Annotated in this window: 54 protein-coding genes (2 of these 54 cut by a window edge); 28 read left to right on the top strand and 26 right to left on the bottom strand. The window is 65.8% G+C overall.

Annotated features, from left to right (window positions below):
* On the bottom strand, positions 1-378 hold the start of the coding sequence (locus KVT32_RS10100; protein WP_371825576.1) for a PLP-dependent aminotransferase family protein. 984 nt of this gene lie to the left of the window's left edge; the window shows 378 of its 1362 coding nt (coding positions 1-378); the start codon lies at positions 376-378; the stop codon falls past the left edge of the window.
* 243 nt (positions 379-621) lie between these two features.
* On the opposite strand from KVT32_RS10100, the gene KVT32_RS10105 reads away from it, so the two are divergent.
* Positions 622-789: a hypothetical protein gene (locus KVT32_RS10105; protein ID WP_155721921.1), complete on the top strand. Its 168-nt coding sequence runs from the start codon at positions 622-624 to the stop codon at positions 787-789.
* Positions 790-900: 111 nt separating this feature from the next.
* Here the strand turns inward: KVT32_RS10105 and KVT32_RS10110 are convergent, their stop codons facing one another.
* The 3 genes from KVT32_RS10110 to KVT32_RS10120 form a co-directional block, all read right to left on the bottom strand.
* Entirely contained in the window at positions 901-2505 is a 1605-nt protein-coding gene (locus tag KVT32_RS10110) for an MFS transporter (protein ID WP_217618126.1), read from the bottom strand.
* A 66-nt stretch (positions 2506-2571) separates the two neighbouring features.
* Complete coding sequence (locus tag KVT32_RS10115; protein ID WP_217618127.1) at positions 2572-3276, bottom strand: hydrolase; 705 nt, start codon at positions 3274-3276, stop codon at positions 2572-2574.
* A gap of 247 nt (positions 3277-3523) precedes the next feature.
* The gene (locus KVT32_RS10120; protein WP_217618128.1) at positions 3524-4543 is read right to left on the bottom strand and encodes a PIG-L deacetylase family protein; all 1020 of its coding nucleotides are present in this window, start codon (positions 4541-4543) and stop codon (positions 3524-3526) included.
* Positions 4544-4635: 92 nt separating this feature from the next.
* On the opposite strand from KVT32_RS10120, the gene KVT32_RS10125 reads away from it, so the two are divergent.
* Complete coding sequence (locus tag KVT32_RS10125) at positions 4636-6390, top strand: EAL domain-containing protein (protein ID WP_217618129.1); 1755 nt, start codon at positions 4636-4638, stop codon at positions 6388-6390.
* Between the two features lie 205 nt (positions 6391-6595).
* Here the strand turns inward: KVT32_RS10125 and glmS are convergent, their stop codons facing one another.
* Positions 6596-8428, bottom strand: coding sequence for a glutamine--fructose-6-phosphate transaminase (isomerizing) (gene glmS / locus KVT32_RS10130; RefSeq protein WP_217618130.1), 1833 nt, complete (start codon positions 8426-8428; stop codon positions 6596-6598).
* 150 nt (positions 8429-8578) lie between these two features.
* Here glmS and KVT32_RS10135 point away from each other — a divergent pair, with 150 nt between their 5' ends.
* Genes KVT32_RS10135 through KVT32_RS10145 form a run of 3 tightly spaced genes read left to right on the top strand, consistent with a single transcriptional unit; the run spans position 8579 to position 10176 of the window.
* Positions 8579-9067 (top strand): Lrp/AsnC family transcriptional regulator, encoded by a 489-nt coding sequence (locus tag KVT32_RS10135; RefSeq protein WP_217618131.1) that lies wholly within the window; start codon positions 8579-8581, stop codon positions 9065-9067.
* Positions 9068-9087: 20 nt separating this feature from the next.
* Entirely contained in the window at positions 9088-9486 is a 399-nt protein-coding gene (locus KVT32_RS10140; RefSeq protein WP_254636835.1) for a hypothetical protein, read from the top strand.
* Complete coding sequence (locus tag KVT32_RS10145) at positions 9487-10176, top strand: nucleotidyl transferase AbiEii/AbiGii toxin family protein (protein WP_217618132.1); 690 nt, start codon at positions 9487-9489, stop codon at positions 10174-10176.
* Between the two features lie 46 nt (positions 10177-10222).
* Here KVT32_RS10145 and KVT32_RS10150 read toward each other — a convergent pair whose 3' ends face one another.
* The 6 genes from KVT32_RS10150 to KVT32_RS10175 form a co-directional block, all read right to left on the bottom strand.
* Entirely contained in the window at positions 10223-11281 is a 1059-nt protein-coding gene (locus KVT32_RS10150; RefSeq protein WP_217618133.1) for a glycosyltransferase family 4 protein, read from the bottom strand.
* Positions 11278-12600, bottom strand: coding sequence for a UDP-glucose/GDP-mannose dehydrogenase family protein (locus KVT32_RS10155; RefSeq protein WP_217618134.1), 1323 nt, complete (start codon positions 12598-12600; stop codon positions 11278-11280). The genes KVT32_RS10150 and KVT32_RS10155 overlap by 4 nt, the downstream gene beginning before the upstream one ends.
* Positions 12601-12729: 129 nt before the next feature.
* Positions 12730-14118 (bottom strand): MFS transporter, encoded by a 1389-nt coding sequence (locus KVT32_RS10160; RefSeq protein ID WP_371825577.1) that lies wholly within the window; start codon positions 14116-14118, stop codon positions 12730-12732.
* Positions 14115-15488 carry a bifunctional UDP-N-acetylglucosamine diphosphorylase/glucosamine-1-phosphate N-acetyltransferase GlmU gene (gene glmU / locus KVT32_RS10165; protein ID WP_175156378.1) on the bottom strand — a complete coding sequence of 458 codons (1374 nt, stop codon included), beginning with the start codon at positions 15486-15488 and terminating at the stop codon, positions 14115-14117. The genes KVT32_RS10160 and glmU overlap by 4 nt, the downstream gene beginning before the upstream one ends.
* A gap of 69 nt (positions 15489-15557) precedes the next feature.
* Positions 15558-16379, bottom strand: a complete 822-nt coding sequence (locus KVT32_RS10170) for a PhaM family polyhydroxyalkanoate granule multifunctional regulatory protein (protein ID WP_217618136.1) — start codon at positions 16377-16379, stop codon at positions 15558-15560.
* A gap of 44 nt (positions 16380-16423) precedes the next feature.
* The gene (locus tag KVT32_RS10175; RefSeq protein ID WP_175156376.1) at positions 16424-17083 is read right to left on the bottom strand and encodes a glycine zipper 2TM domain-containing protein; all 660 of its coding nucleotides are present in this window, start codon (positions 17081-17083) and stop codon (positions 16424-16426) included.
* A 143-nt stretch (positions 17084-17226) separates the two neighbouring features.
* On the opposite strand from KVT32_RS10175, the gene KVT32_RS10180 reads away from it, so the two are divergent.
* Positions 17227-17445 (top strand): DUF3717 domain-containing protein, encoded by a 219-nt coding sequence (locus tag KVT32_RS10180; RefSeq protein WP_152383151.1) that lies wholly within the window; start codon positions 17227-17229, stop codon positions 17443-17445.
* A gap of 15 nt (positions 17446-17460) precedes the next feature.
* On the opposite strand, the gene KVT32_RS10185 is transcribed toward KVT32_RS10180, so the two are convergent.
* The 5 genes from KVT32_RS10185 to KVT32_RS10205 form a co-directional block, all read right to left on the bottom strand.
* Complete coding sequence (locus tag KVT32_RS10185) at positions 17461-18066, bottom strand: SCO family protein (RefSeq protein WP_175156374.1); 606 nt, start codon at positions 18064-18066, stop codon at positions 17461-17463.
* Positions 18067-18083: 17 nt separating this feature from the next.
* A complete protein-coding gene (cyoE, locus tag KVT32_RS10190) occupies positions 18084-18977 on the bottom strand; it encodes a heme o synthase (RefSeq protein ID WP_056320311.1) in 894 nt (297 codons plus the stop codon).
* Between the two features lie 13 nt (positions 18978-18990).
* Complete coding sequence (locus KVT32_RS10195) at positions 18991-20028, bottom strand: heme A synthase (protein WP_175156373.1); 1038 nt, start codon at positions 20026-20028, stop codon at positions 18991-18993.
* A 19-nt stretch (positions 20029-20047) separates the two neighbouring features.
* Entirely contained in the window at positions 20048-20629 is a 582-nt protein-coding gene (locus KVT32_RS10200) for a hypothetical protein (RefSeq protein ID WP_142055878.1), read from the bottom strand.
* 71 nt (positions 20630-20700) lie between these two features.
* A complete protein-coding gene (locus tag KVT32_RS10205; protein WP_056320317.1) occupies positions 20701-21513 on the bottom strand; it encodes an SURF1 family protein in 813 nt (270 codons plus the stop codon).
* A 36-nt stretch (positions 21514-21549) separates the two neighbouring features.
* Between KVT32_RS10205 and KVT32_RS10210 the strand changes: the two genes are divergently transcribed.
* A complete protein-coding gene (locus KVT32_RS10210) occupies positions 21550-21750 on the top strand; it encodes a twin transmembrane helix small protein (protein ID WP_056320319.1) in 201 nt (66 codons plus the stop codon).
* Between the two features lie 163 nt (positions 21751-21913).
* On the opposite strand, the gene KVT32_RS10215 is transcribed toward KVT32_RS10210, so the two are convergent.
* From KVT32_RS10215 to coxB, 5 genes are all read right to left on the bottom strand, one after another.
* The gene (locus tag KVT32_RS10215; protein WP_062840199.1) at positions 21914-22789 is read right to left on the bottom strand and encodes a cytochrome c oxidase subunit 3; all 876 of its coding nucleotides are present in this window, start codon (positions 22787-22789) and stop codon (positions 21914-21916) included.
* Positions 22790-22825: 36 nt separating this feature from the next.
* The gene (locus KVT32_RS10220; RefSeq protein ID WP_056565538.1) at positions 22826-23050 is read right to left on the bottom strand and encodes a DUF2970 domain-containing protein; all 225 of its coding nucleotides are present in this window, start codon (positions 23048-23050) and stop codon (positions 22826-22828) included.
* A gap of 11 nt (positions 23051-23061) precedes the next feature.
* Positions 23062-23187, bottom strand: a complete 126-nt coding sequence (locus KVT32_RS10225) for a cytochrome oxidase small assembly protein (RefSeq protein ID WP_216639588.1) — start codon at positions 23185-23187, stop codon at positions 23062-23064.
* Between the two features lie 30 nt (positions 23188-23217).
* Positions 23218-24825 (bottom strand): cytochrome c oxidase subunit I, encoded by a 1608-nt coding sequence (gene ctaD / locus KVT32_RS10230; RefSeq protein ID WP_062840198.1) that lies wholly within the window; start codon positions 24823-24825, stop codon positions 23218-23220.
* Between the two features lie 103 nt (positions 24826-24928).
* Positions 24929-26086: a cytochrome c oxidase subunit II gene (gene coxB / locus KVT32_RS10235; protein ID WP_056320329.1), complete on the bottom strand. Its 1158-nt coding sequence runs from the start codon at positions 26084-26086 to the stop codon at positions 24929-24931.
* 289 nt (positions 26087-26375) lie between these two features.
* Between coxB and KVT32_RS10240 the strand changes: the two genes are divergently transcribed.
* The gene (locus KVT32_RS10240) at positions 26376-27188 is read left to right on the top strand and encodes an NUDIX hydrolase family protein (RefSeq protein ID WP_217618137.1); all 813 of its coding nucleotides are present in this window, start codon (positions 26376-26378) and stop codon (positions 27186-27188) included.
* 111 nt (positions 27189-27299) lie between these two features.
* Here KVT32_RS10240 and KVT32_RS10245 read toward each other — a convergent pair whose 3' ends face one another.
* A complete protein-coding gene (locus tag KVT32_RS10245) occupies positions 27300-29996 on the bottom strand; it encodes a cation:proton antiporter (protein ID WP_180099714.1) in 2697 nt (898 codons plus the stop codon).
* A gap of 197 nt (positions 29997-30193) precedes the next feature.
* Here KVT32_RS10245 and cpdA point away from each other — a divergent pair, with 197 nt between their 5' ends.
* Complete coding sequence (gene cpdA, locus KVT32_RS10250; RefSeq protein ID WP_217618138.1) at positions 30194-31033, top strand: 3',5'-cyclic-AMP phosphodiesterase; 840 nt, start codon at positions 30194-30196, stop codon at positions 31031-31033.
* Between the two features lie 317 nt (positions 31034-31350).
* Here cpdA and rpoH read toward each other — a convergent pair whose 3' ends face one another.
* The 3 genes from rpoH to fghA form a co-directional block, all read right to left on the bottom strand.
* On the bottom strand, positions 31351-32235 hold the full coding sequence (gene rpoH, locus KVT32_RS10255) for an RNA polymerase sigma factor RpoH (protein ID WP_062840194.1): 885 nt from the start codon (positions 32233-32235) through the stop codon (positions 31351-31353).
* Between the two features lie 149 nt (positions 32236-32384).
* Positions 32385-33074 carry a hypothetical protein gene (locus KVT32_RS10260; RefSeq protein WP_217618139.1) on the bottom strand — a complete coding sequence of 230 codons (690 nt, stop codon included), beginning with the start codon at positions 33072-33074 and terminating at the stop codon, positions 32385-32387.
* 96 nt (positions 33075-33170) lie between these two features.
* Complete coding sequence (fghA, locus tag KVT32_RS10265; RefSeq protein WP_217618140.1) at positions 33171-34037, bottom strand: S-formylglutathione hydrolase; 867 nt, start codon at positions 34035-34037, stop codon at positions 33171-33173.
* Positions 34038-34272: 235 nt separating this feature from the next.
* On the opposite strand from fghA, the gene KVT32_RS10270 reads away from it, so the two are divergent.
* From KVT32_RS10270 to KVT32_RS10285, 4 genes are all read left to right on the top strand, one after another.
* Positions 34273-35037: a hypothetical protein gene (locus tag KVT32_RS10270; RefSeq protein WP_056320346.1), complete on the top strand. Its 765-nt coding sequence runs from the start codon at positions 34273-34275 to the stop codon at positions 35035-35037.
* Positions 35038-35467: 430 nt separating this feature from the next.
* Positions 35468-40207 carry a glutamate synthase-related protein gene (locus KVT32_RS10275; RefSeq protein WP_217618141.1) on the top strand — a complete coding sequence of 1580 codons (4740 nt, stop codon included), beginning with the start codon at positions 35468-35470 and terminating at the stop codon, positions 40205-40207.
* An 8-nt stretch (positions 40208-40215) separates the two neighbouring features.
* Entirely contained in the window at positions 40216-41682 is a 1467-nt protein-coding gene (locus KVT32_RS10280) for a glutamate synthase subunit beta (RefSeq protein ID WP_056320351.1), read from the top strand.
* A gap of 199 nt (positions 41683-41881) precedes the next feature.
* Complete coding sequence (locus tag KVT32_RS10285; RefSeq protein ID WP_062840189.1) at positions 41882-42520, top strand: OmpW family protein; 639 nt, start codon at positions 41882-41884, stop codon at positions 42518-42520.
* Positions 42521-42560: 40 nt separating this feature from the next.
* Here the strand turns inward: KVT32_RS10285 and KVT32_RS10290 are convergent, their stop codons facing one another.
* A complete protein-coding gene (locus tag KVT32_RS10290) occupies positions 42561-43433 on the bottom strand; it encodes a LysR family transcriptional regulator (protein WP_217618142.1) in 873 nt (290 codons plus the stop codon).
* A gap of 64 nt (positions 43434-43497) precedes the next feature.
* Between KVT32_RS10290 and KVT32_RS10295 the strand changes: the two genes are divergently transcribed.
* The 15 genes from KVT32_RS10295 to hisC form a co-directional block, all read left to right on the top strand.
* The gene (locus KVT32_RS10295; RefSeq protein ID WP_217618143.1) at positions 43498-44727 is read left to right on the top strand and encodes a YbfB/YjiJ family MFS transporter; all 1230 of its coding nucleotides are present in this window, start codon (positions 43498-43500) and stop codon (positions 44725-44727) included.
* 26 nt (positions 44728-44753) lie between these two features.
* Positions 44754-45731 carry a tripartite tricarboxylate transporter substrate binding protein gene (locus KVT32_RS10300; protein ID WP_062840186.1) on the top strand — a complete coding sequence of 326 codons (978 nt, stop codon included), beginning with the start codon at positions 44754-44756 and terminating at the stop codon, positions 45729-45731.
* A gap of 18 nt (positions 45732-45749) precedes the next feature.
* Positions 45750-46811 carry a nitronate monooxygenase family protein gene (locus KVT32_RS10305; RefSeq protein WP_217618144.1) on the top strand — a complete coding sequence of 354 codons (1062 nt, stop codon included), beginning with the start codon at positions 45750-45752 and terminating at the stop codon, positions 46809-46811.
* A gap of 365 nt (positions 46812-47176) precedes the next feature.
* Entirely contained in the window at positions 47177-48013 is an 837-nt protein-coding gene (locus tag KVT32_RS10310; RefSeq protein ID WP_056320366.1) for an ABC transporter ATP-binding protein, read from the top strand.
* A complete protein-coding gene (mlaE, locus tag KVT32_RS10315) occupies positions 48010-48798 on the top strand; it encodes a lipid asymmetry maintenance ABC transporter permease subunit MlaE (protein WP_056320369.1) in 789 nt (262 codons plus the stop codon). The genes KVT32_RS10310 and mlaE overlap by 4 nt, the downstream gene beginning before the upstream one ends.
* Positions 48799-48810: 12 nt before the next feature.
* Complete coding sequence (gene mlaD, locus KVT32_RS10320) at positions 48811-49311, top strand: outer membrane lipid asymmetry maintenance protein MlaD (RefSeq protein WP_056320371.1); 501 nt, start codon at positions 48811-48813, stop codon at positions 49309-49311.
* 81 nt (positions 49312-49392) lie between these two features.
* Positions 49393-50199, top strand: coding sequence for a VacJ family lipoprotein (locus KVT32_RS10325; RefSeq protein WP_056320374.1), 807 nt, complete (start codon positions 49393-49395; stop codon positions 50197-50199).
* Positions 50200-50236: 37 nt separating this feature from the next.
* A complete protein-coding gene (locus KVT32_RS10330; protein ID WP_056320376.1) occupies positions 50237-50875 on the top strand; it encodes a phospholipid-binding protein MlaC in 639 nt (212 codons plus the stop codon).
* A gap of 175 nt (positions 50876-51050) precedes the next feature.
* Positions 51051-51863, top strand: a complete 813-nt coding sequence (locus tag KVT32_RS10335; protein WP_056320378.1) for an ABC transporter ATP-binding protein — start codon at positions 51051-51053, stop codon at positions 51861-51863.
* On the top strand, positions 51860-52672 hold the full coding sequence (locus KVT32_RS10340) for an ABC transporter permease (protein WP_056320380.1): 813 nt from the start codon (positions 51860-51862) through the stop codon (positions 52670-52672). The genes KVT32_RS10335 and KVT32_RS10340 overlap by 4 nt, the downstream gene beginning before the upstream one ends.
* A gap of 5 nt (positions 52673-52677) precedes the next feature.
* Positions 52678-52923 carry a BolA family protein gene (locus KVT32_RS10345; protein WP_056320382.1) on the top strand — a complete coding sequence of 82 codons (246 nt, stop codon included), beginning with the start codon at positions 52678-52680 and terminating at the stop codon, positions 52921-52923.
* The gene (gene murA, locus KVT32_RS10350) at positions 52923-54194 is read left to right on the top strand and encodes a UDP-N-acetylglucosamine 1-carboxyvinyltransferase (RefSeq protein ID WP_217618151.1); all 1272 of its coding nucleotides are present in this window, start codon (positions 52923-52925) and stop codon (positions 54192-54194) included. The genes KVT32_RS10345 and murA overlap by 1 nt, the downstream gene beginning before the upstream one ends.
* A complete protein-coding gene (gene hisG, locus KVT32_RS10355) occupies positions 54191-54865 on the top strand; it encodes an ATP phosphoribosyltransferase (RefSeq protein ID WP_056320385.1) in 675 nt (224 codons plus the stop codon). The genes murA and hisG overlap by 4 nt, the downstream gene beginning before the upstream one ends.
* Before the next feature lie 61 nt (positions 54866-54926).
* Positions 54927-56231, top strand: a complete 1305-nt coding sequence (gene hisD, locus KVT32_RS10360) for a histidinol dehydrogenase (RefSeq protein ID WP_175156358.1) — start codon at positions 54927-54929, stop codon at positions 56229-56231.
* Positions 56228-56328: the beginning of a histidinol-phosphate transaminase gene (hisC, locus tag KVT32_RS10365; RefSeq protein ID WP_152383140.1), read on the top strand. 1003 nt of this gene lie beyond the right edge of the window; 101 of the gene's 1104 nt are visible here — the first part of the coding sequence; its start codon is at positions 56228-56230; the stop codon falls past the right edge of the window. The genes hisD and hisC overlap by 4 nt, the downstream gene beginning before the upstream one ends.

Raw genomic sequence — 56328 nt, forward strand, 5'->3', positions numbered from 1 at the left:
GCCCACGTGATAACTCATCAGATCCATTGCGCTTGCGGCCGCCTGGGTGGCGACGCTGCCTTGCGCAAGCAGGTCTGCAAACGCCGCACTGCCAAGCAATGGCGGGATGTTCATGCCCAGATCGATCGTCCCGCCCGCCTCCAATCCCGAATAGGAAACGTACGTCCCGCCTGCTCCCTGCGCTTCCAGGATCCCCTTCTGGCGCACTTCCGTGTACGCGCGCGTGACGGTCGTCAGGTCGACGCCCAAGGTCTGGGCCAGTTCGCGCTGCGGGGGCAGCCGGTCGCCGGGCCGAAGAACACCGTCCTCCACCGCAGTCTCGATTTGCGTGGCGATCTGCTGGTACCGGGAGCCCGAGCCCGCGGTCAGCGGCCGCACCCACGACGTGTTGGCTTTTTTCAGGCGACGCGAGAGAGCCATGGCTTTTCTTTATGTATGGGTTTTCTGCCGCTTCCGGCGAGAGGGAATGCAGTCGGGGCCGGACGATTCAACTTCTTGTATGGATTTTGGCGGTAGAATTTGCGAACTTGTATGGATTATAGCGCTCGCGCTGCGCGCTCCTGGCCTTGTTGGGCATCGCCGGGGAGTTCACGAAGCTGCTGAAGGCAGCATTTTGAGGCAATGATGAATTTCTGGATCCCCGTCGTCTTCGGTACGTTCAAGCTCGCCATTTTGGGCGTGTGCATGTTCCTCGCGATCAAGTCTCATCGCGAAGGCGCCCGAAAGGAGCGGGAGAAAAAGGAGCTGGAACGCCTTGAAAGTCTCAAGGCGCTGGCGCCGGAACGTTGAGCGGATCAGCGCGGGACTGCCTGTCCGTCCCACTCGAAGACGGATGAAGCCCAGGGCAGCATCCGAACGAAAGAATGCGGCTCGCGTGAGCCGCATCCGATGACAACACGATTACGACAGCGGCGGCGCCACGAAGTGGGACACCTTCGGCGGCGCGTCGCCGATGTGGAAACCGCGCGCTTCGGCCTGCTGGTCCGCGTCGGCGTGGGTCACACGCTCATGCTGGCGCAGGTGCTCCAGCCACGAGGTCACGAGGAAGTATTCCTGGTAGCGGCCTGGCTGCGCCGCATCCTCGAAGATCCCCCAGGCGTAGGCCCCGTCGCGGCGGCGCTCGGCGCCGACGTGCTGCATGGCCTGCACGAAGTCGGCGCTGCGCGCCGGGTCGATCAGGTATTCAACCGTGATCATGACCGGACCGCGATCATGCGACACCTCTGGATCGATCAGGGGCTCGGGCCAGTGCATCGACGGCGCAAGATCCAGGTCCGCGCCCAGCTGCAGCTTGGCCTTGCGGGTCAGCAGCATCGCAACCACCGAGCCAGCGGCGGCGATCAGCAGCGCGGCGGGCACGCCGGCACGCACCGCCGTCTGACCCCAGATCATGCTGCCTGCGGTCATCGAGCCAAAGAACACCGTCACGAAGATCGCCAGGCCCCGGGCACGCACCCAGTCCGGCAGCGCAACCTGCGCCGAGACATTCAGCGAGGTCAGCACCATGATCCACGAGGCGCCCGCCAGGAAACTGAACGCACCGGCCACCACGGGATGCGGCACCACCGCAAACACCACCAGCGTGAACGCCGTGCCCAACGTGCCGGCCATGACGCTGCGGTCAGGCCCCAGCTTCTTGCGCAGCGGCGGCAGCACCATCGCGCCGATCACCGCGCCCGCCCCGACGCAGCCCAGAATGATGCCGTAGAGCAAGGCGCCGCCCTGCAGCACCTGACGCACGATCACCGGCAGCAAGGCCCAGTAGGCGCTGGCAAACAGGAAGAACGCGACGGCGCGAACCAGCGTGGACTTGAGCGGCTTGCTGTGCAGCGCAAAGCGCACGCCGGCACGCATGGCATGAAACAGCTGCTCGCGCGGCAGGCGCTTTTCAGCGGCGGCGGGCGGCTTCCACCAGATCAGCGCGGCCACGACCACGATGAAGCTGACCGCATTGACGAAGAACGGAATCGCCACGCCGATACTGGTGATCAGCACGCCGGCCAGCGCCGGACCAATGGCGCGGCTGACATTGATGCCCACGCTGTTGGTGGCGATGGCCTGCTGCAGCGACGGACGCGGCACCAGGCTGGGCACGATGGCCTGCCAGGCCGGCGCCGACAGCGCCGTGCCGATGCCCATCAGCAACGTGAAGCCCAGCAGCACCCACGGCGTCGTCAGGCCAAACCACACCACCAGCCCCAGCGCCAGCGCAATGACGCCCATCGCAATCTGCACCATCAGCAGCAGCTTGCGACGGTCCATCGTGTCGGCCAGCGCACCGGCCAGGAGCGACAGCAGGAAGACGGGCAAGGCGCCCGCGGTCTGCACCAGCGCCACGAACATCGGCGACGGCGACAACGACGTCATGAGCCAGCCCGCGCCCACGTCGTGCATCCAGGTGCCGATGTTGGACAGCACGGTGGCGATCCAGATCACTGAAAAGGCGGAGTACGCGAAAGGCGAGGACGGCGGGGCGTCGGCGGGGCGGGTGTCGGCTGTCGTCATGGAAGGCTCCGGGCTGCCAGGCGGTATGGAAAAAAAAGCCCGCGGCATTGGCCGCGGGCCTGGGATTCAGCGAGCGGTAACCGGCGCCGCGACGGGCGCGATCGCCTCGTGTGCGGTCTGCGTGCGCTGACCGGCCTTGTGCACCATCGTGTAGGCGTAATCCACACCCATGCCGTAAGCGCCCGAGTGTTCCTTGACGATTTCCATCACGGCATCATACGAGTCGCGGCGGGCCCAGTCACGCTGCCACTCCAGCAGCACCTGCTGCCAGGTGACCGGCACCACGCCTGCCTGGATCATGCGTTGCATGGCCATGTCATGCGCTTCCTTGGACGTGCCGCCGGACGCGTCGGAGACCATGTAGATCTCGTACTCGCCTTCCAGCATCGCGCTCAGGGCGAAGGTGGTATTGCACACTTCGGTCCAGAGACCGGCCACGATCACCTTCTTGCGGCCATTGGCGGCCAGCTGATCGCGCACCTTCTGGTCGTCCCACGAGTTCATCGAGGTGCGTTCCAGCACTTTCTTTTCCGGGAAGACATCGAGCAATTCCGGATAGGTGTAGCCGGAGAACGATTCGGTCTCGACGGTGGTGATGATGGCCGGAATGTCGAACGCCTTGGCGCCCTTGGCCAGCCCCACGACGTTGTTCTTCAGCGTCTGGCGGTCGATCGACTGCACGCCGAAGGCCATTTGCGGCTGGTGATCGATGAAGATGATCTGGCTGTTTTCGGGGGTCAGCACTTCGAGCTTGGCGGTGGTTTGGGTCATGTCAGTGTCCTTGGAGAGGTAGGTTTGGGGTGTTGCTTGCAGCGCGTCGCTGCCATGACCAGAACTATATTCGGCGGGACAATCTGGCGGTAGATGGCGATTTTTGGCTTCAGCGTTCTTCATATAGAACGATAAGGCGGCCACGCGGCTGAGCCCTCGGGGCTGCCGCGCGGTCGCCTGTCCTTTTCTGATGCACGCGGTTCGATGACGTCACCCGCTATAGCCGAGCGTCTCCCAACGCGCCATCTCAGACCGCATCCCTGGCGCTGTCCGTAAGCCGCCAATACGTTTCATGCACGGCCAGTTTCAGTGCCGTGCTGTCCAGCCCCATCAGTTGCGACGCGTAGACGCCGATGGCGCGCGCCTTGCGCGCCGCATCGACCGCCAGGTGCGCCGGCGTGGCTGTCACGCCGCGCGCCTGCAACTGCGACAGCCGTGCCTGCACGACACCTTGCTGCTGGCGGTATGGCACATCCTCGTAACCGAACCAGGCAACGCCCGGCAACGCATCGCGGATCATCAGGGCGGCGTCGCTGACCCGCACGTGATCGCTGTGGAACAGGCCCAGCGGCATGACCACGGTCGCGGGCGCAAGCCTCATCAGCAGGTGGAACAGACGCTCGGTGATCAGCGGTGCATCCTCGTCCGCCGTCGATGTGTATTGGCTGTCCAGAAAATCCAGCCCCCTTCCGGTCGCGCCCACGCTGCGCAGCGCTTCCCGGTCTTCCGCCAGCCGGCATTCCATCGCGGCGGCGGCATTGGCGAAACCGCAGCGGCGGTCCCAGTCCGTAAGCAGGTTCGGCGTAGGCGCCCGTGCCGTGTACACCGTCACGACCGTACTGCCGGGGCGCGCAGCGAGCAAGCCGGCGCAACTCAGGATGGCGTCATCCAAATGAGGCGATATCACGGCCAGGGGAGATTGGGGCAGCGACGGATCGTCGGCCCAGCTGTGTGCTTGCGCAGAAACCATCGGAATCTTCGATCCGCAGCGGATCGCAGTTGCGGGGGCATTGCTTGCAGCAAATACCATGCCGCAAAGTCCCAGATGCGTGCGGAGCGAACGTGCGGGCACGTAATTTGCGTTACCGCTCTCAACAAAACGGAGCTGTACCGGCATGACACAATCAGAAGGATCGCTTCCCCGTTCCGCCGGCGGCCTGCTTGTCCTGCTGTTGATTGCCTTTGGCGTATTTCTGGCGGCGATGCTGTTTTCCCTGCACTTGTCCGTCGAAAAAAGCGACGACATGTCAGCGATGCGCCAGAGCAAGGAATTGCATCTGGCGATCAGCAACGTCCTGGACGACGTGGCGCAGGCCCCCGCCCGCGCCCGACGCATCCACACGCACCACAGCGGCCGCGGTGCACGCCACCGACCTTGCCATGATCGGCCAACGGCCAGCCGTCGTGAGCGTCATGCGCGTCGCACGGTTTCCGCCCAACCTGGACACGCCGACAATCGCGTCACGGAATCTGCTCGTCAGCGTCCGGTTCATCGATGGCGATTTTTTGCGCGCGTTCTCCCGGGACAACCTGATCGACGCGCTCCATTACCATCCCGTGCGCGCCCGCCATGTGCAGGCCGACGAGCGCGAGGAGCGCCTCCGGTCCTCAGACGGCACCTTGCTCGGCTACCTGATGTGGCGGCCGGATCTGCCCGGTTCCGAACTCTGGCGCGCCATGCTGCCCGCCGTTGCCGCCATGCTCGCCGGCACGCTCATTCTGGTGGCGTTGCTGGCACTGCGCACCTACCGGCTTCTGCGCCAACAGCAGGCGCACCTCTCCGCCCTGCGCAAGGCCCATGTGGAACTGAAGGCGAGCGAAGCGCACGCCCACCATCTTGCCTTTCACGACGTGCTGACCGGCCTGCCAAACCGCGCGTATTTCGGCACCTGTGTCGATCAGGCTTTGGCCCGCCGGCGGCCCGATGCAAGCTGCGCGGTGCTGCTGCTGGATCTGGACCATTTCAAGCAGGTCAACGACACATGGGGCCATGCCGCGGGCGATGCGCTCATCCAGGCGTTCACCCGACGCGTCAAGCTTGCCGTCGGCCCGGAAGACTCGGTCGCGCGCCTGGGCGGTGATGAGTTCGCCGTCCTGATGCAGAACGCCACCGAAGCGGGCGCCACCGATCTGACCCGCCGCATCCTGGCCGATGTGCGCGCGCCTTTCGACCTGCTGGGCGGCCGCGCCTTCGTGGGCGCGAGCATCGGTGTATCGATGGCCCCGCGCGACGGCACCACGCGCAGCGAGCTGCTGCGCAAGGCCGACATCGCGCTCTACCGCGCCAAGGATCTAGGCAGAAACCAGTACAGCTTCTTCGCCCCCGAGATGGACGAAACGCTCAAGGCGAAGGCCGTGATCGAAGAGGATTTGCGCGCCGCGCTGGCGGATAGCGACCAGCTTCAGGTCCACTTCCAGCCGCAGATCGACAGCGGCACGCAGCAGCTCGTGGGCGTTGAAGCGCTGGTGCGATGGAACCACCCGGCCAAGGGCCCCGTGTCGCCGCAGATCTTTGTGCCGGTGGCTGAATCCACCGGCCTCATCGTGCCGCTCGGGGAATGGGTATTGAAACAAGCCTGCCGCGCGGCGCGGCAATGGCCAAGCCTGTCCATTGCGGTAAACCTCTCCCCCAAGCAGTTTCGCGGCGCCGACTTTGCGGAACGCGTCATCGATCTGGTGCGGCGCGCTGATGTCGATCCGGCGCAGATCGAGCTGGAGGTTACTGAAGGCGTGCTCATCGAAGACGACGGCCGGGTGCAGAAGGCTATCGGCAAACTGCGCGCCGCCGGCTTCCGGATCGCGCTGGACGATTTTGGAACGGGTTACTCCAGCTTGAGCTACCTGCAACGGTTTGCCGTCGACAAGATCAAGATTGACCGGAGCTTCGTCGCAAACATCGGAGAGGGCAGCGATTCCACCGCCATCGTGAACGCGGTGGTGACGCTGGGGCGCTCGATGGGCCTGACGGTCAATGCCGAAGGGGTGGAGACGGCCGCACAACGCGACTTCCTGCGTGCTGCCGGATGCGACGAAATGCAGGGATTCCTGTTCTCCAAAGCCGTGCCGGAAGCAGAAATTACAAAACGCCTCCAAAGGGCGCCCGCCGCAACCTAACTGCCCGCACGTCGCCCATCCAGGCCTGGCACGTCGTGCGGCGCGCGGCAAATGTGAAAAAGGGCCGCTTACGCGGCCCTTGCACTTGAACAAAGCTGATATTGCGGGCAGATGGAAAGAAACGATAGGAGTCGTCGCTGCGACCGACTTTATTGCGCGCGACCGACTTTATTTATCCTTCTCAACCGATGTAGCCGCTACCGCGTCACTCCACCGTCACGCTCTTCGCCAGATTCCGCGGCTTATCCACATCCGTGCCGCGTGCGCATGCCGTGTGATACGACAGCAACTGCAGCGGCACCGTGTGCAGAATCGGCGACAGCTTGCCATAGTGTTCCGGCATGCGGATCACGTGCATGCCTTCGGCGCTTTGGATCTTGCTGTCGGCGTCGGCAAACACATACAGCTCGCCGCCACGCGCGCGCACTTCCTTCATGTTGGACTTCAGCTTTTCCAGCAGCTCGTCCTTGGGCGCGATGGTGACGACCGGCATGTGCTCGGTGACCAGCGCCAGCGGGCCGTGCTTCAGTTCACCGGCCGGATAGGCTTCGGCGTGGATGTAGCTGATTTCCTTGAGCTTGAGCGCGCCTTCCAGCGCGATCGGGTAGTGCATGCCGCGGCCCAGGAACAGGGCGTTTTCCTTCGAGGCGAAGCGGTCGGCCCACGCCATGATCTGCGGTTCCAGCGCCAGCACCGAGCCGATGGCGGACGGCAGGTGGCGCAGCGCCTTCAGGTGCTCGGCTTCCTGCTCTTCCATGAGCTTGCCGCGCGTTTGCGCCAGCGCCAGGGTCAGGAGGAACAGCGCGGTGAGCTGGGTAGTGAAGGCCTTGGTCGAAGCCACGCCGATTTCGACGCCGGCGCGCGTGATGTACGACAGCTTGCACTCGCGCACCATCGCGCTGGTGGACACGTTGCAGATGGTCAGCGTGTTTTCCATGCCCAGCGAGCGCGCGTGCTTCAGCGCGGCCAGCGTGTCGGCGGTCTCGCCGGACTGGGAGATCGTCACGACCAGCGAGCGCGGGTTCGGCACGCTGTCGCGGTAGCGGTATTCGCTGGCGATTTCGACGGCGACCGGGATCTTGGCGATCGATTCGATCCAGTACTTGGCGGTCAGGCCCGCGTAGTAGCTGGTGCCGCAGGCCAGGATCAGCAGGGAATCGACTTCCTTGAAGATCTTGTAGGCGTCGTCGCCAAAGAGCTCCGGCGTGATGGATTCGATGTCCTGCAGGGTGTCGCCGACTGCGCGCGGCTGCTCGAAGATTTCCTTCTGCATGTAGTGGCGGTAGGGGCCCAGTTCGGCAGCGCCCGTGTGCACGTGCACGGTGTGCACTTCGCGGTCGACGTTCTTGCCGGCGGCGTCCACGATCCAGACGCGCGACAGTTGCAGGTCGACGACATCGCCGTCTTCCAGGTAGATGATCTGGTCCGTCGTGCCGGCCAGCGCCAGCGCGTCGGACGCCAGGAAGTTCTCGTTCTGGCCCACGCCCACCACCAGCGGCGAGCCTTGACGCGCACCGACCACACGGTGCGGTTCGTCACGGCAGAACACGGCGATGGCGTATGCGCCATGCAGGCGGCGCACGGCGTTCTGCACGGCTTCAAAAAGGTCGCCCGCGTACAGGTGGTTCACCAGGTGCGCGATGACTTCGGTGTCGGTCTGGCTTTCGAAGACGTAGCCGACGGCCTGCAACTCGGCGCGCAGTTCGTCGTGGTTTTCGATGATGCCGTTGTGCACGAGCGCGATGCGCGGCTCATCGTTGCCCAGGTGCGAGAAGTGCGGGTGGGCGTTGTGCGTGGCGGGAACGCCGTGCGTGGCCCAGCGGGTGTGGGCGATGCCGGTGAAGCCTTGGACCTTGTCCTGCGCAACCTGATCGGCCAGTTCGGCCACGCGCTGCGTGCTGCGCGTGCGGCGCAGATGGCCGTCGGCGTAGACGGCGACACCGCAGGAGTCGTAGCCGCGGTATTCCAGGCGCTTCAGGCCTTCAACGAGGATCGGGGTGATGTCGCGCTGGGCGACGGCGCCAACAATGCCGCACATAGGAGTAACTCCGGGTAAGTTCAGTACCGACGCATTGTGCGCGAGCCCTAAAGAAATTTGATTTCTTTATGTTCACTTATTTGGCAGTTAATTCCCTTACACAAATGTGATTAAATTATCTTTCGTCGGATCGACAGATTTGAATTAATCATGCAAAACGCCCCAATTTCCCTGCCCGAACTCGATGATCTGGACCGGCGCATTCTTGAACAGTTACAAGAAGACAGCTCGCTGACCAACCAGGATTTGGCCGCGCGGGTGCACGCGTCGCCGCCGACCTGCCTGAGGCGGGTGCGGCGATTGGTGGAAGAAGGGGTGATCGACCGCCAGGTGGCGATCCTGTCGGCCGAAAAGCTGGGCAGCACGCTGACGGCGATCGTGGAGATCACGCTGGACGTGCAGGCCGCCGAAAGCCTGGACGCCTTCGAGCAAAGCATGGTGACCGAACCGGCGGTGCTGCAGTGCTATCGGGTGTCGCCCGGCCCGGATTTCGTGGTGATCACGCAGGTAAAGGACATGCCGGCCTACCACGCGCTGGTGCATCGCGCCTTCACAGCCCAAGCCAACGTGCGCAATGTGCGCACGTTTTTTTCGGTGCATCGGGCCAAGTTCGAGACGCGGATCGATGTGCGGGGGTGAGGCAGTCGCGCAATTTCATCATGAACGAAGCGCGCCGACCCCGACGGGTGGATAATGCGGCGAAGATGCACGAAAGGCCGTCGCCGATCTTTCAGGAGTTGACCTTGCCAACGCAATTCACCCCGTACCTCGAGATGATAGCCACCCACCTCAACGCCCCCTATGGCGAGGTGGTAAGCCCGACTGATGTCGCCGCCGCACTGCGCCACGGCGATTTGGCGTCGGTTGCGCACGACGCACTTGCGCAAGAATTACTCGCGCATATGTTCTTTGAGCTGGAACCGGAGTTCATTGGTCGAGCCAGCTTTGAAGCGGGTGTGCGCCTCGAAGAAGCTGACGCGCTGTACCAGAACGCCCGCCAGCATTTCGACCTGCCCCGGGCTGTGCGGTGGGAGGAAGCGCTCGAGGGGGTGCTGTGAATGGGGACGTCAAGGAAAGATATCCTGCTTCATCGCGCATCCGGCCCGTGGACGCGTTTGGAATCGCGCGCGCAGGCTCTGGTTGAGGATGCCCGCCATCATGGCGGCGATTCATTCCGGCCTGTACTGGGCGGCGGAACACGCTTGATGCTCGCCCTCAATCATCGAATCAGCGACGATGTTGACCTATTCGTTGATTCGCCAGGATGGCTTCCGTATGTTTCGCCGCGGCTTAACGACCTCTTCGAGAACGAACTGTCGGGCTACAACGAGGACAACGCCCATGTGAAGCTGCGCTTTGCCGAGGGCGAAATCGATTTCGTCGTTGCCGCACCTCTACTGCCGGACACGCCTGATATCTGGAACCCTTCTGCGCCAGAAACCCGCTTTCCTTTGGAGCCGCCGGCCGAGGTGTTGGCGAAAAAACTGTTCTTCCGCGGTTGGGCGCTGACTGCACGGGATTTGTTTGACTGGGCTGTGCTGCAGACCGAAGCGCCTGCAGGCGCAATACCCGAGCAGGCGCTGGCATCGCTTCTAAAAGCCAAGCTTGATGGCTTGGACGCCGCCCTGACGCATATGTTGCAAAGGCCATCTCAACGGGTCGCCTGGGATAGGATCAGAACCGACCGCTTGCCCGATCTGGATAAGACCGCTGCGTGGGCGAAGGAGAAGGTTGCGCAATGGCGCTGACGCCTCAGCATCCGGACCCGTTGCGCATCGCTAGAGGCGTTCAACCCTACCTGCGCCCCACCAGCCGCTCAAACTGCGCCAGGTACCGGTTCCCCATCTTCTGCACGTCGTGTTCATTGCGCACGTACTCATAAGCACGTTCGGTGACCTCGTGCCGAAACCCCGCATCATCCAGGCAACGCGCCATGCCAGCTGCCATCGCCTGATGATCCCCTACGGCGCATAGCACGCCGCGGCCGTCGGCCAGGCTTTCCTTCAGGCCGCCGGCGTCAGTGGACACCACCGGCACGCGCTGCAGGAAGGCGTCCAGCACGCTGCTGCCCAGCGCTTCTTCCTCGGAGCTCATGACGAATACGTCGAGGATGCTGTAGAAGTCTTCCACACCCTTGCGAAAGCCGGCAAAGCGGTAGACGTCTTCGATGCCGAGCTTGTGGGCCTCGTCCTTGGCCTGCTGTTCGCGGTCGCCGCCAGCGCCGAAGTGCAGGAAGACAAAATCACGGCGCGTCTTGGCCAGTTCGCCGATTGCGCGCACCAGCGTGACCGGGTCCTTGTCCCGAATGAGCGCGGCGGAGGTCGCCATGACCTTCTTGCCTTCCAGATCGAACTCGCGAACCAGGTTGGCGACGTTCTCGGCGTTGATCTGATGAGGTTCGACCGCGCTGCGGATGATGACGGGTTCGATGCCCAGGCGGCGCGGCTCGCTGGCCGCCATTTCGCTGATGGCCACGAAGAGGTCGGCGTGGCGCCACTTGTAGCCGGTCTTCCATTCGTCGCCCGGCTTGACCACGAACGACGTGCGGCGCGAGAACGCCACGGGCCGGCGGTGCAGCCATTTGGTCAGCACGGCCCAGGTGATGGTGTTGGCGGTCTGCGCATGGATGATGTCGTAGCGGCCGGCGCCGGCCAGAAAGGCCAGCTGTCCGGGCACGTTGCGCACGGTGTGGGCGACGAATCCTTCCTGGCGGGCGCGCTCGGCCAGCGGCGCGCCTTCGCGGCACATCACTTCGACGTCATGGCCCGCCTTGCGAAAGGCGCGCATGCAATAAAGCGTCTGGCGCTCGCCGCCGCGCCAGCCCTTTTCGAAGTTCAGTTGCAGGATCTTCATGCGCGGCCGATGCCCGAGTACTCGAAGCCCAGGCTGCGCACGTCGGCCGGCGTGTAGAGATTGCGGCCGTCGATGATGAGCGGCGTCTTGAGCAGCGCCTTGACGCGATCGAAGTCGGGCGCGCGAAAGACCTTCCACTCGGTGGCGATGAGCAGCGCGTCCGCGCCGTCCAGCGCGTCGTACATGTCGGCGGCGAAGCTGACGCCTTGATGGCCGGCCAGCACGCGGCCGGCCTCGTGCATGGCCACCGGGTCATAGGCGCGCACCTCGGCGCCGCGGCGCGTGAGTTCGGCGATGGCCGTCAGGCTGGGCGCTTCGCGCATGTCATCGGTGTTGGGCTTGAAGGACAAGCCCCACAACGCGATCTTGCGCCCGCGCAGGTCCTCGCCAAAGCGCGCCACCAGCTTTTCAGCCAGGCGGAACTTCTGCGCGTGGTTCGCGGCCTCGGCGGCCTCGATGACGCGCATCGGCAGGCCATGTTCGGACGCGGTGTTGACCAGCGCCTGCACGTCCTTCGGAAAGCACGAGCCGCCATAGCCCGCGCCCGGGTACAGGAAGTGATAGCCGATGCGCGGGTCCGCGCCGATGCCGCGGCGCACCTGTTCAACGTCGGCGCCCAGCACTTCGGCCAGGTTCGCCATTTCGTTCATGAACGAAATGCGCGTGGCCAGCATGGCATTGGCGGCGTACTTGGTCAGTTCGGCCGAGCGCACGTCCATCACCATCAGGCGGTCGTGGGTGCGCTGGAAGGGTTCATAGATGCGGCGCATGACGCCGATCGTGTAGTCGTCGTCCGCGCCGACGATCACGCGGTCCGGACTCATGAAGTCGTTGATGGCCGCGCCTTCCTTCAGGAATTCCGGATTGGACGCCACCGTGAACGGGATGTCGACGCCGCGCTCGGCCAGTTCCTTGGCGACCGCGGCGCGCACCTTGTCGGCCGTGCCGACGGGCACCGTGGACTTGTCCACGATCAGCTTGCGCGAGGTCATGTGGCGCGCGATGTTCTGCGCGGCGGCCAGCACGTACTTGAGATCGGCGGAACCGTCTTCGCCGGGCGGGGTGCCCACGGCGATGAACTGGACGTCGCCGAACGCGACGCTTTGCGCGATGTCGTCGGTGAAGTGCAGGCGCCCGGCCTGCACGTTGCGGCGCACCAGGTCTTCGAGGCCCGGCTCGTAAATGGGAATGCCGCCCTGGCGCAGCAGCGCTATCTTGGCCGCATCCACGTCCAGGCACATGACATCGTTGCCCATGTCCGCCAGGCACGCTCCCGACACCAATCCTACGTAACCGGTACCCACGACCGTGATCTTCATGCCTGTGCGCCTTCAAAATAGGTAATCTTCGCGCCCGGAAAGTGAAACCGGGCGCCGGCCGCCATTATAGAAGCGGCCCGCGCCCGGGGGGCCGGGCGGGGTTAGAGGGGTGTTGGACCGCTGCCGCCGCTAGGCCCGCAGCTTGTTGAAGCGGACGGTGTTGACCACCACGGCCAGCGCCGCGCACACCGTGCCCAGCACCAGGGCCAGCCCCGGTCCGTGAGCCGCGCTTACGCTGAAGGCGATGGCCACCAGCGCCGTGCCAAAGCTCTGGCCGAACACCCGGGTCGTGGCCTGCAGGCCGCCCGCCGCGCCGCTGCGCAGCCGGGGCGCGGCAGACAGCAGCGCGCGGTTGTTGGGCGTCTGGAAAAAGCCGAAGCCCACGCCCGCCACGAACATGCCGGCGATGACGGGCCAGTTCGACACCGTGGATGGCAGGAGCGCCAGCCAAAGCATGCCCGCGACCATCGTCGCCGCGCCAATGCCGCTGAGCGTAGCGGCGGAGTAGCGGTCCGACAGGCGTCCAGCCAGCGGCGCGATGATGGCCGTGCCGACGGGCCATGCGCCCATCAGCATGCCCACCTCAAGGTAAGGCCGGCCCAGCACCTGCTGGAAGTAAAACGGCAGCGACACGTAGGACGCCATCTGGGCGGCGAAGGTGCAGGCCGAGGCGCCCACCGCGAATGCCACCGGGCGGATGCGCAGCAGGTCCACCGGCACCAGCGGCGCGGTCTGCTGGCTGGCGCGGCGCACCAGCACCAGCCCGGCCACCGCCGAGATCGCGACCAGGCCGATGCCCCGCAGCAGCTCCTCGCCCATCATGTCCACGCCCGAAATGAAGACGCCCAGCGTCGCCATGCACAGCAGCGCGCTGATCCAGTCCAGCTTCACATCGTTGCGCGGCACTTCCGGCAGATGGCGCAGGCCAAACATGGCAAGCGCGCAGATCGGCAGGTTGACGGCGAAGATCCACGGCCACGGCGCCACGGACAGGATGGCCGAGCCGATGGTGGGCCCGAGCACCGACATGACCGCCACCGTGGTGGCATTGATGCTGATGCCCCGGCCCAGCATCTTGAGCGGATAGATGTTGCGCACCAGGCCGCCGAACATGCACATGAGCGTGGCCGCCCCCAGCCCCTGGAACACGCGCGCGGCGGTCAATTGCCACAACGTGCCGGCAAGCGCGCAGCCCAGCGAGGCCAGCGTGAACAGCACCAGCCCGAACGTGAACATGCGGCGAAAGCCGATGCGCTCGGCCAGCGCGGACAGCGGCAAGAGCGCCATCACGACGGCAAGGTTGTAGGCGTTGACGATCCAGACTGCCTGCGCGGGCAGGGCGTTCAGATCCTTGGCGATCGTGGGCAGCGCCACGTTGGCGATGGTGGTGTCCAGCACCGACAGGCTGATGCCCGTCATCACAGTGGCCGCCGCCCAGTACCGGCGCGGCGCCGGCAGGCCGTCGGGGTGCGCGGGCCTGGCCCCGCCCCCCGGGGCCGCTTCCTGATCCTGCGTCACGACTTCTTTACCGGGCGCTGCCATCCGTCAACGGTGACCTGCTTGGGACGCGACACGGTCAGCTTGTCGGCCGGCGCGTCACGCGTGAGGGTGGTGCCGGCGCCCAGCGTCGCGCCACGGCCCACGCGCACCGGCGCGACGAGCTGCGTGTCCGAGCCGATGAAGGCGTCGTCTTCGACGACGGTGCGGTGCTTGTTCACGCCGTCGTAGTTGCAGGTGATGGTGCCCGCGCCCACGTTCACGCGCGCACCGATGTCCGCGTCGCCGATGTACGCAAGGTGGTTGGCCTTGCTGTCCGCACCCAGCACGCTCTTCTTGATCTCGACGAAGTTGCCGACATGGCTGCGGTCGCCCAGTTCGGCGCCGGGACGCAGGCGGGCGTAGGGGCCCACGCGCGCATCGCGGCCGACTTCGGCCTGCTGCAGATGGCTGAAGGCCTCGATGTGCGTGCCCGCGCCGACGCTGACGTCACGCAGCACGCAATGCGGGCCCACGCGCACGCCGTCGGCCAGGGACACCTGGCCTTCGAAGACGCAGCCCACGTCGATGAAGACATCGCGGCCGCAAGTGAGCGTGCCGCGCACGTCAAAGCGCGCCGGGTCGGCCAGCGTGACACCGGCTTCAAGCTGGCGGCGGGCCTGCTCGGCTTGCCAGCGGCGCTCCAGTTCGGCCTGCTGCACGCGGCTGTTCACGCCCAGCGTTTCCCAGGCGGCGCCCGGCTGGGCCGCGCCCACGGGCACTTCGTCGACAACGGCCAGCCCGACCACGTCGGTCAGGTAGTACTCGCCCTGGGCGTTGTTGTTGTCAATGCGGGTGAGCCAGTTCTTCAGCTTCGCGGTGGGCGCGGTGAGGATGCCGGTGTTCACTTCCTTGATCTCGCGCTCGGCTTCCGAGGCATCCTTGTGTTCGACGATGCGGCACACGCTGCCCTTGGCGTCGCGCACGATGCGGCCATAACCGGTGGAATCGGCCAGCACTTCGGTCAGCACGGCGGTGCCCTGGCCGCGCGCGTCCAGAAGGCGCTTGAGCGTTTCCGGCTGCACCAGCGGCACGTCGCCGTACAGCACCAGCGTCACGTCGTCCTTGCCGTCGCCTTCCAGCAGTTGCGGCACGGCCTGCTGCACGGCGTGACCCGTGCCCTGCTGCGGCTGCTGCAGCACGAAGTGCAGATCCGGCTGGCCTTCGAATGCCTGCTTGACGCGATCGGCGCCATGGCCGACCACCACGACGATGCGCGCGGGATTCAGTTGGCGTGCGCTGTCCAGCACATGCGCCAGCATGGGTTTGCCGGCCAGCGTGTGCAGCACTTTAGGAAGGTCGGACTGCATGCGTTTACCCAGTCCGGCGGCAAGAATCACTACATTAAGCATAAGTTCCAGTAGGTTGAGAGACGGGCGGGCGGCCTTGCGGCGGCTCCGCGTGTCGATTGAAGGATGGTGTCAAGGCTTGCCGTCGGCAGGCCCGTTTTTCTTGGCTGTCTTGGCCGCTGGCTTGGCCGCTTTCTTGGCGGCGGCCGGCTTGCGTGCGGTGGCGGCGGGCTTGGCCGCGGGTTTGCCGGACTTGGCAGCCGTCTCGGCCGACGCCTTGGGATTTGCGGGTTCGGACTTGGCGCTGGTGGCCGCGCCCGGTGCGCTGGCGGGCATGGACGCCGCGGTGGCGGCCGCGATCTGATTGAATTGCTGCTGCAGCAACTCCCACCACGCCTTGGAGGCCGACTGCGCCGCAGCGCCCATCTGCTCGCTCATGGCCGCGGCCGACTCCGGCCCGGTGGCGGTGTCTTCGCCCTGCGCATTGGCGCCGGACTGCGCGCCGGCATTTTCACTGGCAGCCGCGGCATTGCCGGACGGCGCGGACGCGGCTGTCTTGGGCGCGGGCTTCAAGCCCAGTGCGACTTCCAGCGGCGACGGCGCCCCGGCTTCCGGGGTTGCGCCCATGTCCATGCGCGAGGCACTGTCCACGAAGGCGCGCAGGGTGCTGATGGTGGAGCGTTGCACCTCCATGCCCTGGATGGTGCTGGAGAGCATGCTCAGGTTCATGCGCAGCCAGTTCTCCACCGAGCGCAGTTCGGCGATGCGGCGGTCCAGGTCTTCGAGATTCATGGGCGGCGCCATGGGCAGGCTGCTGGCAAGACCGCCGGGGCCAGTCAGGCCGGCCCAGGCCTGGCGCATCATCTCCATGCTGGCCAGAAGCGGATTGCCCGAGAGATCGGAATTCTGGCCCATGCCGGGCAGGACGAACGGGTTGTTGAATTGGTCGCTCATTCCAGATCTCTCCATAGTGGGATGCTTGCCGTCGTCGGCCGGGATCAGCCGGGCAGCAACTGATTGTTCTCCACGCGCACGTGGTCGCCGGAGGCAAACGAGAACGGCTGCGCGCTGCGGAACTGGCGCTTGCTGCCGTCATTCATGCGGACCGTGAGCTCATAGTGCGTCACTGTTTGTTGCTGTCTGATATTACGCTCAACTTCACGGCCTGCCAAAGCGCCGCCGACCGCGCCCAGCACCGTCAGCGCGGTCTTGCCGTTGCCTCCACCAAACTGATTACCCACAACGCCGCCGGCCACGCCGCCCGCGATGGTCCCGACCAGATGGTTGCTGTCATCCTTGGCGGGCACCTGCACCTGGCGAATGGTCTCGACCACGCCGCAGCTGGCGCACGCCTGCTGTGCGGGCGCGGCGGCCGGACGCGGGACCGGGGCGGCCTGCGCTTGCTGCGCCTCGCGCATCTGGCCGGCGGGCCTGCCCGCTCCAGGCGGCTCGGCAGCCGGCGCAGGCGCCAGGTTGGCGTCCTCGGGGCCGGCCTCGGCCACGGCTTGTTCCGCGTGCGGGTTAGCCGACGGCGACGGCAGCCAGCCCAGCACGGCGGCCACGCCCACCGAGCACATGACGATGACGGCGATCGCTGCGGCGGCAAGCAGCGGATGCAGGCCGCGGCGCGGCGACGCGGTAGAGGTCGAAGTATTCATGACGATGCTCCATCGTAACTAACCGGCAGTGGTATAGCACCCGCGCGCGGTTTCGGCATGTTGCGATGGTGACCCTTCATTGCAGGGCGGATGAAGGGTGGATGGAGGGTGGACAGGGTGGGGCATTCGTGGACAATAGGCGCATGGATTCGATCACGCTGCCCCAACTCGAACAGGCCATCAACTACTGGCGCAACACGTCGCCCTCGGTGGGTGAAGAGGCGCGCTTGTGTCCCGAAGCGGCCGCGCTTGCCACGCCCTACGCCTTGATGATCATCGCGCATCGGCGCGATATTTCCGCCGCCGAACTCAGCGACAAGGCCCGCGCCGCATTGGCCGCGTGGGCGGCGGCAAAGGCCTGAGCCCGCCCGGGGGAATCAACCCTTCAGCAGCGCCTGGATGTCCTGCGTCAGCGCGTCCACGCCGACGTTGTTGTTGACCAGCACGCGCGATTCTCCCTTGCCGTCCAGCAGGTAGAACGCGGCCGTGTGGTCCATCGTGTAATTGCCGTCCTTGGTGGGCGCCTTGGCGTAATAGGCCTTGAACGAGGCCGCCGCCTTCTTGACCTGGTCGGGCGTGCCCGTCAGGCCCAGGAACCGCGGATCGAACGCCGTGACGTACTGCTTGAGCACCTCAGGCGTGTCGCGCTCGGGGTCCACCGAGATCAGCAGCACCTGGACGCGATCGGCATCCGGACCCAGCTTCTTCATGACTTCGGTCAGTTCAGCCAGCGCCGTGGGGCACACGTCTGGACACTGCGTGAAACCGAAGAACACGACCACGACCTTGCCGGAAAAGTCCGACAGCTGGCGCAGCTTGCCGTTGTGGTCGGGCAGTTCCATGCCGCGGCCCAATTGCGTGCCGGTGATATCGCTACCCTTGAAGACGGGCTTGCTGTCGCCGCAGGCAGCCAGGGCGGCGGCGACGGCGGCAGCTGCGCCCAGTCGCAGGGCCAGCCGGCGGCTGGCGGAAAACACGGACATCGTCAACCTCCAGGGGGTCAGCGCAACAGGGCGACCCAGTGGTCCACCAGCAGGGCGCCAAACAGCAGCGCCAGGTAGAGAATGGAAAAACGGAACATGCTGCGGGCCAGCTCGTCGCTGTATGCGCGGTACAGGCGCCACGCATACGACACGAACATGCCGCCCAGCACCAGCGCCGACAGCAGATACAGTTCGCCGCTCATGCGGATGGCGTAGGGCAACAGCGTGGTCGCCATCAACGCCAGGCTGTACAGCAGGATGTGCAGGCGCGTGAACTGGTTGCCGTGGGTGACCGGCAGCATGGGCAGGCCGGCCTTGGCGTAATCGTGGTTGCGGTAAAGCGCCAGCGCCCAGAAGTGCGGCGGCGTCCAGATGAAGATGATGAGGACCAGCACCCAGGCCTCGGCCGGCACAGAATCGGCGACGGCCGCCCAGCCCAGCGCCGGTGGCATCGCGCCCGAGAGGCCGCCGATCACGATGTTCTGCGGCGTGCGCGGCTTGAGGATGATGGTGTAGATGATGGCGTAGCCCACAAACGTGGCGAACGTCAGCCACATGGTGAGCGGGTTGACCATGTGGTAGAGCACGAACATGCCCGCGCCGCCCAGCAGACCCGACAGGCTCAGCACCTGGAATGCCGAAATGGTGCCGCGCGCCGTGGCCCGGCGCGCGGTGCGCAGCATGCGGGCGTCGACTTCCTGTTCGATCAGGCAGTTGATGGCGAAGGCGGCGGCGGCCAGCAGCCAGATACCGATCGTGCCGAACAGCACCCGGCGCATGTCCGGGATGCCGGGCGCCGCGAGGAACATGCCGATCACGGCGCAAAACACAGCCAGCTGCGTGACGCGCGGCTTGGTGAGAACGAGGTACTGGCGGAGCAATCCGGATTGAGGAGCGGCAAGACTGGTCATAGTGGACCTCATTTTAAACGCGCACCAAATTGGGGTCGTACCGCCCCGCCGGCTCGCGGCCGGCAGACGCCAGCCGCACCAACAACACCACGGCCGACAATGTCAGGCCCGCCGCGCCCCCATTGTGCAGGACGGCGATCAGAAGCGGCCACTGAAAGAAGATGGTGGTCAGCCCCGTGAACAGCTGCGCGGCCAACAGGGCCAACATCAGCGTGGCCGGGCCGCGCAGGCCGGGTTCGGCGGCGCGCAGCCGCCAGGCCAGGATGCCCAGGTAGACGAACACCACAAAGGCGAAATTGCGATGCACCCAGTGGATCGCGGTCAGCGCGGGCTGCGAGATCATTTCGCCGGACGGCAGTTCGCCCAGCCCCCGGATGACCGAATAGCCGCCGTGAAAGTCCATTTCCGGCACCCATTGCCCGTGGCACGTGGGAAAGTCCATGCAGGCCAGCGCCGCATAGTTGGTGCTGACCCAGCCGCCCAACGTGACCTGCACCAGCAGCAGCCCGAATCCGACCGCCACCCACGGCTTCCACCGCACGGCCTCGGCGCTGACGGGCAGGTGCGGGCGCTCGCGCGAGGACAGCCAGGTCATCAACGCCAGCACCGACAGGCCAAACACCAGGTGGGCCGTCACGACGGCGGGCATGAGCTTGTGGGTCACGGTCCACGCGCCGAACGCGCCCTGCACGCACACGGCAACCAGCGTGGTGATGGCCAGCGCGGGCGAACGGCCCAGTTCGCGGCGATAGCGCCAGGCCATGTAGACGATGCCGATGATGAGCATGCCCAGGATGGCGCCGACGTAGCGGTGGATCATTTCGATCCAGGCCTTGGACAGCGTCACCGGGCCGAAGGGCATGGCCTGCGAGGCTTCGTGGATGTCGCCCATCGCGCCGATCGGCGTGACGCTGCCGTAGCAGCCGGGCCAGTCCGGACAGCCCAGCCCGGAATCGGTCAGGCGCACGAAGGCGCCGAACATGATGAGGTCCAGCGTCAGGAACCAGGTGAAGAAAACCAGCTTGCGATAACGCGCTTTGATGCGTTCCATATCAAAACCAAAAAACCATTCAACCAATGCGCGAGTTATAGACCAGCTTGCTGATGTCCTTGCGCACCCGCACACCATCCGCCTCGGCGGGATACTGCATCATCAGATTGCCCAGCGGATCGATCACCCAGATCGGATCCTGCAGGCCGGGCTGCCCCGCGGCCGTGTCGCGCGCCAGCAGGAATCGCGCCAGCTGGTCCGGATCCACCCGCACCATGACCGTGCCCTTGTACGCCTCCAGCACCTTGTCCGGCACCACCGCATCATCGGTGATGAACCACACGCGCGCCAGCCGATCCACGTTCTTGCCCTGGCTGGCGTGGCTGTTGCGGGTGATGAAGAGCTTGCGCGCGCAGCTTTCGGGGCAGGCCGCGCCATCGGCGGCCACCAGCAGCCACTTGCCCTTCAGGCTCTGCAGGTCGAACGGCTTGCCGTCCAGCGTGGTCAGGCGCAGTTCGGACGCTTCGGGCATCGGGCGTTGCGGCGACAGGAGCGTGCCGTAATTGCTGGAATCGCTGGGCCACCATTGCGGGTTCATGTAGACCACGAACGCGGCGACGATGGGCGCCAGCGAGCACAGGAACACCAGCACCATCGGCATCAGCGAACGCTTGCGTGCGGGCTTGTTGGATGAAATGTCGCGAGCCACTTTGTATCCTGGAATAGCGTTGGTCATCTGCGTGCCCGCATGCGAGCCTGCGCCTGCTGGTCCACGCGTTGGCGCCTGCGGCGGATGGCGCCCCCCAGCACCACCAGCCAGGCAATCGCCGCAATTGCGCCGAAAGCGAACCACTGTACCGCGTACGACGTGTTCTGCTGGAAATCCACCGACGGCTGGGGCCAGTCGCGCACCAGGCCGTCGTCCACCTGGCCGCCCTGGCTCAGCACCGTGGGCAGCAGATTCAAGCCAGTCGCGCGCGCGTAGTCGTCCAGCGGCAGGTTCTGCACTTGCGGCACCGCGCCGCCCGCAACCGGCAGCGCCGCGGGCAGCGCGGAGGCGTCGGCGCCTCCCAGCGACCACAGTTCAAACAGGCGCGGCACGCGCACGGACAGCTCGCCTTGCACGGTCTGCATGCCCTCGGGCGTGGCCGGCAGCTGCGGCTCGCCCTGGCCCTGGATCACGCGCGGCAGCCAGCCCCGCAGCACCAGCACCGCGCGATTCGTGGCCGCATCCAGCAACAGCGGCGTGGCCAGCCAGTAGCCCGGCCTGCCGTCGTGGTTGCGATTGTCCAGCAGTACACTGAATTGCGGCAGCCATGTCCCGCTGGCCTGCGCCACGCGCCACGGCGTCATGTCCGCGGGCGGCGTCGCCGGCGTCAGAAGCAGGGGCGCTTGCTTGCGGCCGGCTTCGATCGCGGCCAGAATGGCGCGTCGCTCATCGCTGCGGCGCATCTGCCATTGTCCCAGCGACACCAGGACCACCACGGCGAGGCCAAGCAACAATAAGGCGGCTACCGTGTAGCGGGTGGAATGCGGTCGGGACATCTGTCGTTGCTAAATCTGAATTGTCGGGAGACCACAATGCGCGTTTTCGTCGTTCTGGCCTTCATCGGGATATTGGCCAGTCTGGCATCCGCCCTGGTCTACCTGATGCGGGACAAAGGTACCACCAACCGCACGGTCAACGCGCTGACGGTCCGGATCGGCCTGTCGGTCGCCCTGTTCCTGTTCGTGCTGTTCGCCCATTACATGGGGTGGATCGAGAGCACCGGATTTAGATAGGCTGCCCGCCGCCCGGTTCCCCGGGCCTCGCGTGACGCCTGCCGCCGCGCCCCGCCAGATGGGCTGAAAGCGCGACGGAGGCCGGCTTGCCGCCCGGCTCCCTTCGCGCTTTCCCTGCCGCAACGGCCGCCGGCGCTGCCGGCCGCCGTCAGGGCCAATGCGGTCAGAACCAATACACGAACAGGTACAGGCCCAGCCACACCACGTCGACAAAGTGCCAGTACCAGGCCGCGCCTTCGAACCCGAAGTGATGATCCGGCGTGAAATGGCCGCGGATCAGGCGGATCAGGATGACCGTGAGCATCGTGGCGCCCAGGATCACGTGGAATCCGTGAAAGCCGGTCAGCATGTAGAACAGCGACCCGTACGCGCCCGAATTGAACTTCAGGTTCAGGTCGCGGTAGGCGTGGATGTATTCGAACGCCTGGCAGCCCACGAAGACAAAGCCCAGGATGACGGTGGCCGCCAGCCAGAACTTGGCCTTGCCGCGGTGGTTCTCACGCAGCGCATGGTGGGCAATGGTGAGCGTGACGCCGGAGCTCAGCAGCAGCGCCGTGTTGATCGTGGGCAGCCAGAACGGACCCACGGTCTGGAAGGGTTCGACCACGCCCGCCGGGCCGAAGTTGGGCCAGGCCGCCTGGAAGTCCGGCCACAGCATCAGTCGGTGGTCGATGTCGCCCAGCCACGGCGTCGTGATGGTGCGCGTGTACCAGAGCGCGCCAAAGAACGCGGCAAAGAACATGACCTCGGAGAAGATGAACCAGCTCATGCTCCAGCGGTACGAGCCGTCGATGCGCTTGCTGTTCAGGCCGATCTCGGACTCGTGGATGGCGTCGCCAAACCAGTAATACATCACGATGATCACGCCAATGAATCCGACCAGCACGGACCACTTGCCCCAATCGGCGCCGTTGACCCAGGCCGCGGCCCCCAGGCCCATGAAGAGCAGTGCCACGGCCATGCGCACGGGATGGCCCGAGTCGGCGGGGACAAAGTAGTACGGTGCCTCTTTACCTTGAACCGAGTGACTTGCACTCATGGCTTTCTCCCTGGTACAGATTTAGATTTAGGTAATTCAAGTCAGGCTGGAAACAGCCCAACGAACAATTAAAACCAGCACAGTCACAAAGATTGCCGCTGCCAGCAGCCCGGCCACGATGACGTGGACGGGATTGAGCTTGGCGCTGTCCTCACGGTAGCCCGCGCCCTTGCGCACGCCGAAGAACCCCCACGCCACCGCCTTCATCGTCTGAAGGAAGCTCAGCTTGCGCTGAGACGTTTCGCGAAGGTCGTCGCTCATGGCCGGAGGCTCTAGCCCACCGCCTTGCCGGTCAGCAAGGCCGAACCGCGGATCACCGTCCAGGCAAACACGGCAATGACGAAAACCAGAAGAACCAGTCCTGCGATCTTGTTACGACGGCGCTGCTCGGGTGTCATTGCTGTGCGGCCTGAAACATGGATAAGGGATTACTTCACTTCGGGCGGCGTTTCAAAGGTGTGGAACGGGGCGGGCGACGGCACCGTCCATTCCAGTCCTTCGGCGCCTTCCCACGGCTTGGCCGGGGCCGGTTCGCCCTTGCCCATGTAGCAGCGCAGGATCGCAACCAGGAAAATCAGCTGCGACAGGCCGAACCAGAACGCGCCGATGGTGGCGAGCTGATGGAACGTCGTGAACTGCGCGGCGTAGTCGGCGTAACGGCGCGGCATGCCCGCCAGACCCAGGAAGTGCATCGGGAAGAAGGTCACGTTGAACGAGATCAGCGTGGACCAGAAGTGCAGCTTGCCCAGCTTTTCGCTGTACATGCGGCCCGTCCACTTGGGCACCCAGTAGTAAGCGCCGGCAAACAGCGCGAACAGGGAACCGGCCACCAGCACGTAGTGGAAGTGAGCCACCACGTAGTAGGTGTCGTGGACCTGGATGTCGATCGGCGCCACCGACAGGATCAGGCCCGTGAAGCCGCCCATCGTGAACACGAAGATGAAGCCGATGGAAAACAGCATCGGCGTCTCGAACGTCATGGAACCGCGCCACATCGTCGCGACCCAGTTGAACACCTTCACCCCGGTCGGGATGGAGATGAGCATGGTGGCGTACATGAAGTAGAGCTGGCCGGTCACCGGCATGCCCGTCGTGAACATGTGGTGCGCCCAAACGATGAACGACAGCACGGCGATGGAGGCGGTGGCGTACACCATCGAGGCGTAGCCGAAGAGCTTCTTGCGGGCGAACGCGGGGACGATGGCCGACACGATGCCGAACGCCGGCAAGATCATGATGTAGACCTCGGGGTGCCCGAAGAACCAGAACACGTGCTGGTACAGGACCGGGTCACCGCCGGCAGCGGCGTTGAAGAAGCCCGTGCCGAAGTGGCGGTCGGTCAGCACCATGGTGATGGCGGCGGCCAGCACCGGCATCACGGCCAAGAGCAGGAACGCGGTGATCAGCCAGGTCCAGCAGAACAGCGGCATCTTCATCAGCGTCAGGCCGGGCGCGCGCATGTTCAGCACGGTCACGATGATGTTGATGGCGCCCATGATGGACGAGGCGCCCATGATGTGGATGGCGAAGATGGCCAGGTCCATGCCCGGGCCCATCTGCAGCGACAGGGGCGCGTACAGCGTCCAGCCCGCGGCGGTGGCGCCGCCCGGCACGAAGAACGAGGCGGTCAGCATGATCGCGGCAACCGGCAGCAGCCAGAAGCTGAAGTTGTTCATGCGCGCGAACGCCATGTCGGACGCGCCGATCTGCATCGGGATCATCCAGTTCGCAAAGCCCACGAAGGCCGGCATGATGGCGCCGAACACCATGATCAGGCCGTGCATCGTGGTGAACTGGTTGAACAGTTCGGGGCGGAAGAACTGCAGGCCGGGCTCGAAGAGTTCGGTGCGCAGCAGAAGGGCCAGCGTGCCGCCCTCCAGAAGCATGACGAACGAGAAGATGAGATACATCGTCCCGATGTCTTTGTGGTTCGTTGCAAAAAGCCACCGGCGCCAGCCCGTGGGCACGCCGTGATGGTGGTCATCGTGACCGTGGCCGTGGCCCGGCGACACGTGGTCTACAGTGACGCTGCTCATGATGGACTCCTTCCTGCTGAGTGCCAGCCCCGTCCAACGGGGCGGCAGGGTATCTCTGACTAAACGGAACCGGTTCTACGGTGAAGGAACGGCGCGCGCGCAATCAGCGCGCGGGCGTGATGTCCTTCGGTAGAACCGTCGGGTCCTGCCCCTTGCCGGCATTGCTCCAGGCATGGCGCGTATAGCTGATGACCGCTGCGATCTCGACATCGTTGAGCTGCCCGCCGAACGCCGCCATGGCGGTGCCGGGCTTGCCCTTCAGCACGGTGTTGATCTGCTCCCCCTTGGGACCCAGAACAACCTTGTCTCCGTCGAGCGGCGGGAAGGAACCGGGAATGCCCTTGCCGTTGGCCTGGTGGCAGGCCACGCAATTCGCCGCGAAAACCTTTTCGCCGCGGGCAACCAGTTCGGCTTCCGTCCACTCTTTATTGGGATCGTCGGCGTTTGCCGCCATCTTCTTCTTTTGGTCTTCAACCCACTTATCGTAGTCGGCTTGCGCCAGGACTTCCACGACGATGGGCATGAAGGCGTGGTCCTTGCCGCACAATTCCGCGCACTGGCCACGATAGATGCCAGGCTTTTCGGCGTTGAACCAGGTGTCGCGAAGGAACCCGGGGATCGCGTCCTGCTTCACGCCGAAGTCCGGAATCATCCACGAGTGGATGACGTCGGCAGCCGTGAGGACGATGCGGATCTTCTTGTTGGCGGGAACGACCAGATGGTTGTCCACTTCCATCAGATAGAACTCGCCCTTGGGCTCGCGGTTCTCGATCTGGGCGCGCGGCGTGGAAAGCGTGGAGAGGAACTTGATGCCGGCGGCAGAGCCGTCGAGGTATTCGTAGCCCCACTTCCATTGATAGCCGGTGACCTTGACGGTCAGGTCGGCGCTGGAAGTGTCTTTCATGGCGACGACCGTCTTGGTGGCCGGCAACGCCATGGCGATGACGATGATGAAGGGAATCACGGTCCAGGCGACTTCGACACCCAGATGTTCGTGGAAGGTCGCCGCCTTGTGGCCGCGGGACTTCCGGTGCGCCCAGATGGAGTAGAACATCACTCCGAAGACGCCGATGAAAATCACAATACAGATCGTGAGCAGCAACCAATGCAGCCACATGATGTCGCGCGAAATCGCGGTGACGCCTTCATGCAGGTTCAGCTGATTGACCTTCGGACCGCCGGGCATGTTTTGCACCTGGGCACCGGCCACGCCGCCAATCAGCATCGCACAAGCCCCCAGTATCCCTCTCCACTTCTTCATGCTTACCTCGAAATACGGCGCGAAGGCCCATTTGCTGGTGGCGGAAGTCACCGGAATACGGGCAACACGCAATTATTAGATGGCAGGGCGATGCAGGGAGATAGAGCGGCCCTGTCGTTCCCTCTCGAAATCACAAAGAAACTGGCGGATTATAGCGGACGCGCAAACAGATGTAATTTAGTGCTCTTGAATTCATGCGGCCCGCCCCCACTTGGGCGCGCCCCCTTGACCGCGAGCCGTAAACAGGGTGGCTTAAAATCGCCCGCAACCTCATCACCATGGCGCCACGATGCAAAAGCCGCTGTCCGATCTGTATGCCGCCCTGTGCGCCCGCGCGCAGGAGCCCGCTCCCGAAGGCGCGCGCGCTTTATATATAGCGGGGCGACGCTGCGGCTGGGCCACGCACGCGGCCTGCGACGCGCTGCGCGACGCGCCCGAAACACAGTCCGACGGCACGGCATTGCGCATCGGCGAGGGCCTGGCGCCGGGCAATGCGCTGGACGCGGCGCTGGAACAGGCCGCGGAACTGTTGCGCCAAGCCAACTGCCTGCGCGGCTGGCGCGACGAACTGCTGGACGTATTGGATGGCGACGAGACGCTCGGCGTGATCGAACGCGCCGCCGTGCGGCCGCTGGGCCTGTTGACCAAGGCCGTGCACCTGAACGCCTGGACGCCCGACGGCAAGCTGTGGGTCGCGCGGCGTTCTCTCAGCAAATCCACCGATCCCGGTATGTGGGACACGCTAGTTGGCGGACTGGCCGGCAGGGGCGAAGACCTGGAACTGGCGCTGGTGCGCGAATGCGGCGAAGAGGCCGGCCTGGACGAACCCGATCTCGCGCGCCGCACGCCGCTGCGCACGATCCTGCGCATCCACCGCCGGCTGCCCGAGGGCTATCAGGTCGAAGACGTGCTGACCAGCACGTGCATCCTGGCGCCGGACGTCCGTCCCGCCAACCGCGACGGCGAGGTCATGGAAATCGCCACCATCGACGTCGCCACGGCCCTGCACCATGTCGCCGAGGGCGAGTTCACGCTGGAAGCGGCATTGGTGCTGGTCGAGGACATCATGCGGCGCCAGGCCGCGGGCGAGATCACGATCTGATCAGGCGCCGGCCCGGGGCTGAGCCGAGCTGGGCGGGCCTGATACGGCGCAGAACCTAGGACATGGGATTGGGCGAGGCGCGCCTAGTGGGGTGCGCCTAGGGGGGCGTGCCTAGCGGGGCGCAGGTTCCGGCGTTCCCAGCACGGACCCCGCCGCGGCGTCATCGTCACCCGATGATTCACCGCGCAGTTCGCGGGCCGCTTGCATATCCTCGGCCTGGGCCGGACTGACCGCGCCAGCGGCTTCCGCGGCCTCGGCCGCCTGCGCCGAGCTGGGCGGCGGCACGGGCGCCGGCGCGGCGGCCGCGGCCGCAGACTGCTGCGAAAACTGCTTCCACACTTCAATCGCGCGCAGGCGCTGCTTGGCCACGACCTGAATGCGTTCTCGCAGGTTCTCGTCGCGGTCGAGCAGGGCGTGGAAGTCGCGCGACGACAGCATCAGCAGCTTGCTGTAGCCCAGCGAGGTCACGTCCGGCGTAAGCTGCACTTCACCCAAAAGACCCAGTTCACCGAAGAATTCGCCGCTGCCCAGTTCGATCATGGTGTTGTCGGGCAGATGAACCGCCACGGCGCCCGACGCCACGAAGCACATTTCCTCGCCGTGCCGCCCCTTCGTCAGAACACGCTGATCGGGCAATGCCAGGCGGGGCTTGAGCAGCTTGCTGATGGCGCGCAGCGAATCGGGCGACAGGCCCTCGAACAGCGGCACGCGCTTGATGAGTTCGGCCGCGCTCATTTCGATGTCCAGCGGCGGGTGCTTGTCGATGTGCGCCCAGCGGCTTTTCAATTGCTCGGTCAGGTCCGCATAGACTTCGCCGCTGATCAGAAATTGCTCAAGCATGTCGCGATAGCGGATGCGTTCGAGCTCGCGGGCCACGCGGCCCAGATAACTTTCCTGCAGCCATTGGGCGTACGACGGATATTGCAGGTTCAGCGCCTGCAAGGCGTTTTCGATCAGATCCAGACGGCGCTGGTGCAGCGACACGATGCGCTGCGTGGCCTCTTCGCCAAGCAGCGGCGTGATCTGCTCGCGCGCAAAGGCGATCAGGCGCTGCGCGACCGAGCGCTTGCTCATCAGGTTGGCAAAGCGCTGGCCAAGCTCGCGCGCCAGCCAGCCCTGAAAGCCGAACAGGTAATGCAGCCGCAATGCCAGCCGGAAACCCGTCGAATAGCGGACATCGGCGGCAATGGCGCGCTCGAAGCCTTCAACGCCGCCCAGCCGGATCGCGTCTTCCAGCCGTTCGGCCCGCGCCAGCAGGGTTTCGGCCATGCGCCAGTCCACGATCTGCGCCTTCAGGATGTCGAAGAACATTTCCTCTTCGCGCTGGGCAACCATGGCCAGTCCCACGGACACGCGCTGCTCGTCGGTCATCTGGCTGACCCGGCCGTCGTGCACGCTGGCCAGGCTGGCGTCGAACACCGCGCGGATACGGTCGCGGACTTCGTTGCCGATGTGCTCGGCCTTGGCCACTTCCTCGGTCTTGCCCTGCAGATCTTCCAGCGCCACGGCCAGCACCTGATTGCGGATGGTGCGCTCGACCGGCGACAGCTGGTTCAGCCCCAACATGCGAATCAGCGGCCGCAGGCTGATGCCGTTGACGAACAGGGTCATCAGCACAAAGCCCGTGGTGGCCACGGCGATGAACTGGCGCGCCTCTTCGGGCACGCCCATCTGCTCGGTCACCGCCAGCGCCAGCGCCAGCGACACGGCGCCGCGCAATCCGCCCCACAGCATCACCACCTTGTAGGGATTGCTGACCTTGGTGCCCAGCCGGGTCAGGCCAAGCAGCGGCAGCAGCCCAAACACCACGATCGCCCGCGCGACCAGCGTCACCACGAACACCACACCCACCAGCACCAGTTCCTGCCAATCGGCCGCCGCCATCAGCTTCGGGATCAGCATGGCGGCGAACAGGAAGATGAGGGAATTGGCCCAGAAACCAAACTGCTCCCAGGCGCTGGCCAGGTGTTCGAAGGTGGTCGGCGACATGCGGGTGCGGCCGGTGGACCCGACCACCAGGCCCGCGATCACGGTGGCGACCACGCCCGACACGTTCAGGTAATGCTCGGAGATGAAGAAGGACAGATAGGCCAGCGTCAGCGTCAGGGTGATCTCGGCCGTGGGAAAGCCGCGCAGCCAGGCGAACAGAAAGCAGGCCAGGCGCCCCATCGCAAACCCGGCCACGCCGCCGCCGATGAAGTGCACGATGAAGTCATTGAAGATGCCGCTGACGGACAGTTCGCCTTTGCCGCTAAGCACGGCCAGCAGCACCGAGTACAACGCGATCGACGCCGCGTCGTTGAACAGGCTTTCGCCCTCGACCAGCGTCGTCAGCCGCTTGGGCGCGCCCACTTCGCGAAAGATCCCGACCACTGCCACCGGATCCGTCGTCGCCACGATGGCGCCCAGCAGCAGGCAAACGACTAGCCCATAGGGCGAGATGGCATCCAGCGTCACCCCCACCACGACCGTGCAGACAACCACGGCCACGATGGCCATCATCAGGATCGGCCCGATGTCGTCCATCAGTCGGCGCACGTTCATCGACAGCGCCGTCTCAAACAGCAGCACCGGCAGGAATACCATCAGGAAGGTCTCTGACGAGATCTCGAAGCGCTCCAGCGAATCGAGAAAGTCACCGATCCAGGCGGGCGCCCAGCCGTGCACGTGAATGACGATCCCGAGCAGACAGCCGACGATGGCGAGCAGCACCGAATAGGGCAGCTTGACGCGGCCGGCCAGGGGCGGCATGAAGCAGACCAGCGTGAGCAGGCCCGCAAGACCAAATACGAGAAAACCAACATCCATGGGTAGCGCCGCGTCCCGATCGTAGTGCTTGTGGAAAGTTTCACAAGAATAGCGGCTTTTTTCCGGCGCTCGCGGCCGGGGCGTGGCGGGAATCGGGGAGAATGCACGTTTCGTTACCCCAATGGACGCTTGCGAAACGTGCCGCGCCATGTTTTTTGGGTAATGTGGCATCACGCGAACTTTTGCAGGAGCGGCACGTGGCACGCATCCACACCTTGACCCGGCGCCACGACGCGCCCGCGATGCTCGTCCAGTTGACCGATAGCCATCTTTTCGGCGAACCCGAAACGTCGATGCTGGGCGTCAATACCGACGCAAGCCTGCGCGCCGTGCTGCGCCAGATCGAAGCCGACGGCAAGCATCCCGACCTGCTGCTCGCCACGGGCGACCTGTCGCAGGACGGCGAAGCCGCAGGCTACCGGCGTTTCGCGCGCATCCTGTCCGAATCGGCCGCGTTGGAACGCGCGACCATCCGCTGCCTGCCCGGCAATCACGATCAACCATCCGTCCTGCGCCAGGAACTCTCCGACTGGTCCATGCCCGTGACCGACGTGGGCGCATGGCGCATCGTTGCGCTGGACACCACGGTGCCCGGCTCGAACGCGGGCCATCTATGCAACGGCGAACTGGACATGCTGGAAGCGGCGCTGGCGCAGGCGCCCGATCGCCACACGCTGGTGGCGATGCACCATAACCCGATGCAGATCGACAGCCACTGGCATGACTCGATGATGATCGACAACCCCCAGGCGCTCTTCAAGCTGCTGGCGCGATTTGCCCAGGTGCGCGTGCTGCTCTGGGGCCATGTGCACCACGAGTTCGACCGCCGCCGGCACAACCTGCGCATGCTGGCCACGCCCTCGACGTGTTTTCAATTCAGCATCCGAGACGGCAAGCACATCGTCGACAACATGGCGCCGGGCTACCGGTGGATCAAGCTTTACCAGGACGGGTCGATGGCGACCGGAGTGCGCCGCGTCCAGGACGCGCTATGGCACACGGCGCTGGCGGCGCCGGATAGCGCACGGGCCGCATGATTTCTTGCAGCGCTTGCGTTCCGAGCGGGCATAAAAAACGGGGCACCGATATGCTAGGTGCCCCGCAAGCATCCGTCTCATAGGGGAGGGGAAAGAGGAGAAGCCGAGACGGATGACAAGACTGCTAACCGAAGTTCGCGGTCTACATGAAGTTAGGCGGCGCCTTCCCCATTAAGTTTCTGCGAACCCGGAAAATTTAACCCCGAATTTGTATCAATTTATTGGCCGCCCACCGCGCGCGGCCAAAGAAAAAAGGCCGCAACTTGCGGCCTTTGACTTGGATGCAGCGACGGGCGCGGCTACGGGGTCTGGCAACCTCACGAGGCGAGGTTGCCGCGCATCTTTTTCAGCGCCGCCGCTTCGATCTGGCGGATGCGTTCGGCCGACACGCCAAACTCTTGCGCAAGCTCGTGCAGCGTGGCGCCGCCGTCGTCCTGCAACCAGCGGGCTTCAACGATGCGGCGCGAGCGCGGATCCAGCGCATCGAGCGCACCGGTCAGGCCGGCGCTTTGCAGCTGATCGCGCGCGGCGCGTTCCAGCACGCGCGTGGGCTCCTGGCGGCCTTCGTCGGACAGGTAGGCGATCGGCGCGTAGCTGTCGTCGTCGTCGTCCTGGTTTTCCAGCGACATGTCGCGGCCGGACATCCGGACTTCCATTTCGCTCACGTCTTCGTGGCGAACGTTCAGCTCGCGAGCAATGTGGTCGACCTGTTCCGGATCCAGGGTCTGGCCGTCGGGACGCATGCTGCGCAGGTTAAAGAACAGCTTGCGCTGCGCCTTGGTCGTGGCCACCTTGACCAACCGCCAGTTGCGGATGATGTATTCGTGGATTTCGGCCTTGATCCAGTGAACGGCGAAGGACACCAGGCGCACGCCGCGCTCGGGGTCAAAACGCTTGACGGCCTTCATCAGGCCGACGTTGCCTTCCTGGATGAGGTCGGCGTGGGGCAGGCCATAACCCAGGTATTGCCGGGCCACGGACACCACAAGGCGCAGGTGCGACAGAATCAGCTCGCGAGCGGCGCCCAGATCTTCCTGGTCACGCAGGCGGCGGCCGAGTTCCGTTTCGCGATCCGCGGAGAGCACCGGCAGGCGGTTGACCGCGGAGATATAGGCGTCGATCGTGCCGAGAGCGCCCGGATTGGCAATGGCCAACGCCAGAGCGTTGCCGGAAGCGGTCAACGAGGTACTGGGTTGTTTCATAGCGGGGGTCTCCGGATGGCGAAGAGATAACGACATGAATTCGATGTTAGCACTCAAGTAATAGGAGTGCTAATTCGACTGTTGCGACGCGTCAAAGTTTCATTCTGATGGCGCGTCCCCATTTATTCGGGCCGCCCAGTGTAATGGCGTTACCAGCCCAGGCGCTTCAGCCCTTCGGCGGTGGCCTGACCGTCCGGACGGATGAAGAGCGCGCCGCGCGGATCCATGAAGACCTGGTAGCGGGCCCCGTCAAACAGCGGCATGTACGCGCCGCTGCCAAATTGGACATCGACAAAGGGGAACCAGTTCGGAAAACTTTTCTTCAGGGATCCGAGGTCGGGTGCCGGCCAATCATCCAGCGGGTGCACCGACCGCGTGGCGGTGGCCTCGCGGGCGGCATCGCTGTAGCGTCCGGACAGGCGTTCTAGCCGGTACAGCGGCGGCACGCCGGCCATCAGCGCGGGCAGTCTCCAGCGGACGACCCGGGCGTCGATCTGCCACTGGTCGCCATATAGAACATATTGCTTTGAGCCGATGGCGGGCGCGCTGGCATTGACCTGGAACTGGCCCTCGGCCTGTTGGCGGACGTCGATGCTGGCCACCGGCTCGTCGGTGGTCAGCCGCACGAACTGCACCAGCGACAGGGCCAGCAGACCGGTCACGCATCCCAGGCACACCAGCAGCAGGCCGCACGTGCGGCGCACCGGCCGGAACTGGAACATGCGACGACCGCGTTCGTCTCGCGGCCCGCCGCGGCCCAGCAACATGACCAAGCCCGGCAAGAGGACGATGACGGCGCCCAGCAGGATCCAGGCGAAGGGAGCGATTCCGTTGATCAAATCAGACGTTCCTATTCAAGCCGCCGCAGGCTGCAGCGCGGCGGGCGCAGGAAGCCGCCACCCGCCGCGGCAGGTCCGCCAGTATAGAAGCGGGCGTCAGGCGCCCGGTTTTCCAAGCCGCTCGACGTGAAACCGGATGTGATCCTCGATGAACGTCGAGATGAAGTAGTAGCCGTGGTCGTAGCCGGGCTGGCGGCGCAGGGTCAGCGGCTGCCCTGCGGCCGCGCATGCCGCCTCGAACACCTCGGGATACAACTGCTCGGCCAGGAATTGGTCCGCGTCGCCTTGGTCGATGAGGATGCCCCCGGGGAAAGGCTGCTGCAGGCCGCGCATCAGCGCGGAGGCGTCATAGGCCGCCCAGTCCGCCTCGTCGGCGCCCAGATAGGCGCCGAACGCCTTCTTGCCCCACGGGCACTGACTGGGCGCGGCGATCGGCGCAAATGCCGAGACCGAACGGAACTTGCCGGGGTTGCGCAGCGCCAGCACCAGCGCGCCGTGACCGCCCATGGAGTGGCCGAAGATGCCGGTGCGCGACGCGTCGCCCGGCAGAGCGCCGCCGGTGACGATGCCGTGCAGCTCCTGGGTGACATAGCTGTACATGCGGTAATGGTCGCGCCACGCGGGCGTGGTGGCATCCACATAAAAGCCGGCGCCGGTGCCCAGGTCCCAGCTTTCGTCTTCGCCGGGCACGCCTGCGCCGCGCGGGCTCGTGTCGGGCGCAACCAGCATGACGCCCAGTTCGGCGGCCAGCCGCTGCGCGCCCGCCTTGATCATGAAGGTCTCTTCGGTGCAGGTCAGGCCCGCCAGGTAGAACAGCACCGGCACCGGACCCTGCTCGGCCTGCGGCGGCACATAGACGGAGAACCGCATGGGCAGCCCGATTTCCGTGGAGGCGTGGCGGTAATAGCTCTGCGTGCCGCCGAAGCACCGATGCTGCGAGATGAGTTCGAGGGACGCGGCCATGGCTTGCTCCGGGAAAAGAGGTTGGAGATCGGAAAAATCGTCGGCGTTAGGGGAATCCACGGTGCGACGTTCCGTCGCCGAATGTTAACCTGCCCCTCAATGAGCGCCCGCCACAAAAAAATACGATTCCGCGCTCAGATTGTGGTCACGGGACTTGACCAGCGCCCACCGTGGCACTATTTATATACCGTGAGTGAAGACAACCCGTTCTTCCTGATACGCAAGCCCTGACACTATGGCCCGACTGCCCCGTCTGTACGCCCCTGGGCTGCCCCAACTGGTGCAGGCCAACTTTATTCAGCCGTTGGCGGCGCCATCGCAACCTGCGCCCGCCGACATCCTGAATCAGCTCGCCACCTGGCTGGGCGAATCGGCCCAGCGACACCGGGTGTCGGTGCACGGCTGGCTGCTGGCCAACGACCGCATCCTGCTCCTGGCCACGCCCGCCGACGAAGAAGGCCTGCCCCGCTTGATGCAGACGCTCGGCCGCAACCTGGCGGCGCGGCTGCGCGGCGGCCGGGTGTTCGCGGGCCGTTACCGATCTGCCTTGCTGGAACCCGGCGCGTGGGTGCTGCCTTCGCTGGTCTGGCTGGAGACGTATCCGGTTCGCAGCGGGGCCTCGCAGGATCCCGATTCGTGGCCGTGGTCGTCCGCGTCCAGCCATACCGGCAACACCAGCGCCGCCCCCGCGCAATGGCAATCCGATCACGCCGATTACTGGGCCTGCGGCAACACGCCGTTCGACCGTCAGGCCAACTATCGCAAGCGGCTTCAGGACGGCCTGTCGCGCGAGGAAACCCAGCGCATCGACCAAGCCGTTTCCGGTCAATGGGCGTTGGGCGGCGCGAGCTTCATCGCCAGCCTGGCCCACACCGCGAGCCGGCGCGTGGCGCCCGGCCAGCGCGGCCGGCCCCGCAAGAAGCCTGCGGCCGCAGCCGCGGACAACGAATCCAGCCCGCCTGCGCCGTCGACATCCACACCGCCGGCCACCAATTCCTGATTCTTCGACCCGCCTACACGGCGGGTTTTGTTTGCCTGGGCGTCCTGCGCTGGACTCCAACGGCTTTCCGTGTGGCATGCGCGCCCGCCGCAGCATCGCGCCCGCATGACTGCGCGGGGCGGGCGGGATCGGTGCAGTTTCGCCACACCTCGCGTCGATCCGGACCAGGAAAATCTTCCTTTTAAAGGGGGACACATAACTGCAAATTGGTCCGTTTCCCTGGTCTCTGTCATTCGTCGTGAAGAGACCCCTCTGGCAAGCCCAATAATGGCGCGGCCGTTGTTGTGTCCCTATATTAATGCACTATGATGGAGCGCCTATTTAAATAGGGTCATACCCCGTTTGTTCTTATTGCACCCTACTCATGTCGGGGGTATTGTCCGTCTCCTGCACTGCAACATTACGACGCAGGCCCACTGCGGAGCGCGCCATGCCCCAAATTACCCCGACCGAATCCTGTCCCCCCTCCAAGGCGATCCCCATCGATGCCAGCCGCATCGGTCTGCCTTCGGCCCAGGGCCTGTACAACCCGAAGAACGAACATGACGCCTGCGGCGTCGGCTTCGTGGCCCATATCAAGGGCAAGAAAAGCCACGCAATCATCCAGCAGGGTCTGAAGATCCTGGAAAACCTGGATCACCGCGGCGCGGTCGGGGCCGACAAGCTCATGGGCGACGGCGCGGGCATCCTTATTCAGATCCCCGATACGCTGTACCGCGACGAGCTCAGCCAGCAAGGCATCATCCTGCCCCCGCCCGGCGAGTACGGCGTGGCGATGGTGTTCCTGCCCAAGGAAACGGCTTCGCGCCTGGCCTGCGAACAGGAGCTGGAGCGCTCGGTCCGCGCCGAGGGCCAGGTCGTGCTGGGTTGGCGCGACGTGCCGGTGGACGTTGACATGCCCATGTCGCCCACCGTGCGCGACTGCGAACCCGTGATCCGCCAGCTCTTCATCGGCCGCGGCGCCGATGTGATGGTGCCCGACGCGCTGGAACGCAAGCTGTACGTGATCCGCAAGACCGCCAGCCACGCCATCCAGAACATGCACCTGGCGCACGGCAAGGAATACTTCGTGCCCTCGGCCTCGGTGCGCACCGTGGTCTACAAGGGCCTGCTGCTGGCCGATCAGGTTGGCCGCTACTACCGCGACCTGGCCGACACCCGCACGGTGTCCGCGCTGGCGCTGGTTCACCAGCGTTTCTCGACCAACACGTTCCCTGCCTGGCCCCTGGCCCACCCGTACCGCATGATTGCCCACAACGGCGAAATCAACACGGTCAAGGGCAACTTCAACTGGCTGCGCGCCCGCGAAGGCATGATGCAGTCGGCCGTGCTGGGCGACGACCTGAAGAAGCTCTACCCCATCGTCTACGAAGGCCAGTCGGACACCGCGACGTTCGACAACTGCCTGGAACTGCTGGTCAATTCGGGTTATTCGCTGGCCCACGCCATGATGATGATGATCCCGGAAGCCTGGGAACAGCACACGCAGATGGACGAAAGCCGCCGTGCTTTCTACGAATATCACGCCGCCATGATGGAGCCGTGGGACGGCCCGGCCGCGGTCGCGTTCACCGATGGCCGCCAGATCGGCGCCACGCTGGACCGCAACGGCCTGCGTCCCGCCCGCTATCTGGTCACCGATGACGACATGGTCATCCTGGCCTCGGAAGCCGGCACGCTGTCGATCCCCGAAAACCGCATCGTCAAGAAGTGGCGCCTGCAGCCGGGCAAGATGTTCCTGATCGACCTGGAACAGGGCCGCATCATCGACGACGCCGAAATCAAGCTGCAACTGGCCAACAGCCGTCCGTACCGCCAGTGGATCGAACGCCTGCAAATCAAGCTGGAATCGCTGCCCGCGCCGCGCCAGGTGGCCGTGGCCACGCAATCGGCCGTGTCGCTGCTGGACCGCCAGCAGGCCTTTGGCTGGACCCAGGAAGACTACAAGTTCATCCTGGAACCCATGGCCTCGACCGGCGAGGAAGTGATCGGCTCGATGGGCAACGATGCCCCGCTGGCCGTGCTGTCGGACCGCGCCAAGCCGTTCTACAACTACTTCCGCCAGTTGTTTGCGCAAGTCACGAACCCGCCGATCGACCCCATCCGCGAACAGCTGGTGATGTCGCTGGTGTCCTTCATCGGTCCGAAGCCGAACCTGCTGGACATCAACAACGTCAATCCGCCGCTGCGCCTGGAAGTGTCGCAACCGGTGCTGGACTTCGCTGCGATGGCCCAGATTCGCGACATCGACCAGGTCACGGGCAAGAAATTCCGCAGCTTCGAACTGGACATCACCTATCCCGCCGCCTGGGGCCCCGAAGGCATCGAAGCCCGCGTGGCAGCCCTGTGCGCGCGCGCCGTCGATGCGGTGCGCAGCGGCTACAACATCCTGATCGTGTCGGACCGCCTGGTCGACAGCGAGCGCGTGGCCATCCCCGCGCTGCTGGCCACCTCGGCCGTGCACCAGCACCTGATCCGCGCCGGCCTGCGCACCAACACGGGCCTGGTCGTCGAGACCGGCTCGGCCCGCGAAGTGCACCACTTCGCGCTGCTGGGCGGCTACGGCGCCGAAGCCATTCACCCCTACCTGGCGCTCGAATCGCTGGGCAAGATGAATGACCCCGAAAAGGCCGTGAAGAACTACATCAAGGCGCTGGGCAAGGGCCTGAACAAGGTCATGTCCAAGATGGGCATTTCCACGTACATGTCCTACACCGGCGCGCAGATCTTCGAAGCCGTGGGCCTGCAAAGCGCCCTCGTGAACAAGTACTTCACCGGCACCGCCTCCAACATCGAAGGCATCGGCATCTTCCAGGTTGCCGAGGAAGCGCTGCGCCAGCACCGCGCCGCCTTCAGCGCCGACCCCGTGCTTGCCAATGACCTGGACGCCGGCGGCGAATACGCCTATCGCGTCCGCGGCGAAGAGCACATGTGGACGCCGGATTCGATCGCCAAGTTGCAGCACGCCTCGCGCGCCAACAACTACCGCACGTACAAGGAGTACGCGCAGATCATCAACGACCAGAGCCGCCGTCACATGACGCTGCGCGGCCTGTTCGAATTCCGCTTTGATCCGTCGCGCGCCATCCCGCTGGACGACGTCGAGCCGGCCAAGGAAATCGTCAAGCGCTTTGCCACCGGCGCCATGTCGCTGGGGTCGATCTCGACCGAAGCGCACTCGGTGCTGGCCGTGGCCATGAACCGCATCGGCGGCAAGTCCAACACCGGCGAAGGCGGCGAGGACGAACTGCGCTACCGCGCCGAAATGCGCGAAGGCAAGAGCACCATCAAGGACGGCGACACGCTGGCCTCGGTGCTGGGCACGGACCGCATCGAAGCCGACGTCGAACTGAAGAAGGGCGACTCGCTGCGTTCGAAGATCAAGCAGGTGGCCTCGGGCCGTTTCGGCGTGACCGCCGAGTACCTGTCGTCCGCCGACCAGATCCAGATCAAGATGGCGCAGGGCGCCAAGCCCGGCGAAGGCGGCCAGCTGCCTGGCCACAAGGTGTCGGAATACATCGCCAAGCTGCGTTATTCCGTGCCGGGCGTGGGCCTGATCTCGCCCCCGCCGCACCATGACATCTACTCGATCGAAGATCTGGCGCAGCTGATCCACGACCTGAAGAACGTCAATTCCAAGTCCTCGATCTCGGTCAAGCTGGTGTCCGAAGTCGGCGTGGGCACGGTGGCCGCGGGCGTGGCCAAGGCCAAGGCCGACCACGTCGTGATCGCCGGCCATGACGGCGGCACGGGCGCCTCGCCGGTGTCGTCCATCAAGCACGTGGGCACGCCCTGGGAACTGGGCCTGGCCGAAACGCAGCAGACGCTGGTGCTGAACCGCCTGCGCAGCCGTATCCGCGTGCAGGCCGACGGCCAGATGAAGACCGGCCGCGACGTCGTCATCGGCGCGCTGCTGGGCGCCGACGAATTCGGCTTCGCGACCGCGCCGCTGGTCGTCGAAGGCTGCATCATGATGCGCAAGTGCCACCTGAACACCTGCCCGGTGGGCGTGGCCACTCAGGATCCGGCGCTGCGCAAGAAGTTCCAGGGCAAGCCCGAGCACGTCGTGAACTTCTTCTTCTTCATCGCCGAGGAAGTGCGCGAAATCATGGCCCAGCTGGGCATCCGCAAGTTCGACGACCTGATCGGCCGCGCCGATCTGCTGGACATGCGTTCGGGCGTGGAGCACTGGAAGGCGCAAGGGCTGGACTTCACCCGCGTGTTCCACCAGACCCAGTCCGACGCCGAAGTGCACCAGACCGAAGAGCAGGATCACGGCCTGGCGGGCGCGCTGGATCACCTGCTGATCGAGCGCAGCAAGCCGGCGCTGGAGCGGGGCGAGAAGGTCTCGTTCATCGTGCCGGTGCGCAACCGCAACCGCACGATCGGCGCCATGCTGTCGGGCGCCGTGGCCTCGCGCTACGGCCATGAGGGCCTGCCCGACGACACCATCCACATCCAGTGCAACGGCACCGCCGGCCAAAGCTTTGGCGCGTTCCTGGCGCACGGCATCACGATGGACCTGGTGGGCGAAGGCAACGACTACGTGGGCAAGGGTTTGTCCGGCGGCCGCATCATCGTGCGCTCGCCCAACGACTTCCGCGGCTTCGGTCCCGACCACATCATCGCTGGCAATACCGTGCTGTACGGCGCGCTGGCCGGTGAAGCGTTCTTCAACGGCGTGGCGGGCGAACGCTTTGCCGTGCGCAACTCCGGCGCTGCCACCGTGGTGGAAGGCACCGGCGACCACGGCTGCGAATACATGACTGGCGGCACCGTCGTGGTGCTGGGTTCCACCGGCCGCAACTTCGCGGCGGGCATGTCCGGCGGCGTGGCGTACGTCTGGGATCCGGACCGCACGCTCAAGCACCGCGTGAACCTGTCGATGGTGGAGCTGGAATCGGTCGTGCCGCACGCCGAGCAGCAGTCGCTGAACAACATCGACATCTGGCACAGCGCGCAGCGCGGCGGCGAACGCGAGACGGACGAGACCATCCTGCGCCGCCTGGTGGAAGACCACTTCCGCTACACCGGCAGCTACCGTGCTCGCGAGATCCTGGGCGACTGGGAAGCCTCGCGCGGCAAATTCGTGAAGATCATGCCGACGGACTACCGCCGCGCATTGGGTGAAATGTGGCGTGCAGCCAACCCGCAACAAATGGCTGCGTGAGGGATACCATGGGAAAGATCACTGGCTTTATGGAATACCAGCGCCTGCAGGAGGCCTCCGAGGCCCCGCAGAAGCGGCTGAAGAACTGGCGCGAATTCGTGCTGCACCTGACCGACGACCAGGCCAAGCAGCAGGCGGCGCGCTGCATGGACTGCGGCATCCCGTTCTGCAACAACGGCTGCCCGGTCAACAACATCATCCCGGACTGGAATGACCTGGTGTACAAGCAGGACTGGCGCCGCGCGCTGGACGTCCTGCACTCCACCAACAACTTCCCGGAGTTCACGGGCCGCATCTGCCCGGCGCCCTGCGAAGCCGCCTGTACCTTGAACATCAACAGCGACGCGGTGGGCATCAAGTCCATCGAGCACGCGATCATCGACAAGGGCTGGGCCGAAGGCTGGGTGGCGCCGCAAGTGCCGGCGCGCAAGACGGGCAAGAAGGTCGCCGTCGTGGGCTCGGGCCCGGCCGGCATGGCGTGCGCGCAGCAACTGGCGCGCGCGGGCCACTCGGTGACGCTGTTCGAAAAGAGCGACCGCATTGGCGGCCTGCTGCGCTACGGCATCCCCGACTTCAAGCTGGAAAAGCACCAGATCGACCGCCGCATCTCGCAGATGGAAGCCGAGGGCGTGGAATTTGCGCCGTCGACCTACGTCGGCAACCCGAAGGATCCCGTGGCCGATGGCCTGACCGTGCGCACGCCGCAATCGCTGATGGCCGAATTTGACGCCGTGGTGATGAGCGGCGGCTCCGAGACGCCGCGCGACCTGCCGGTGCCTGGCCGTGAGCTGGAAGGCGTGTACTTCGCCATGGATTTCCTGCGCCAGCAGAACAAGGCCGTGGCGGGCGACCGCCTCACCAACCAGACGCTGGCCAAGGGCAAGCATGTGGTGGTGATCGGCGGCGGCGACACGGGTTCCGACTGCGTCGGCACCAGCAACCGCCACGGCGCGGCGTCGGTCACGCAGTTCGAACTGATGCCCCAGCCGCCAGAGTCCGAGAACAAGGCCATGACGTGGCCGTACTGGCCGCTGAAGATGCGCACGTCGTCCTCGCACGAGGAAGGCTGCGAGCGCGACTGGTCGGTGACCACCAAGCTGCTCAAGGGCGCCAACGGCAAGGTCGAAAAACTGGTCGGCGCGCGCGTCGAATGGTTCAAGGACGACGCCACCGGCCAGATGAAGATGCGCGAGGTCGAAGGTTCGGAATTCGAGATCAAGGCCGACCTGGTGCTGCTGGCCATGGGCTTCGTGTCGCCGGTGCAGAACGTGCTGGACGCGTTCGGCGTGGATCGCGACGGCCGCGGCAATGTGCGCGCCAACACCGACGACTACCGCACCAGCGTCGAAAAGGTCTTCACCGCCGGCGACATGCGCCGCGGCCAGTCGCTCGTCGTCTGGGCCATCCGCGAAGGCCGCCAATGCGCGCGTTCGGTCGACGCCTACCTCATGGGAAGCAGCGATCTGCCGCGTTGATCGCAACACGACCTATCAACGCCGCCGGTCGCCTTGCGCGCCGGCGGCGTTTGTTTTGGGCGGCGAAATCACACATTCCTGTTGCGGCATAACCACTTTCTGAAAGCGGTCTTTTCACGATTTGACACACGTCAAGTTGGGGGACAGGGCGGTCTGAGAACCTGTCGGCTCACCCCACACGGAAAGATCGGAGAAGAAAATGTTTTCGCTGAACGGGCGTATCCGCGCCACCGCCATTGCCGGTTTGATCGCTGCCGGCGCATTTGCCGCCCCCGCCCATGCCCACGAAGCGGGCGATGTGCTGTTCCGCGTGGGCGTGACCCAAGTCCGCCCCTCGCAAAACAATGGCTCGGTGCTCGACGGCAGCGTCAAGCTGGATGTGAGCAACAACGTGCGCCCCAGCTTCACCCTGGCCTACATGGCCACCCGCAACATCGGCATCGAACTGCTGGGCGCCTGGCCCTTCCAGCATGACGTCAACGGCAGCAACCTGGGCAAGATCGGCTCCACCAAGCAACTGCCCCCCACCCTCAGCCTGCAATGGCACATCCTGCCCGACAGCATGATCCAGCCGTACATCGGCGTGGGCATCAACTACACGCACTTCTTCGACACCAAGGGCGAAGGCGCGCTGAAGGGCTCGAACCTGAAGCTGGGCGATTCCTGGGGCGTGGCCGCGCAATTGGGCGCGGACGTCAAGATCAACGACCGCTGGTTCATGAACGCCGACATCCGCTACATCGACATCAAGTCCAAGGTGACGCTGGACGGCGAACGTGTCGGCACCGCCCGGATCGATCCGTGGGTGGCCACGCTGGGCGTCGGCTACCGCTTCTGATCGCGGCCCCTGACGATGCGCGCGGCCTCGCGCGCATCGGTCAATCCTGCGGCGCCTGCAGCCGGCTCCGCAGGGCCTGCAACGCCGGCGTGTCGTCATCGGCACGCCAGACAAGCTGGGTCAGCGCCTGCCCGTGGGGACCCGACAGCGCCCCCACGCGCACCGAATGCTCCGCCCCCAGCACCGCCAGCACCGACCGCGGCACGATCGCCACGCCGGTCCCCGCGGCCACACACGCCACGATGGCGTGATACGACGCAAACTCCATCACCTTGTCCGGCGCAATGCCTTCCTGGTTCAACCACGACTCCAGGATCCGCCGGTACGAGCAGCCCGCCGCAAACGCGATGACGCTGCGGTTGACCAGATCTTTCGCGCTGCCGATAGGCGCCCAGGCCAGCGGTGAGATCAGCGCCAATTCTTCCTTGAACGCATCCATCGCCGCCAGGCCTTCCGCGGGAAAGGGCTGCGCCACGAACGCAGCCTCGATCTCGTAATTGCGCACCTTTGCGGCCAGCGCGCCCGACGTGCCGGTGACCAGTTCGATGCGCACCTTGGGCCAAGCCTCGTGATAGGCCGCCAGGATGGGCGGCAGGCGGGCGGCCGCCGTGCTTTCCATGGTGCCGATGCGCAGCACGCCTTGCAGGGCGCCTTCCCGGACGGCCGATTGCGCCTCGTCGGACAGGCGCAGCAGCCGGTCCGCATAAGACAGCAGCACCCGGCCCTGATCCGACAACACCAGGCGGCGGTTCTGCCGCCGAAAGAGCGGCGTTCCCAGCGACGTCTCCAACTGCTTCAGGCGGGTCGAGACGTTGGACTGGACACGGTTCAGGTGCGCGGCGGCGCGCGCCACCCCGCCCTGGTCGGCAACCGTCTTGAAGATCTGCAACGCGTCGAGATCCAAGTTTCTCATTTTGGGAACTCACGTTCTCAATAATTCACTATTCAAGATATTAGTACAGCCGTAGAGTTGGGCCATGTCAACGCCTGCTTACCCTTCACTCGACCCCTCGGCCAGCGCCACCCGTCTGGCATGGCCCGCGGCCCTTGCGCTGGCGGCCGCCATGGGCATCGGACGCTTTGCCTTCACGCCGGTCTGGCCGTTGATGGCGCAGGAGTCTGGTCTGTCGCTTGCACAGGGCGGCTGGATGGCGTCGGCCAATTACGCGGGCTACCTGCTGGGCGCGCTGGCGGCCATCGTCTGGCCCGTGCGCCGGCTGCGCGCCACGCTGGCGGCCAGCCTGGCCGCCGTGGCCGCCCTGACGCTTGCCATGCCGCTTGTGAACAACGTGGCCGGCTGGTCGGCGCTGCGGCTGGCCGCGGGCTATGCCAGCGCCAGCGCCTTCATCTGCGTGGTGGCGTGGCGGCCGGTTCCCGCCGGGGACGCGCGAGAGGCGTCGGTATCCGCGGTGACGTACGCCGGCGTGGGCGCGGGCATCGCGCTCACGGGGCTGGCGTGCCTGGCCTTGATGGGCTGGGGCGCGGGCGCCAACCTGACCTGGTCCGCGCTGGGCACCCTGGCGCTGGCGCTGTCCGCGGCGGCGGGGACTGGCCTCACCCGGCAATCGCCCCCGGTCCGCCAGACGGGCGCCGGCGCGCCACCGGCGCGGCTGCCTCAGGGCATTGCCGTGCTGTCGCTGCACTACGGCGTTTTCGGGGTGGGTTACATCATCCCGGCGACCTTCCTGCCCGCCATGGCCAAGGAGATCTTTCCCAATCCGGCGATCTTCGGGTGGGCGTGGCCGATTTTCGGGATGGCTGCGGCGCTGTCCTGCCTGCTGGTACCCCGGCTGGCGCGGGGCCGTGACGACCGGCAAGTGTGGCGCGGCGCGCAGGCGCTGATGGCGGCCGGCATGCTGGCCGTGGCGCTGTGGCACCACATTGCCGCCGTGATTCTGGCGGCGCTGCTGGTGGGCGGCACCTTCATGGTGATCACGCAGGCGGGCATGTTGACCGCGCGCCGCCGGTCGGGCGCGGCGGGGCCACGGGCGGCGGCCATCATGACGGCGGCGTTCGCTGCCGGGCAGATCCTGGGCCCGCTGCTGACCTCGTGGGCGGCGCGCTGGGGCGCCGGGTTGCCGCAGGTGTTGGCTGCCAGCGCGGCGCTGCTGGCGCTGTCGGCCTGGGGGCTGGGAAAAGTCACGACAGAGGGCAATGGCGCTGGGCATAATGCCATCGGCCCCTCGGGCCAATCACACAGCAATTAAAAAGCAGGAAAAGAGGAGTCCCCAGCATGAAAGCACTACGCCCCCTGATTGCCGCCCTGGCCGCCACCGCCGCCTTTGGCGGCGCCGCCCAGGCCCAGACCGCCGAATGGCCCGCCAAGCCGGTGACCATGATCGTCCCCTATGCCCCCGGCGGGTTTGCCGACACGCGCGTGCGCCTCCTGGCGCGCAAGCTGGGCGAGTCGCTGGGCCAGCCTGTCGTGGTCGAGAACAAGGCGGGCGCCGGTGGCGTGGTTGGCACCAACCTCATCGCCAAGGCGGCGCCGGACGGCTACACGATCGGCACGGGCAACCTGGCCCCGATGGCGGTCAACCCGTCCCTGATGAAGGAAATGCCCTACAACCCGCAAAAGGACCTGGCGCCGATCATCCTGATCGAAAACAGCCCCCTGGTCCTGAGCGTGAACAACGAACTGCCGGTCAAGACGCTGGCCGACCTGATCGCGCTGGCCAAGAAGCAGCCGGGCAAGCTGACTTTCGGTTCGTCCGGCGTGGGTGGCGCGCACCACCTGTCGGGCGAGATGTTCCGCGAGCAGGCCAAGATCGACATCATCCACGTGCCCTACAAGGGCGGCAGCCTGGCCGCGACCGACCTGATGGGCGGCCACATCTCGATGATGTTCGAAATGGGCTATTCCGCGCTGCCCGCCATCCAGGGCAACAAGATCCACCCGATCGCCGTCACGTCCGCCAAGCGCCTGGCCGTGCTGCCCGACGTGCCCACCATGGCCGAATCCGGCCTGCCGGGCTTTGAGTCCTACAACTGGCAGGGCATCGTCGCGCCGGCCGGCACGCCCGCGCCGATCATCGCCAAGCTGAACGCCGAGTTCAACCGCATCCTGAAGGAACCGGATGTGCAAAAGGCCATCGCCGACACCGGCAGCCAGGCCGGCGGCGGCACGCCCGAGGAATTCGCCGCGTTCATCAAGAGCGAAAGCGAAAAGTGGGCGCACGTCATCAAGGCTGGAAACATCCAGCTTCAATAACCTCCCAGGAGTTTTCCCATGGCTTCCCCTCTGATTGAACTGCTCAAGCTGGACCATCCCATCATTCAGGCGCCCATGGCGGGCGGCGCCACCACGGTGGAACTGGTGGCCGAGGCATCGAAGGCGGGCGCCCTGGGATCGCTTGGGGCGGCTTACATGACGCCGGAACAGATCGACGCGGCGGCCGCGGCGATCCGTGCGCGCACGGACCGCCCGTTCGCCATCAATCTGTTCGCGTCCGTGCCGCAGCAACCCATGACGGGCAATGCGGAGGCGATGCTGGCCCTGATGGCCCGCTACCACGAGCAACTGGGCCTGCCTGCCCCCGAGGCGCCCGGTCCGCAGACCGACCCGCTGGCGGGCCAGCTCGAGGCCATCCTGCGGATCCGTCCCGCCGTCCTGAGCTTCACCTTCGGCCGCCTGCCCGCTGAGGCCGTGGCGCGCTGCCGCGAGCTGGGCATCCTGACCGTGGGGACGGCCACCACGGTGCGCGAGGCTCAGACGCTGGAGCAGGACGGCGTGGACGCCGTCGTGGCGCAAGGCGCCGAGGCGGGCGGCCACCGCGGCACCTTCCTGGATGCCTTCGAGGCGTCCCTGATCGGCACGATGGCCCTGGTGCCTCAGGTGGCCGACGCCGTCTCGGTGCCAGTCATTGCGTCGGGCGGCATCATGGACGGGCGCGGCATCGCGGCCGCCCTGGCGCTGGGCGCCGACCTGGTTCAAATGGGGACGGCCTTTCTCACGACGGACGAATCCGGCATCAGCGAGGCCTACAAGGCCGTCCTGCCCGCCTCCCGCGCGGAACAGTCCCGAGTCACCCGCGCCTTTTCCGGCCGCCCCGCGCGGGGCATCGCCAACGCCTTCATGCGGGACGCGGACGCCATCGGGGGCGACATCCTGCCGTATCCGCTGCAGAACGCGCTGACGCGCCCGATGCGCACGGCGGGCGGCAAGAGCGGCAACATCAACGTCCTGTCCCTGTGGGCCGGCCAGGGTGCGCCGCTGGCGCGGCGGGAATCGACGGCGGATTTGATTCAGCGTCTGGCCCGCGAGATGGCGGCGGCGCGAGCACGGCGCTGAAGAAGCATGGCGGGGCCGCTAAAAAGGGTGTCTGACACCCGGGTCGGAGGCGTGTGCGCTGGGCTGGCGTTCCAGGGGTGTCAGACACCCGTGACGCCTAGAAAGATGGCAGCCAGCCGCCCGCCGGATTGTCCGTGGAATTGAAAACACTGTTCCACGTGCGGCCGGTCCGATTGTGATTGCACAGCCTCGGGCTACAATGGCGCCTCGCCGCCGGGAGCCGACGCTTGAGCTCGTCCCCGGCATCTGAGTAACAGGGCGCTTCCCGACGCAGCCTGTCTTGCCCGCGCCGGCCAGGTTCTCCGGCCCGCTTGCCGGCAGGACAGCACGGCAAGCTCCGCCGCCGAAACTCCCTTTCGTTGCCCATGCCCGCTCAAACCAGCAGCACCCCGGAATTCGCCCTGCGCCTGGAAGGTGTGGCGCTTGGCTACGGTGATTTCACCGTCTTGCGCGATATTTCCATGGACGTCCGGGCGGGCCAGGTGGTGGCAGTCATGGGAGGGTCGGGTTCCGGCAAGACCACGCTGCTGCGCGCGGCCACCGGCCAGATCACCGCCCAGCAGGGCCGCGTCCTGGCGTTCGGCCAGGATATCGGCGCTGCCTCCCGCTCGGAAGTGCAAGCCCTGCGCAAGCGCATGGGCGTGCTGTTCCAGCAGGGCGCGCTGTTCACCGACCTGAACGTGTTCGAGAACGTGGCCTTTCCCCTGCGCGAGCACACGCGCCTGCCCGAGGCCGAACTCACCGACCGCGTGCTCGACAAGCTGGATGCCGTTGGCCTGCGCGCCGCCGCCCACCTGAAGGTCTCGGAAATCTCGGGCGGAATGGCCCGGCGCGTGGCGCTGGCCCGCGCCGTGGTCCTGGAACCCGAACTGATCCTGTACGACGAACCCTTCGCGGGGCTGGACCCGATCTCGCTGGGCATCACCGCCCGCCTGATCCGCAGCCTTGCCGACCGCCTGGGTTGCGCCTCGGTGCTGATCACCCACGACGTGCAGGAATCCTTTGCCATTGCAGACCAGGTCTACCTGGTGGGCCGCGGCCAGCTCGCCGCCGCCGGCACGCCGCAGATGCTCGCGGCCTCGCCGGACCCCTATGTCCAGCAATTCCTGAAAGGCCAGCCGGACGGCCCGGTCGCATTCCAATATCCCGAAACTCCCGCCTTCCAGAAGTGGCTGTCGCAACAGAAAGGGCGCAAAGCATGAGCGGATCCAACAACGCCATCGCCGTGCTGGGCCAATGGGTGCGTTCCCACGTCGCCGGCATCGGCTATTTCACCCGGTTCTTTGGCGCCATGCTGGCGCGCAGCGGCATCGCGCTGTCCCGCCCGCGCCTGGTGTCGCAGCAGGTCCACTTCATCGGCAATTATTCGCTCCTGATCATTGCCGTCTCCGGCATGTTCGTGGGCTTCGTGCTGGGCCTGCAGGGCTACTACACGCTGAACCGCTACGGCTCCGAAGAGGCCCTGGGCCTGCTGGTGGCCCTGTCGCTGGTGCGCGAGCTGGGGCCGGTGGTCACCGCGCTGCTCTTTGCGGGCCGCGCCGGCACCTCGCTCACGGCCGAGATCGGCCTGATGAAAGCGGGTGAACAACTGTCGGCCATGGAAGTCATGGCCGTGGACCCGATACGCCGGGTGCTCGTGCCGCGCCTGTGGGGCGGCATCATCGCCATGCCCATCCTGGCCGCGGTGTTCTCCATGGTGGGCATCCTGGGCGGCTGGGTCGTGGGCGTGCTGCTCATCGGCGTGGACGCCGGCGCCTTCTGGTCGCAGATGCAGAACGGCGTCGATGTATGGAAAGACGTCGCCAACGGCGTCATCAAGAGCGTCGTCTTCGGCGTCACGGTGACGCTGGTGGCGCTCTACGAAGGCTGGCAGGCCAAGCCCACCCCCGAAGGCGTTGCCCGCGCCACCACGCGCACCGTGGTCGTGGGCTCGCTGGCGGTGCTGGGGCTGGACTTCCTGCTCACCGCCTTGATGTTTGGAAATTGATACGGATCGATCATGTCACGCGAAAAAACCGACTTCTGGGTAGGCCTGTTTGTATTGCTCGGCGCGATCGCGCTTGGATTCCTGGCGTTGCGCGCCGGCAACTTGAGCACCTTTTCCTTTGCCCCGACCTATACCGTGACCGCCAACTTCGATAACGTAGGCGGCCTCAAGGTGCGCGCGCCGGTCAAGAGCGCCGGCGTGGTGGTGGGCCGGGTCACGAACATTTCCTTCGACGACAAGACCTTCCAGGCCATCGTTTCGGTCGATCTGGAAACGGCATACCAGTTCCCCAAGGACTCGTCGGCCGCCATCCTGACCTCGGGCCTCCTGGGCGAGCAATACCTGGGCCTGACCGCCGGAAGCGAGGAAGATAACTTTACCGACGGCGGAAAAATCCGCTATACACAAAGCGCCGTGGTCCTGGAGCAGCTGATCAGCCAATTCCTGTACGGGTCGGCGGAAAAGCAGGGCACGACCGCCGCGCCGGAAGGCGCTCCCAAGGCGCAGGATTAAAGGCCCGGCACAAACAAGCCGTTACTACGCTGCGTCTCGCGGTCGCGATAACAAAAGAATGTTGATAGGGATACCCGGATCATGAATAAGAAAGCTATTTCCCGAATTGCCACCGTCGCAGCGGCGGGCGCGCTGATGGCCGGCTGCGCCGCACCCAAGAATCCGGATCCGCGCGACCCCTGGGAAGGCTTCAACCGCGGTGTCTACCAATTCAACGACACGGTCGACCGCGCGGTGTTCAAGCCGGTCGCGCAGGCCTACACGTTCGTGACGCCGCAGCCCGTGCGCAGTTGCATCCACAACATCTTCAGCAACGTCGGCGACCTGTGGTCCGGCACCAACAGCTTCCTGCAGGGCCGCGGCCACGACTTCGTGAACACGCTGGGCCGCTTCCTGTTCAACACGACCATGGGCGTGGGCGGCTGCTTTGACGTCGCCTCGGCCAATGGCGCGCGCAAGATCCCCAACGATTTCGGCACGACGCTCGGCGTCTGGGGCTTCAGCCAGGGTCCGTACCTGGTGCTGCCGTTCTTCGGCGCCTCCAGCGTGCGTGATGGCGTCGGCCTGGTCGGCGACCTGTACGGCACCACCTACGGCTACATGGGCGTGGACTCGATCGACAACGTCCGCCTGCGCAATTCGCTGTGGGGCCTGCGCATCGTCGATACGCGCGCCAACCTGCTCGACACGACCGACACCATCGACCGCGTGGCGCTGGACCCGTACAGCTTCGTGCGGGACGCCTTCCTGCAACGCCGCGCCGCCATGGTCCTGGGCCATCGCGTGGATGACGAAGGCTCGCTGCCCAACTACGAAGACGACGGCGACGACGCCCCCGCCGCCCCCGCGCCGGCCCCCGTGCCTGCACCGCAACCCGCGAACAAGTAAGCTGTCGGATTGCGCTTTCGGTACTGAAGGAGATTTGATGCGATTTTCCGTTCCCTCCCTGTTGCAGCGGCTGATGTTCGCGGGCCTGCTGGGCTTGTCCGCCGCCACGGCCGCGTCGGCCGCACAAGCCAAGCCGGATCCCAATGGCCCGCCCGAACAATTCGTGCTGGCTGCCGCCAACGAGGCCCTGGATGTCCTGAAGGCTGACGGCGCGGTCCGGGCCGGCAACACCGCCCGCATCAACCAGGTCGTCGACCAGCACATTCTGCCGTACGTCAACTTCCAGAAGACGACGCGCCTGGCCGCCGGCCGCTACTGGCGCCAGGCCTCCGACCAGCAGAAAACGGCGCTGGCCGAGGCTTTTCGCGGCACGCTGATCCGCACGTACAGCGGCGCGCTGACCCGCGTCACGTCCAGCACCACCATCACCGGCCTGCCGTTCCGCGGCGATCCCAAGGCCGACGACGTGGTCGTGCGCACGCTGATCAGCCAGTCCAACAGCCAGCCGGTGGGCGTGGACTACCGCCTGGAAAAGACCCCGCAGGGCTGGAAGATCTACGACATGAACGTCGAAGGCATCTGGCTGATCGAGAACTACCGCAACCAGTTCGCCCAGCAGATCAACCAGAACGGCATCGACGGTCTGATCCAGGCGCTGAACCAGCGCAACAAGTAAAGACCCGTTCAGGCTCAGCTCGGCCCGGCGCGTCCCCTCGGGGGGCCGCCGGGCCGATTGTTTTTGGGGACGCAGCAAGCGGGGCGTCCCCTTTGCCACCGGGGCCATCAGGGCTCCTGCCGCACCGCGCTTATATAATGGTCAATTCGCTCTTTCCGGGCCATCTCCCCCCGTCATGTCTGCCGTCAGCCTAGAAAACGTCTCCAAGATCTACTCGCCGCGCCAGCGCGGCTGGCAGAAACTGCTCGGGCGCGCGCCCCGGCCCGGCTTTCAGGCGCTGGACAACGTCAGCCTGAACATCGAGCACGGCGAGTTCTTCGGCCTGCTCGGTCCCAACGGCGCGGGCAAGACCACGCTCATCTCCATCCTGGCGGGCCTCGCGCACGCCACCTCGGGCCGCGCCACCGTCTGTGGTTACGACGTCGTGGCCGACTACAAGTCGGCGCGGCGGGCGCTGGGCGTCGTGCCGCAGGAATTGGTCTATGACCCGTTCTTTACCGTGCGCGAGACGCTGCGCATCCAGTCCGGATACTTCGGCCTGCGCAAGAACGACGACTGGATCGACGAGATCCTGTTCAACCTGGGCCTGGCCGACAAGGCCAATTCCAACATGCGGGCACTGTCCGGCGGCATGAAGCGCCGGGTGCTGGTGGCGCAGGCGCTGGTGCACCGCCCGCCGGTCATCGTGCTGGACGAGCCGACCGCGGGCGTGGACGTGGACCTGCGCCGCACGCTGTGGGAGTTCATTTCGCGGCTGAACAAGGCCGGCCACACCATCATGCTCACCACGCACTACCTGGAAGAGGCCGAGGCGCTCTGTAACCGCATCGCCATGCTCAAGGGCGGGCGTGTCGTGGCGCTGGACACCACCCAGGCGCTGCTTGCCCGCGTGGGCGGCGTGGACCTGGAAGACGCTTTCGTGCGCATCATGCACCAGGACGACGAGCCCGGCGCGCGCGCCCTGCAACCCGAAGAGATCTCATCATGACCCAGCCCGCCACGCCTGCCGGCCAGCCGCTGGTGCAGCCCCGCCTGGACGCCGGCTCCGGCTTTCCGACCCTGCTGCGCAAGGAATTGCTGCGCTTCTGGAAGGTCAGCTTCCAGACCATCGCCGCGCCCGTCATCACCGCGCTGCTGTACCTGCTGGTCTTCGCGCATGTGCTGGAAGGGCGCGTCACGGTGTACGGCACCGTGCCCTACACGTCGTTCCTGATCCCCGGGCTCATGATGATGAGCATGCTGCAGAACGCGTTCGCCAATCCGTCCTCGTCGCTCATCCAGAGCCGCATCACCGGCAACCTGGTGTTCATGCTGCTGCCGCCGCTGTCGCACCGGGACATCTTCGGCGCCTACGTGCTGGCCGCGATCGCGCGGGGTCTGGCGGTCGGCCTGTGCGTGTGGGCCGTGGCGCTGTTCTTCGTGCCGCTGGCGCCCGCGCATCCGCTGTGGGTGCTGGTCTTTGCAGTGATGGCGTGCGGCATCATGGGCACGCTGGGACTGGTCGCGGGCCTGTGGTCCGAAAAATTCGACCAGCTCGCGGCCTTCCAGAACTTCCTGATCATGCCGGCCACCTTCCTGTCCGGCGTGTTCTATTCCATCCATACGCTGCCGCCGTTCTGGCAAAGCGTCTCGCACTGGAACCCCATCTTCTACACCATCGACGGATTCCGCTACGGATTCTTCTCGGTGTCGGACGTCTCGCCCTGGCACAGCCTGGCGGTGGTGACGGCGGTGTTCCTTGCGCTCTCCGCTTACGCGCTGCGGCTTCTGGCCAGCGGCTACAAACTCAGGAACTGACGTCCATGCTTCCCACTCCCGCGCAAGTCCGCCAATACATCGCTGACGGCCTGCCCTGTGAACATCTCGACGTGCAGGGCGACGGGTCGCATTTCGACGCCGTCATCGTCAGCACGGCCTTCGAAGGCAAGCGCCTGATCCAGCGCCACCAGCTCGTCTACGCCGCGCTGGGCGACCGCATGAAAGCCGAGATCCACGCCCTGTCGATGCGCACCCTGACCCCCGCCGAATACCAGAAAGCGGGCGAATGATGGACAAGCTTCGCATTACCGGCGGCGCGCGGCTGCATGGCGAGATCTCGATTTCCGGCGCCAAGAACTCGGCCCTGCCGATCCTGTGCTCGGGTCTGCTGACCGCCGACACGCTGGTGCTGTCCAATGTGCCGCGCCTGAACGACACCGGCACCATGCTGCGCCTGCTGGCCCGCATGGGCGTGCGCGCCGAACGCGCCGACGACGGCATCGTCACGCTGCAGGCCGGCAACGTCGACAGCCTGGAAGCGCCGTACGACCTGGTCAAGACGATGCGCGCCTCGATCCTGGTGCTGGGCCCGCTGGTCGCGCGGTTCGGCGAGGCCCGCGTCAGCCTCCCTGGCGGCTGCACCATCGGCCAGCGGCCGGTCGACCAGCACATCAAGGGCCTTGCCGCGCTGGGTGCTGAAATCAGCATCGAGCACGGCTTCGTGGTGGCGCGCGCCAAGCGCCTGAAGGGCGCCTCCATCCGCACCGACATGGTCACGGTCACCGGCACGGAAAACCTGCTGATGGCCGCCGTGCTGGCCGAGGGCCGCACCGTGCTGGAAAACGCCGCGCGCGAGCCCGAAGTGGTGGACCTGGCGGAACTGCTCATCAAGATGGGCGCCCGCATCCAGGGCCACGGCACCGACCGCATCGTGATCGACGGCGTCGAGCGCCTGCATGGCGCCGAACACCGCGTCATCTCGGACCGCATCGAAGCCGGCACCTTCCTGTGCGCGGTGGGCGCGGCCGGCGGCGACATCCTGCTCAAGAACGCGGATGCCGACATCCTGGGCGCCACGCTGGACAAGCTGACCGAAGCGGGCCTGACCATCGAGACCGGTCCCGGCTGGATCCGCGGCGCGATGGACAAGCGCCCCAAGGCCGTGGGTTTCCGCACGCACGAATACCCGGGCTTTGCCACCGACATGCAGGCCCAGCTGATGGCGCTGAACACCGTGGCCGACGGCACGTCGGTCATCGTCGAGACCATCTTCGAGAACCGCTACATGCACGTGCAGGAACTGCGCCGCATGGGCGCCCAGATCGACATCGACGGCCACACCGCTGTCGTGCGCGGCGTGCCGCGCCTGTCCGGCGCAACGGTCATGGCGACCGACCTGCGCGCCTCGGCCAGCCTGGTCATCGCCGGCCTGGCCGCCGATGGCGATACGCTGGTCGACCGCATCTACCACCTGGATCGCGGCTACGATCAGATGGAAGTGAAACTGCGCGCCCTGGGCGCGGATATCCAACGAGTTACCGGCAAGGAACAGGCTCAATGAGCAATGCCTCCGTCACCCCCCTGACCCTGGCGCTGTCCAAGGGCCGCATCTTCGAAGAGACCATGCCGTTGCTGGCGGAAGCCGGCATCGAAGTCCCCGAGAACCCCGAAAGCTCGCGCAAGCTCATCCTGCCCACCAGCGATCCCGGCCTGCGCCTGATCATCGTGCGCGCCTCGGATGTGCCCACCTACGTGCAGTACGGCGCGGCCGACCTGGGCATCGCGGGCAAGGACGTGCTGATCGAGCACGCCAAGGAACAGCCCGGCGGCCTGTACCAGCCCATCGACCTGAACATCGCCAAGTGCCGCCTGGCCGTGGCCGTGCGCAACGGCTTTGACTACGACGCCGCGGTCCACCAGGGCGCGCGCCTGCGCGTGGCCACCAAGTACGTGCAGTCAGCCCGTGAACACTTCGCGGCCAAGGGTGTGTACGTGGACATCATCAAGCTGTATGGTTCGATGGAACTGGCGCCGCTCGTCGGCCTGGCCGATTGCATCGTCGACCTGGTGTCCACCGGCGGCACGCTGCGCGCCAACGACCTGGTCGCCGTGGAAGACGTCATGCCGATCTCGTCGCGCCTGATCGTCAACCAGGCCGCCCTGAAAACCCGCGGCGACCGCCTGCAGCCGCTGCTGGACGCCTTCGCAAGAGCGGCCTCCCGCAACGTCTGACTCCCGCCCGCCGCGCCCGGCGCGGCGGCCGATACCGTTACCTGCTTTGCTCCATGACGCCATGGCCCTGATCAATCGTCTCGACTCCCGCGATCCCGGATTCAAATCCGCCCTGTCCAAGCTGCTGGCCTTCGAGGCCACCGAGGACGAATCCATCGACCGCGCCGCCGCCAGCATCCTGGCCGACGTGCGCACCCGCGGCGACGCCGCGCTGGTGGAATACACGCAGCGGTTCGACCGCATGCCGGACGCGGCAGCGCATACGCTGGAGATCCCCAAGGCCGATTGGCATGCGGCCCTGGCCGGATTGCCGGCCGCGCAGCGCAATGCGCTGGAAGCCGCCGCCGACCGCGTGCGCGCCTACCACGAGCGCCAGCGCGCCGAGACCTGGACCTACACCGAAGCCGACGGCACGCTGCTTGGCCAGCAGGTCACGCCGCTGGACCGCGTGGGCCTGTACGTGCCCGGCGGCAAAGCCGCGTATCCGTCGTCCGTGCTGATGAACGCCATTCCGGCCAAGGTCGCGGGCGTGCAGGAATTGGTCATGGTCACCCCCACGCCGGACGGCGTGCGCAACCCCATCGTGCTGGCTGCCGCCGCCATCGGCGGTGTGGACCGCGTGTTCGCCATCGGCGGCGCGCAGGCCGTGGGTGCGCTGGCGTATGGCACCGGCACCGTGCCGGCCGTCGACAAGATCGTCGGCCCGGGCAATGCCTACGTCGCGGCCGCCAAGCGCCGCGTGTTCGGCGTGGTCGGCATCGACATGATCGCCGGCCCCAGCGAAATCCTGGTCATCTGCGACGGCAAGACGCCGGCCGACTGGATCGCGATGGACCTGTTCTCGCAGGCCGAGCACGACGAGCTCGCCCAGTCCATCCTGCTCTGTCCCGACGCCGCCTTCATCGAAGAGGTCGAAGCGGCCATCGCCCGCCTCTTGCCCACCATGCCGCGCGCCGACATCCTGCGCGTCAGCCTGGCCAACCGCGGCGCGCTGATCCTGGTGCGCGACCTGGAAGAAGCCTGCCAGATCGCCAACGACATCGCCCCCGAGCATTTGGAAATCTCCACCGAGCAGCCCGAGGTCTGGACCGCCCGCATCCGCCACGCCGGCGCCATCTTCATGGGCCGCTTCAGCTCGGAAGCCCTGGGCGACTACTGCGCCGGCCCGAACCACGTGCTGCCCACCTCGCGCACCGCGCGCTTCTCGTCGCCGCTGGGCGTGTATGACTTCCAGAAGCGTTCCAGCCTGATCCAGGTCTCGCACGCCGGCGCCCAGACGCTGGGACGCATCGCCGCCGAACTGGCGCTGGGCGAGGGCTTGCAGGCGCATGCCGCAAGCGCCCAGTACCGGGTCGACAAGGCATGAGCGCGGGACCGGCGGGCGTCGCCGGCCGCATCAAAGACACCATCCGCGCCGACATCCGCGAGCTGGCGGCGTACCCCGTTGCCCATGCCGAAGGCTG

The sequence above is a fragment of the Achromobacter sp. GbtcB20 genome, assembly GCF_019091095.1.
GTDB lineage: Bacteria > Pseudomonadota > Gammaproteobacteria > Burkholderiales > Burkholderiaceae_B > Achromobacter > Achromobacter mucicolens.

Bases quoted from the DNA above. Each gene is read 5' to 3' on its own strand.
- KVT32_RS10105 (WP_155721921.1), top strand. From the start codon at position 622: ATGATGAATTTCTGGATCCCCGTCGTCTTCGGTACGTTCAAGCTCGCC.
- KVT32_RS10110 (WP_217618126.1), bottom strand. From the start codon at position 2,505: ATGACGACAGCCGACACCCGCCCCGCCGACGCCCCGCCGTCCTCGCCT.
- KVT32_RS10115 (WP_217618127.1), bottom strand. From the start codon at position 3,276: ATGACCCAAACCACCGCCAAGCTCGAAGTGCTGACCCCCGAAAACAGC.
- glmS (WP_217618130.1), bottom strand. From the start codon at position 8,428: ATGTGCGGCATTGTTGGCGCCGTCGCCCAGCGCGACATCACCCCGATC.
- KVT32_RS10135 (WP_217618131.1), top strand. From the start codon at position 8,579: ATGCAAAACGCCCCAATTTCCCTGCCCGAACTCGATGATCTGGACCGG.
- KVT32_RS10140 (WP_254636835.1), top strand. From the start codon at position 9,088: ATGAACGAAGCGCGCCGACCCCGACGGGTGGATAATGCGGCGAAGATG.
- KVT32_RS10145 (WP_217618132.1), top strand. From the start codon at position 9,487: ATGGGGACGTCAAGGAAAGATATCCTGCTTCATCGCGCATCCGGCCCG.
- KVT32_RS10150 (WP_217618133.1), bottom strand. From the start codon at position 11,281: ATGAAGATCCTGCAACTGAACTTCGAAAAGGGCTGGCGCGGCGGCGAG.
- KVT32_RS10155 (WP_217618134.1), bottom strand. From the start codon at position 12,600: ATGAAGATCACGGTCGTGGGTACCGGTTACGTAGGATTGGTGTCGGGA.
- glmU (WP_175156378.1), bottom strand. From the start codon at position 15,488: ATGCTTAATGTAGTGATTCTTGCCGCCGGACTGGGTAAACGCATGCAG.
- KVT32_RS10170 (WP_217618136.1), bottom strand. From the start codon at position 16,379: ATGAGCGACCAATTCAACAACCCGTTCGTCCTGCCCGGCATGGGCCAG.
- KVT32_RS10175 (WP_175156376.1), bottom strand. From the start codon at position 17,083: ATGAATACTTCGACCTCTACCGCGTCGCCGCGCCGCGGCCTGCATCCG.
- KVT32_RS10180 (WP_152383151.1), top strand. From the start codon at position 17,227: ATGGATTCGATCACGCTGCCCCAACTCGAACAGGCCATCAACTACTGG.
- KVT32_RS10185 (WP_175156374.1), bottom strand. From the start codon at position 18,066: ATGTCCGTGTTTTCCGCCAGCCGCCGGCTGGCCCTGCGACTGGGCGCA.
- cyoE (WP_056320311.1), bottom strand. From the start codon at position 18,977: ATGACCAGTCTTGCCGCTCCTCAATCCGGATTGCTCCGCCAGTACCTC.
- KVT32_RS10195 (WP_175156373.1), bottom strand. From the start codon at position 20,028: ATGGAACGCATCAAAGCGCGTTATCGCAAGCTGGTTTTCTTCACCTGG.
- KVT32_RS10200 (WP_142055878.1), bottom strand. From the start codon at position 20,629: ATGCCGATGGTGCTGGTGTTCCTGTGCTCGCTGGCGCCCATCGTCGCC.
- KVT32_RS10205 (WP_056320317.1), bottom strand. From the start codon at position 21,513: ATGTCCCGACCGCATTCCACCCGCTACACGGTAGCCGCCTTATTGTTG.
- KVT32_RS10210 (WP_056320319.1), top strand. From the start codon at position 21,550: ATGCGCGTTTTCGTCGTTCTGGCCTTCATCGGGATATTGGCCAGTCTG.
- KVT32_RS10215 (WP_062840199.1), bottom strand. From the start codon at position 22,789: ATGAGTGCAAGTCACTCGGTTCAAGGTAAAGAGGCACCGTACTACTTT.
- KVT32_RS10220 (WP_056565538.1), bottom strand. From the start codon at position 23,050: ATGAGCGACGACCTTCGCGAAACGTCTCAGCGCAAGCTGAGCTTCCTT.
- KVT32_RS10225 (WP_216639588.1), bottom strand. From the start codon at position 23,187: ATGACACCCGAGCAGCGCCGTCGTAACAAGATCGCAGGACTGGTTCTT.
- ctaD (WP_062840198.1), bottom strand. From the start codon at position 24,825: ATGAGCAGCGTCACTGTAGACCACGTGTCGCCGGGCCACGGCCACGGT.
- coxB (WP_056320329.1), bottom strand. From the start codon at position 26,086: ATGAAGAAGTGGAGAGGGATACTGGGGGCTTGTGCGATGCTGATTGGC.
- KVT32_RS10240 (WP_217618137.1), top strand. From the start codon at position 26,376: ATGCAAAAGCCGCTGTCCGATCTGTATGCCGCCCTGTGCGCCCGCGCG.
- KVT32_RS10245 (WP_180099714.1), bottom strand. From the start codon at position 29,996: ATGGATGTTGGTTTTCTCGTATTTGGTCTTGCGGGCCTGCTCACGCTG.
- rpoH (WP_062840194.1), bottom strand. From the start codon at position 32,235: ATGAAACAACCCAGTACCTCGTTGACCGCTTCCGGCAACGCTCTGGCG.
- fghA (WP_217618140.1), bottom strand. From the start codon at position 34,037: ATGGCCGCGTCCCTCGAACTCATCTCGCAGCATCGGTGCTTCGGCGGC.
- KVT32_RS10270 (WP_056320346.1), top strand. From the start codon at position 34,273: ATGGCCCGACTGCCCCGTCTGTACGCCCCTGGGCTGCCCCAACTGGTG.
- KVT32_RS10275 (WP_217618141.1), top strand. From the start codon at position 35,468: ATGCCCCAAATTACCCCGACCGAATCCTGTCCCCCCTCCAAGGCGATC.
- KVT32_RS10280 (WP_056320351.1), top strand. From the start codon at position 40,216: ATGGGAAAGATCACTGGCTTTATGGAATACCAGCGCCTGCAGGAGGCC.
- KVT32_RS10285 (WP_062840189.1), top strand. From the start codon at position 41,882: ATGTTTTCGCTGAACGGGCGTATCCGCGCCACCGCCATTGCCGGTTTG.
- KVT32_RS10290 (WP_217618142.1), bottom strand. From the start codon at position 43,433: ATGAGAAACTTGGATCTCGACGCGTTGCAGATCTTCAAGACGGTTGCC.
- KVT32_RS10295 (WP_217618143.1), top strand. From the start codon at position 43,498: ATGTCAACGCCTGCTTACCCTTCACTCGACCCCTCGGCCAGCGCCACC.
- KVT32_RS10300 (WP_062840186.1), top strand. From the start codon at position 44,754: ATGAAAGCACTACGCCCCCTGATTGCCGCCCTGGCCGCCACCGCCGCC.
- KVT32_RS10305 (WP_217618144.1), top strand. From the start codon at position 45,750: ATGGCTTCCCCTCTGATTGAACTGCTCAAGCTGGACCATCCCATCATT.
- KVT32_RS10310 (WP_056320366.1), top strand. From the start codon at position 47,177: ATGCCCGCTCAAACCAGCAGCACCCCGGAATTCGCCCTGCGCCTGGAA.
- mlaE (WP_056320369.1), top strand. From the start codon at position 48,010: ATGAGCGGATCCAACAACGCCATCGCCGTGCTGGGCCAATGGGTGCGT.
- mlaD (WP_056320371.1), top strand. From the start codon at position 48,811: ATGTCACGCGAAAAAACCGACTTCTGGGTAGGCCTGTTTGTATTGCTC.
- KVT32_RS10325 (WP_056320374.1), top strand. From the start codon at position 49,393: ATGAATAAGAAAGCTATTTCCCGAATTGCCACCGTCGCAGCGGCGGGC.
- KVT32_RS10330 (WP_056320376.1), top strand. From the start codon at position 50,237: ATGCGATTTTCCGTTCCCTCCCTGTTGCAGCGGCTGATGTTCGCGGGC.
- KVT32_RS10335 (WP_056320378.1), top strand. From the start codon at position 51,051: ATGTCTGCCGTCAGCCTAGAAAACGTCTCCAAGATCTACTCGCCGCGC.
- KVT32_RS10340 (WP_056320380.1), top strand. From the start codon at position 51,860: ATGACCCAGCCCGCCACGCCTGCCGGCCAGCCGCTGGTGCAGCCCCGC.
- KVT32_RS10345 (WP_056320382.1), top strand. From the start codon at position 52,678: ATGCTTCCCACTCCCGCGCAAGTCCGCCAATACATCGCTGACGGCCTG.
- murA (WP_217618151.1), top strand. From the start codon at position 52,923: ATGGACAAGCTTCGCATTACCGGCGGCGCGCGGCTGCATGGCGAGATC.
- hisG (WP_056320385.1), top strand. From the start codon at position 54,191: ATGAGCAATGCCTCCGTCACCCCCCTGACCCTGGCGCTGTCCAAGGGC.
- hisD (WP_175156358.1), top strand. From the start codon at position 54,927: ATGGCCCTGATCAATCGTCTCGACTCCCGCGATCCCGGATTCAAATCC.